This window comes from Pedobacter sp. GW460-11-11-14-TSB4, from assembly GCF_059423705.1.
Genome location: NZ_JBWKYI010000001.1, coordinates 576,492 through 634,162, shown reverse-complemented (window position 1 = coordinate 634,162; position 57,671 = coordinate 576,492). Strand labels below are relative to the sequence as shown.

Sequence of the window (57,671 nt, the reverse complement as noted above, 5' to 3'; positions counted from 1 at the left end):
TGGTACCCGAAAACTGTTTAAAATCGCGGATGAGGTGCATGTGATCGAAATAACCACAGTGAAAAGCAATCTTGTTCCATGACAGGTGCGGATGCTGTTCTTTAAGTTTATAGGTATTGGAAAATCTAATCAGCCGGCCAAACATTCTTGGCGAAACCCCAATTTTATGGTTACAGAGCCTTTCAAACTGCCGCAGGCTTAAACAGGCAAGGGAGGCAGTTTGCTCTATCGTCAGGTTACCACCCGAGCGGATAAAAACATCAATTGCCCGGTCAAAGGGAGAGGCCGTTGCTAAGCTATTCAGTTTTTCCTTCAGAAAAGATTGAATGATGTAGTTTTGTGCCAGGGCCGAGCTGGCTTCTGCCAATTGTTCACTTAATATCGCTGCATAGTTTCCCAAAAATAATTTTGCATCGTAACAGGTGTTCAACACCTCGTTCTGAGGTACATTTTTCATTAAACTGTTCCAGCCAATTGGTTTAAATTGTACACATACCGCACGGTGTTTTTTGCCCAGGTTCATAATCGTAGAAAACAAATGGAAGCCGGCCAGAATTACATTTTCTCTTTCCACCAATTGCCCGTTTTCATAAGCACTGATTTTATCTTCAAGTATAAAGCACAAGCAAGACCTGTAATCAGGAACAATGGTGATCTCTTTAATGAAATCTTCGTTGAAATTGAGTTCGATAACAATAACGTTTTCCACGTATTGTGCCAAACTTGGTTCAGGCAAAAAATAGGTAAAACCCATAATATTTTGACCTTTTAAGGTGAGAGGTAATATTTACGGTATCCAAGTTAGGTATTTATATCAGAATTTTAAACTTCTCTTTAAATATTCTGCATTTGGCTAAGGTTGTCGTGTTTGTACTATGTGCCGACGCTTATTCTGAGATAAATTTGATCCGTGATCATTTAGATTACAAATGCCAGGCAAACCTTTTACAGAACATTTAGTCCCGTTCATCGATTAGGTTTCAAATTGTTACGCCTGGAGCAATACCTCAACCAATCAAAATTATCCTTATGAAAAAATTTTACTTTTTTTTAATGATCTGTTTTATAACTGTACTATCCAATTCTTGTTCCGAGACAGGTTTGGAGGGACCTGAAGGCCCTGCCGGACCACAAGGCGTAGCAGGAAATGCTGGTGCAGTAGGTGCCGCAGGTAAAGATGGCAGCATCATTTATAGCGGAACAGGAACGCCTCCGGCTACACTTGCTGCAAACGGCGATTATTATTTAGACCGTTCTACAGGAAATCTTTACGGCCCAAAAACAGCGAACGGTTGGGGTACAGCACTTACTTTAATGGGAGCTGCAGGAACCAATGGTACAAATGGCACTAATGGTTCAAACGGTACCAATGGAAGCAATGGAACAAATGGCAGCACTACACTAAGTGGAAATGGTATTCCATCTGCAGCAGCCGGTATTGCAGGCGATTATTATCTGGATAAAAGCAATTATCAATTATATGGCCCAAAAACAGCCGCTGGCTGGGGTATCCCTATTTTATTGCGCGGTGCAGATGGTGCACAGGGACCAACTGGCGCTGCTGGTAAAGATGGTAGCATTATTTACAGCGGCACAGGTATTCCTGTCGCTGCAATTGGCGCAAACGGAGATTATTACCTGGACAAAACAACTGGTAATTTATATGGACCAAAAACTGCTGGTACCTGGGCTACACCAATCGTGCTGAAGGGAACTAACGGCACAAACGGTACCAACGGAACCAACGGAACCAATGGTACCAATGGAACGAATGGTTCAAATGGTAGTACAACCCTAAGCGGGAATGGTGCGCCTTTACCAGCGACTGGTTTAATTGGCGATTATTATTTAGATAAAACCAATTATCTGTTATATGGCCCTAAAGATAATACAGGTTGGGGCGTTCCTATTCTTTTGCGTGGGGCAGCTGGAGCTCAGGGGCCGACTGGCCCTGCAGGCGCGGATGGTACGATTATTTATAGTGGAGAAACTGCTCCGGACCCAGGTTTAGGGAAAATTGGAGATTTCTATATCTCCAGGCTACCGGTTATGATTTATGGTCCTAAAACAGCACTTTTTGGTTGGGGCGCTGGTACCAATTTAAAAGGTGCCGATGGAACGAATGGAACAAACGGTACAAATGGAACTAATGGTACCAATGGAAATAAAATTTTAAGCGGAGGTGGTGCTCCGCAAAATACAATAGGTAACGATGGTGATTTTTACCTAGACTTAACCAGTTATGTGATGTATGGCCCTAAAACAGGGGGCGCCTGGCCTTTTCCGGGAACATCATTAAAAGGTGCTAATGGTGCAGATGGAAATTCAAATGTAATTTCTTTAGAAACCCCAGATAATGTAAGCTTTACCTGGAATGGTGAAGGCGCTAATTTTAATACCTACGCTTTAAAGAAACATGGGCTTTCATTCAACGATACCACATCGGTATTTAATATCCCAGCCATACATTTAGCTGCTGTAAGTCAAGGTATTGTAATGGTGTATATGCGCAAAACAGAAGCGCCGGGTGTTTATAGCTGGAAGCAGTTGAACTATACAGATTTAAGTCAAAGCCCAAATCAAAATTTAATTTATAGCTATTCTTTGAGGGTTGATGCAACTACCGCTAAAGTTAGAATTTCATTTTATAATGGTTTTGGTTCAACCTTTACGGCCTACCCTGTAGATAAAGTGAGGATTGTTATCGTTCCACAAAGCACCACGGGCGTATTAAGTATAAAGCCCAATAATACACCATTGCTGCAGGCCATGCATCAGCTTAATTTAAAAGATAGTGATTTTAAAATATTAAAGTGATGTTATTAGGGCTGTAGTTACACGTATGGCCCATAATTCCCATTCTAACAAACGTAGAATCTATGAAACGCATATCACTTTTTGTGTTGTTTTTGTGTGCTGCTTTTTTGGCCAGATCGCAAGACCTGGGCCAGATCACAAAACAAAAACCTGTTGTATTTAACGGTACCATAGGTCTGGGACTTGGTACCTATAATGTAAAGGGGATCCCAGCCAGGCAGCGCGATTTTTCTTATATTTTTAACGGCGCACCAACTTTAACCATTTACGGGGTTACTTTACCCTTTTCGGTCGTGGTGAGCGATCAGGAAAGAAGTTACACGCAGCCCTTCAATCAATACGGAATCAGTCCAACCTATAAATGGGCCACTTTTCATGCTGGCTGGCAGAGTTTAGAATTTTCGCCTTTTACTTTGGCCGGGCATAATTTTTTGGGTGGAGGTGTAGAACTCAATCCGGGCAAACTCAGGTTTGGTTTTGTTTACGGCCGTTTTAACAAAGCGATAGAAGAAGATCTCAATCAGCCATTGGCCCTGGCACAACAAGCTGCTTACAAGAGGACGGGATATAGCACCAAATTGGGTTGGGGTACCGAACGAAACCATGTTGATATCATTTTTTTGAATGCGAAAGACCATGTAGGTTCTTTAAGCGCTACCCCGGTTTCTACAGAACTGAGCCCTGCGGAAAATATGGTGCTGGGTTTATCATCCAGATTCAGCTTCTTAAAACATTTTGTTTTTGATATAGACGTTTCAGGAAGTATTTATACCAGGAATGTACTGTCAGATACGGTCGAAAACTTAAAACTGGGCAAGGTTGGTTTTATTAAAGACCTGATTACCCTCAATGCTTCAACCCAATTGTTAACCGCCGCACAAACCAGTATTGGTTACAGTGCCAGCAGCTACGATGTAAGGTTGAAATACCGGAGGGTAGACCCAGATTATAAAAGTATGGGAGCCTACTATTTTGAAACCGATGTGCAAAATTATACCGTTGAAGGTATGCTTCGTTTAATGAAAGGGCAACTGCAGCTGGGTGGAAGTTTTGGACTGCAGAATGACAATATCCTGCACGATAAAGCAGTGCGTTCTAACCGGAAAATTGGGGCTGCCAATATTTCATTTAATAAGGCCGACTATGGTTTCGATTTAAGGTACACCAATTTTGGAATTACCCAGGATAGGGGATTAAACCCCATTATAGATATGTTTCGTGTGGCCAGAACCAATCATAACCTGAGCACCGTTTTAAGGTATAATATTACTGATGAAAGGTTTAGTCATGGTTTTGTTCTGGTCGGTAACCTGCAATCGCTGGTAGATTTAAATGAGTTAACCAAACCTAACAGTAAATCGAACAGTAAAACTGTCAACCTTTCTTACCAGCTCGGTCTGCCAAAAAAATCCTTTGGTGTTAATGCTAATCTAAGTTATACCGTTGCAGAGGTTGCCTTTGGCAAGACCATTTTTTATGGTCCAACTTTAGGCCTTAATCAAACCTTAAATAAGGGTAATCTGGGCCTTAATGCTTCTGTTAGCTATCAGCTCCAGCGCAATAACAGCATTGATGCGGGTAATATATTTAATGCAAACTTTAATGGTTCGTACCGTCTTGGCAAACGCGATGCGGCCAATTTATCACTTAACTACCTGAAAAGTAACTCAAAAGATGTTACGCTCCCTTCTTTTAACGAATTGAGGTCGAATCTTGGTTTAACACATTCCTTTTAAAATTTAATACCATTCAGCATGAGAAATTACGATCATTTTATAAAAGGTTTTAAATGTGTACCGATTTTGTTCTTATTCGTGATGCTTTCGCTCTATTGTAACATAACAATGGCCCAAAGTGTTAATATCAGCACGACTATTATACCCCCATATTCTCCGTTTTATGCCGATTATGCAGGAACAAATGCTTCAAAAGTTTTATTAACCATTACCAATTTAACCGCCCTGCAAAAGAGAATAAAGTTAGTGGGGCAGCTACAGGGTGATAATGGCATAAAAATCACCACGAAATCCAATTACGTTCCTTTACAGCCTGTTATTTTGAATCCAAATGAAACCAAACAGCTAAACGGACTGGCCTTAAAGGATATTTTCGATTTAAATTCCTTAAATGTATATGGCATTGATAAAGTAAGACTGGTGCAAACTTCACGCTTACCCGAAGGAAACTATGTTTTCTGTATTCAGGCAGTTGATATGAATACCAATCAGGTTATTTCAGCCACTGCACCTTTGGGCTGTACAAACATTAATATCGCTTACCCCGATGCTCCGGTACTCATTAATCCCCTAAGCAATTTAACGTTATTTGCTACCAATCCGCAAAGCCTGGTTTTTAACTGGATAAATGCCGGTTTTGTACCAATGGGTACACAGTATATATTACAGGTTGCCGAAATGCCATTGGTCAGCTCAAACCCTAACCAGGTTTTGAACTCCGCATCTTTTCCGTTGATCAATAAGACGATGAACAGCATGTCCTACAGCTTATCGCCCTCAGACCCGCCGTTAAAAACAGGGAAAAGTTACGCATGGCGTATAAAAGCTTTCGATCCGACAGGAAAAACAGTTTTTAAAAATAACGGAACGAGTCAGGCCAATGTTTTTACTTACTCGGTACCACAACTTACTTTGGCTGCGCCAGTAATTACTTCACCTAAAAACAAGGTAGAATTTACAGAAGTGCGAAATGCTTATAATATTTTAAATCAGCCCAATATAGATATTAGCTGGAATGGTTCGGGTGCAAGTAATGCCCAGATCAGATACATCATCAAGATAGCAAAGGTTGGCGCGAATGATCAGGCAGAAAATGTGTTGGCTACTAATAGCGGACTAATTGTAAACGATGAAATTAGCACCACAACTTATACGCTGAAAGCACTTCCGGCAGCAGGCAAACTACCATTCGACAATCCAAATAAAGAAATCACAGGTCCGTCAGGAAAAGCAGCTTTAGAACCCGGTGCCACTTATGCCATCCAGATTACGGCAAAAGGAGTAGATGCATATGGTAAAAGCATCAACTTCACTAATTTGGGTAATAGCGAAATCGTATTATTTAAATATAATGGTGCGCCAAAATTACCTCCGGTAGTAGATAATATGGTTACCATAACTGGCAGATTATTATACCGCTATAAAAAAGAAAATGAACAACCTAACAACAGCAGCTTTAATTTTCCACCGGCATATGTGACCAAAAAAGCTGGGAACTTTAGCATGCTTGTGCTTAACGATGCACCTTTGCCTGATTTTATCTGTAATGGAATGTTTAACCAGGATAATGAAACCAGGCCAGTAAAAAACACCACTATAAAATTGGTTTACGCGCTGTTTACATCAGCCAATAAAGCGCCAACACAGTATAACGAATTAAAAAGTTACGACAGCGAAAATGCCCCTTTCACTACGCCGGTAGGTGCATCTAATTATGTCGATCCTGAAAAAAAACCGGATAAGGTATTGGTAACAGGTATTACCGATGAAAACGGTAATTTTTCGGTTTCTTTTTTAAACAATATGAAAACGGGGCTGATTGAAAAAGCAGACAAATCGGTTGAGTTCGGTGCGCTCCGTATTGCTATGGGGGAAGATAAATACACCAATTCTGACATCATTATATTTCCACAGAATGGCAAAACCATTCATTTGCCAGATGAGGTTGTATTTGCGGATTCGTATAATTTAAAAGTAACGGTAAGAACGGACGAAAAGATCGCAGATCAGGCATTACAGCCAGGAGCAGTTGTCGCAGGTTATCCGGTACAGCTGGCTGTGCTTAAAAGCGATTATAGAACTGATCCATCGTACCCGGTAGAATCGAATATAGAAGTGTACAAAGATCTGAAAGCAACTATTTTGAACGAGCCAGCAACTGTATTAGACTTAGGTAAAACAGACGCAAATGGGGAAATAATATTTAAAAGACTGCTGTCCAATAGTTATTATACTACTAAGTCATCGGATAGAAAGTATACCTTAGCGCTGGAAAATAAATTGGAAGGCAATTTTGCTTACGAAACGCAAACCAAAGTGATCCAATCCGACGCTTGTAACAATTGTCCGTTTCATGATGTAAACTATAAACTGAGCAAAAGAAGTTCGGTACATAAAGTTGGTTCTATTGCACGCGAAATTATTATTTCACCCAAAAACCCAGAGATCTACCTCCGGGTAATGACGATGCAGAATAACATGCCTAAAGCAATTGCCAATGCTACCGTTACCGTTTACGAATATGCTACAGATAAATCTTTTTTTCCAAGTTCAAAAGACTATACCACAGATATAAATGGTTATCTGCATTTGAAAGATTTAGCGATAACAACGGAAAAGCAAGGCAATTTAACAAAAGTGATCGGGCCATTGCGCAGCATTGTGATTTCAAAACCTGGTTATGCGAGTTTAACCATAGCGAGCAAACAGAAATTGTCTTTTGGAGAACGTTTTCCTGCCCAGGTAGAGCAATATATGAAGGGTGGTGGCGAGCTGGTGGGACATGTGGTTAACGAAAAGGGAGAGCCGGTTATCTGTAATATCCGCATCGCTGGTGGTCCGTTTGTAAAAACTGCAGATAACGGATGGTTCGATATTAAAAACACCGCAAGTGGTAATTTTACCCTGATAGAAGTGGTACCGGTTGTTGATAATTATTTCCCTGAAGCACTTCGTAAGAATATTAATGCAGGAGACTATACGCTGGTGAGTAATGTAAATGATCCTACTGGGAAGATAGTGGTAAAAGAAAAACTGCACCGCGTGCGGTTTAAAATAGTGGATGAAAATAATAATCCTGTTGCCGAAAGCTGCACCGCTGTTGGCCAAAGTTTAAACGTCTGTTATCCCAGCGACAGTAAAACTGGATTGACCAACGAAATAGCTGTGGCAAGTCCTGATAACGAATTCCATATCCGTGTAGTTGCCTATGGCTATGTTACGTATGATAGTTACAAAAATATACCGATCAGCAAAACATCGGAGGTAATCCCCATCAAGCTGGTACGGGCAAAAACGATCGTAGGTTATGTGCTTGATGAAAAAACAAATAAACCGATCAAAAATGCAAGGGTATACACCATAAGTGGTACCAATCAGGATGGTCAGGTACAGAATGAAACCTATACTGATGATAAGGGCTTCTATATACTTCCGGGTGCCATTAACCAATCGATGTTTTTTGATTATAACTCTGGGCTCAATATCCAGAGCCCGATGGATGTGTACGCGGTAAAAAGTGGCGATGAAGGTTATCAAAGCCAAAAACAGACGGTACTTTTTGGTTATGGCGTGGGACCAAATACGGTGAGTAATGTTGTTTTTAAACTAACCAGCCTGAACATGAAGGCCGAAATTTGGGGAATCCCGATCGAGGTCAACACTGTAGAAGAAGGTTCATCACCTTTTGCCTTAAAAATCAGCGGTGCATTTGTTAAAATACCTGATAATGCTACGTTTAAAACGGCTTTAAGTAATGCAAGGTTACCATTTAAAAATTTGCAGGTATACATCGACAAAAAAGCAAATCCAAATGGTACGCCTAATTATATTTTTGTGCCCACAACCAACGAAATAACAGTACAAACCAATGCGTTTAAGGTAATGGCCTTTAATAAATTCTCTTGCGAGGTATTGGGCAGCGATCAGTTTTTTCAATATCCATTGTTAAAGATTAGCAAAGGCAAAAACGGTTTGGGTGTGTTGAGCGGTTTTGTAACCTCCGAACTGGCCTCCTTTAACTTTAGTTACGATTATAATGGCAGATTTTTGTTTGATCATGATAAATCCCAGTTTTTTAATCAGGCACTTCCATCCGCCCCGATAGATGTATTGGGCGCAGCAAATAGTTTTACACCACTTTCTAAATATAACCTTAAAGCATTATATGGGGTAAGCAGCTTCAAAGTGCATGATTTTGAAGCCACTATGCTCAAGGGATCGTATGTAAATGCCGATGTTTTCGCCATAAATACGGCCATAAAAATGCAAATCCCTTTAGTGGGTATCAGCAGTTTACAGGCGGGCACGGTAAAGGTATCTCAAAAGGACATTAGCTGGCAGGATTATGTTGGAGATATAACTATTCCTTTAGAAAAATGGACCATTAGGGGCAAAGGTTTGCAGTACGAACTGAATAAAGGTGGCTTTAAAATTATTGGCGGGCAGTTGCAGACCGACCTGCCGAATGTTCCGCTGAATGAAATGTTGATTATGCCAACAGCGATTGATCTGGGTACAAATAACCTTAGCGGCAATGAAGTTTTAACCCTGGGTAATGTTACTCCGCTTAAATTGGTGGGCGGTGCAAAACTGACCTTAAACTACGATGCAGCAGCGCCTTTCGATCAGAAACCGCATTACCGGATAAATCTGTCGGGTAGTAATTACCAGCGGGTGGCTTATATTGCAAATATCCCAGGTATCTCGGTATTGGATAAAATAGATATCGAAATCATGAGCGCCTATAGTGATGGGATACATAGAACCGTAAATGTCACACCCGTTAAACATCCGTTTTTTAATGTGATCTCGCAAACGATTAGCGGTATAGAGGTTGGTAAAGATTATTTTACCCTTATTGGCAATACCAGTCTCGATATCCCCGGGGCAAACAACAATGTTACGGGTAGATTTAAATATTATAAAGATCAAAACGGCAGCATACAGCAGGTAACCGAAAAACTGCAGACTGATATAGAACTACCTGGTAAAGTAAAGTTTAATGGAACCAGTTTTGCCCTGTCGAATGGTGTTTTTAAAGCTACAGGTGATCTGCTGATCTACAAAAATACACTCGCAGATGCCATACCCTTACACGGAACAATTACTAAAACTCCTGCAGGTACGCAAATGGATATCCTGCCCAATGACAAAATAAAAATGGGCGTTGATGGCAACAGGTTTATGACGATTTTGAATGGCGGTAGCAAGGTTAATGGCAATACCTGGAACCTGGTACAATTTACGGCTAAACCTGAAAACTTTTTAGCAGATGGCAAAGAAATCCTGGTAAAAGGGCAGGATGAGATTGATTTTATTGTAAACGGAGCGATAGAAAATGATAAAAAATCAGGCAAACAAATAAAAGTAGAAAATGTGGAAACACCTTTCGGCGGGCTGGATATTTCTTTCGATTTTGATAAAAAAATATTGGCAGGTTCTTTAAAATTTTCAGGCCAAAATATTCCTGTTGGACCTGTTAATCTGCATGATGGTAAGATTAATATGCAGATAGATGGTAATGGTTTTATTCTTTGCGGTATCATATCTAATGCTTCGCTTACACCGCTCCCTATTCTTAATGGCTTTAAAAGTGGCGTAGCCATTGGCTTTTATAACGGCCCGTTGCCAGCTTATATGAAACAGGATCTATTGAATGTGACGCTATACAACCAACTGCCCGATTTGGAACAGCGTTTAACAGGTGTTTATGTCAATGTAATGAAATCATTGGGCAAAGCCGATTTGCCAAAGCTGCCAGGACCTAGCTTAGATGATATCCCAGGGATGAGTGCATTTGTTCCAACTTTCGATTTTTCGGCTGGGATAGACCTCCGCATTATGGTCAATTTAAAAAGCGGTGTAACCATAGGAGGGAAAGCAATTGCGAATGCCTCTTGCCTGTACAATTTTTCTGTTTGTAAAATCGGTTTAACCGGTAGTGCCAATGGCGAATTTGGCCTTACTTATAATGGCGGGCTGGGTGGTTACCTGCAATTTGGTGTTAAAGGCGGACTCGTTTATTGTGTAGGGTCTAAAGAACTGGGCCTGTTACTGAGATTAGATAAGCCGCCAGGTGGTGGATTCAGCCCTTCGGTAAAACTCAACTAAAAATATTTCTATGAAATCTATACTTATTGCAATGCTGTTCTGCTGCTGGGCTACTGACCTGGTATTTGCGCAACAAAACCCTGAAACCAAATTATTGGCAAAATACGATGGTGGAGATATTCTGCTTAGTTATCAGTTGCCCGCTCTTAATGGTGCTGATAGTCTCTCCCTGGCCATTTACCGGACAGGGAGACAAGGCGCTGAGGTATTAATAAAGCAAAACCTGAAGGCGGCTGTCAATACCAGATTTTTATATGCCGATACCACACTCAGAAAAAATCCCGGAATTTATCAATACCGTTTACAAATCAGTGTAGCGCAGGCGGTATTAAAGGATGAAAAAGTGCTGGCTTATGCTTTCGCTCCCGACGAAATACCTGTGGCTGTTGATTTTGATGCAAAAAATACCAGAGGAACTAAAAATATAAACCTGAGTTGGAGAATTGCCAATAACTACCTGCTCAATAGCATCATCATTGAACGTAGCCGTAAGCAGGATGGTTCATTTGCACCCGTAGCAACATTAAACCAAAATGACAGCGTTTTTGTAGATCAGGTTTCTGATGCCAATGAACCTTATTTTTACCGTCTGGCGATGGAAAATATTGTTAATGGTAAAATATATTACGCAGCTGTTGCTCAGGTTATTCCACAGTTTGCTATTGTGCCTTTAAGTGTAACCCATGTAAAAGCAGCACAACTGAGGGAGAAGATTGCGCTAAGCTGGGAAAATCAAGATGAAAAAGCCAATGGATTTTACATTCTGAAAAAGTCAGGTAAACAAGATACCTTTTTGCTGGCTTCAGCTAAAATAATGAAAAATAGCACCGATAAATATCAATGGATAGATAGTGCAAGCACTTTGGTTAATCATGAAATGTATCAGTATAGTATTGTGGCAGAAAGTAACTCCTTTGATAGAAGTAAACCTTCTGATACGGTAACCGTAGCATTCAGCAGAAGTATTCCGGCACTTTCGCCGCCACAACATTTACAGGTTATCACCGCAAACGATACTACTTACAACCTGGTTTGGCAGGTAGATAGCTTGCGGCAGCATGAAATTGCCGGCTATGCTGTTTTTATAAAAAATGCAGGAGGCACAGCATTTCGGGCTTTGGCTGGTGGTGTGGTTACTTCAAACATCAATTACATAGCCATACCAAGACCGAAAAATGGCGATACTTATCAGGTAAGAGCGGTAAATGGAACCAAACAGAGTGCGCCAAGCATCGCCTATACCTATACTAATGCTTTTGAAAAAGAATTTGGTCCAAAATATTTAAAGGCAGCGGTTATCGATCATATGTTGAAAATTAAATGGTTGAAACCAGAAGATGTTGAGGTAAAAGCTTATAAATTATATAAATGGAATGGAAAAGGCTTTGACTTGATCGAGACCATACCATCAGATCAGGATACCGTTACCACCAAAAAATACCTTGCAGGCGAACTCAATATGTACCAGTTAAAAACGGTAAATGCACAAGGTATAGAAAGTAAGGGCAGCAAGATGCTGCAGGTGAATTGATCAGCTCATCAAGTCATTTTGGTTAAGTATAGAGTAATGAAGAAACCTGGTTAAACCAGACTATCAGGAGAAAATATCAGTGGAAAGAATTGACCTTCCATTTTATGTCCCGCCCTAATGGGTGCCACACCTTTAAGTAAAGCTTCGTCGGTATTAGATTCAGTACCGTCAGTAAATACATTTAAAACGAAAGCGCTTCTTGAACGTGGCGATTTATTGGGAAACGAACCATGAACCATTAATGGATGATGAAAAGTAGCATATCCCTTTTTAAGTTCGATCGGAACAGGATGAAATTCGGCCTTCTGCTCTTCTGTTAAATATTGCATCAGGCCCTCCATATCGCCAGCTAAATCTGGTTTATCCAGCAAGCCCCAGCGATGGCTTTTAGGTACATAATATAAACAACCGTTTTCAGTGGTAGCATCATCCAATCCAACCCAGCAGGTTAAATGTTGCATGGGCCCCGTACGCGTCCAGTAAGAATAGTCCTGGTGCCAGGCCACAACGCCTCCGTGTTTTGCGGGTTTACAGAACAACTGATCGTGCCAGAAACGTACGCCTTTATTGCCTAAAATTTGACTGGCAGCCATTGCAAAAGCCGGATTCCATATTACATCATGAAAACCTTCTGTAATCCGCCAGGCACCTAAAGCATGAAATAAAACAGAATTAGGGTCTGCAGATTCATTGCTGTGAAACTCGTGAAATAGCCCATTTAACGGGTGTGCGGGATCAACAATTTCTGCTAATTCTTTGTTCAGCCGGTCAACCTGCCATTCTTCCAGTAATTTCACATCACTAACGTATCCATAGGTTTTAAAAAAATCAATTTGCTCGTTGCTAAGCTTGTACTGTTCCCAGTCAGAAGCTTTTGCAGGCCATTTAAACAGATCGGAAATGAGTTGATGTTTTTTTGAAAGGTCGTGCTGGATGGGCATTGTCATCAGTTCTATGCGTTTTATGGTTAGAAATTACTCGTTTATTTAAAGGTAATAAAAGATTTTCCTTCATAGAACAGGCAAAGCAAATTTGAAGCTGATTATTTTATAATAGGTTGCCCTGGTTAATTAAGCGTTATTTAATACTTTGAGTTAATGTAGTGCCGCCAATTTTAGATAATATGTGATAAATATTTAACACTGAATTAATAATCGGTCCTTAGTTTTGCGGTATAAATATTTGGTTAGTATTTATAAGTTTAGGTTAGTTGATTATAAAAGCCCAGATGGATATCGGGGCTTTTTATATTTTAACCCATGCGATAGAAAAACTCATCGGCAACGATTTTTCCGTCTTTAACCTCATAAACACAAATTTCACTCATCGCCATTCTTCCATGCGATTTATAAGTGGCATCAATGTTCATTACAATTGAAAAATGATTGTCTGCAACAATCGGTTCGGAGCAAGAAGCGCTATGTATTTCTTCAACACTTTCTTCCCATTGTATGGTTTTGTTTTTAACAGCATCCTTGCCTTCTGTTAATTCCATTGGCGAGCCTTTTGGCTCTTTACTCACTACGTTGTCGGCGTAAAGTTCATCAATGGCTTGTTCGTGTTTGCCTTCACGGCAAAGCTGTACCAATTTGTCAGCTACTTCCTGAGTATTCATATGCTTATATTTAAGTTATGACCTAAGTTATCTAAAAATAAACGTTTTAGCGGTTTAAAAGGTTTTAAGTTTAGGTTATCTTGCTGAGGCGAGACAATAGGATGTAACCTTAGCTTATGGTACAGCCTCTTTTTTATTTTGCCTCAACATTAACTTTTTTTTGTTGTAGCGATTTAATAACCTTACTCGTTTCTGTGTCAAAATTAATGCTATGAAAATATGTTTAAAGGTTTTTAGCCTGATCCTGTTCTGTACGATGGCTTTAACCGCCTGTAAAAAAGATAAACCTGCACAAGCAGAACTTTTGCCACTTGTGGGCAGCTGGACCGAGACACCTGTTTCACCTGATTACCAACGTAAGCTGTTCTTTAGTGCAGACGGAACCTTTACCATGCACTTTACCTATTATGGATTGCAAGGAGGTGTTACATCTACCGGAAGCTATTCGGTAAGTGGAAACAAGTTAACCGCTATTATCAAAAGCCAGGTATTCCTCGAGCCGAAAAGACAACCTGAAATTAGGGCGGTTGAACAGTCGCTTTTTGATAGCGGTACTTTTAGTATCACCGGCAATGTGCTTACTGTTAACTTTTTGAGTTATCCGGCCGATGGTCCAGAACCCACTACAATTAAGTTTCTGAAGAACTAAGTATGAATGGCGTATTTTAACTAGCTAGTTTAGCAGAGAGGTTCAAATCATTATTTTTGTAAAACCCTGTACAGGTTTAATCGGCTGTTTTAAGACTGAACGAAAATGTTGATCCCTCATCGAGCTTACTTTCGACACTGATAGATGAACCATGTAAGGAAATAATAGAGCTGGATAGGTATAAGCCAATGCCAAAGCCACTGATATTACGGGTCTTTTCAGATCTGATGCGGTAAAACTTCTGGAACATGTTTTTTTTGTCTTCAGAAGAGATACCAATGCCCTGATCTTTTACGCTAATGATAAGGTTTTGATCGCTGCGTTTGCAAGAAACAGTAATAATCCCTCCATCAGGCGAATATTTTTGGGCATTGCTCAGGAGATTGGTCATCACCAGGGAGATTTTTTCGGCATCACCCATAACCATCGCCTCATTTTCTCCCTCATAAACCAGTTGATGTTTTTCGCTACTTGCCTCCGCATCTTCAATGCATGACCGGATGGTGGCAACAAGGTCAAAGCGGGCACTTTCAAACTTTAACTGCCCACCCTCCAGCCTGGAGATGTGTAAGAAGTCGGTAATCATATTCTCCATCTTCTTGGTCTGCTGTTCGGCTTTTGTCAGGGCATGGGCGATAAAGTCATTGCCATTTAACTTAAGCTTATGCAGCGCGATTTGTATATAGGAACGCAGTGAAGTTAGTGGCGTTTTTAGTTCATGACTAACAAAACTAATAAACTCATCTTTTTTTTTCTCCACCAGTTTTTTTTCAGTGATGTCCCTCGCGATTTTGGATAGTCCAATTACCTGTCCGCTGCTGTCTTTAATGGGGGAGATAGTGAGTGATACATGGATGAGCGTTCCATCTTTTTTTCTGCGGATGGTTTCAAAATGGTCAACCCGGTCGCCCTTGCGTAACTGCGAAAGGATCTTGGGCTCTTCCTCATGCCGATCGATTGGAATGACTTTCAGGATGGAGCTACCGATCATTTCTTCGGCAGTATAACCAAATATCCGGGCAGCCGCATTATTCCAGCTGGTCACTATTCCATTAAGATCCTTTGAGACAATAGCATCGTCAGATGAACTGATAATAGAAGTGAGTATGGCACTTTTTTCTTCAGCAAGTCGCAAGGCATCATTAAGCCGACGGAGTTGCTCATTATCAAGCCTTAAGTCCAGTTCCCTCTTCTCGTAATCTTTAATGAGTTCAATGATTTCGCTAGTGTCTTTCATATCTTTTTCTCCGAACACAAGATAGGAATAATTAACGGCCTATTTCAGCCGATTTTTACCAACTAAGATCAGGAAATACTTTTCCATTTATTCAGAAAGCAGCGTAGAAGAAATCATTTACGATTTACAGAAGATACTGGTTGATGGTGATAATTTTTAAATATTAAGGCTTCTGGCCTAATGCCAAAAGCCTTTCATCTTTGATCCTAATCGTTTACCTTCCGTTTGAGTGAGTCATTAACGTGGAAAGCTATTCGGAGTAATGATTTAGTTCTGCTTGGTTACCATAGCCAGGATATCCATTAGATTGTCTATTACGGCGTCAGGTTCTGCTTCTTCTAATTGTTTTTGTGTGTGCGCTCCGGTGGTAATGCCGATGCTTAGACCACAACCTGCATTTTTGCCTTCTTCAATATCAATACTGGAATCACCCACTTTAACAACCGATTTACCATCGGTAAGGCCATGGTGTCTCATTGCCAATAAAATCATATCTGGTTCTGGTCTGTTCTGGCCCACTTCCGAGGCAGTAACCAATGTATCGAAGTCGGTACCAACTTTCCATCCAAGTCTGTTCAGGATAGCTTCTGCAGTAACCCGGTCATAACCGGTATTAAGTACCGAAATGATTCCTTTTTGTCGAAGTTTCTCAAAAAGTTCAATCGAACCTGGCTGCGGTAAAATTTCCTCAGTTTCGTAAGCCAGTTTCAGTTTACCAATAAATTCTTCGTATATATTGAAGACCACTTCTTCATCAAAAGAACCTTCGTAAGTTTTAAGTACCGATCTGATTGCTTCTTTCTTTTCCTTTCCGGCTGCAACAGCAAGAACCTGATCAAGGGTATAAGAAAAACCAGCGGCATTTATTGCATTCATTAGAGTTTTGTAAACTAGGTTGTTTTCGTTCACTGTGGTGCCAGCCATATCGAATACTACCATTTTAATTTCAGGGTACATTTGCTTTCTATTAAATTAGATAAATTAATTTTTTGAACTTTCGTCGTCAAATATACTATCAGTAATTTTACTAAACAAATGTTTAGTAATAGTTAACATTTATATTAACATTTGTTTACTTTAGCTAAACATTAAAAGTTCATTTTTGTCTTATTGTTTCGGCATTAAGAAGCATGAACCAGAATAACCAGATAATTAAAATAAAAGAAAAAGATAAATATGAAAAATGCAACCCTCGTTGTTTTTAATGGATCGGGAAAGGCGCTGGAGGAAATGGAAACAACTATCCCTGTACTTAATCCAGGTGAAATTTTGGTCAAAAACTTATATACTACAATTTGTGGAAGCGATCTGCATACCTTTTGTGGCTTGCGTAATGAAGCTGTTCCTACCGTTTTGGGACATGAAATTGTAGGCGAAGTACTGGCTTTTCATCCAGAACACAACCAAAAAGATTATTTAGGAAACCAGCTTGAAATAGGAGATAGGGTAACCTGGAGCATATTTGCTTCCAATGCAGATTCAGTAAGGGCGAAAGAAGGCATGCCACAAAAGGCTGATGGTCTTTTTAAATACGGGCACGCAAAGGTTACAGCTACAGATGCCCTTCACGGGGGACTTTCAACCCACTGTGTATTAAAGCAGGGTACGACTGTACTTAAAATCAGTAAAGAAATTCCACTTAAAGTTGCCGCAACCATTAACTGCGCAGTGGCGACGGTTGCAGGTGCTGTCCGTCTTTCAGGTAGCCTTCAAGGGAAAAAGGTATTAATCTCTGGTGTGGGTTTGCTGGGTTTGGTATGTGCAGCAATGTGCAGTGCCGATGGCGCAAAAGAAATCCATGTAGCCGATGTAAATGACGGACGTTTAAAGTTAGCCGAAGCATTCGGAGCCAATGTGCAGCACCTTTTAGGTCACGATGCAGATCTTCCAGCAGATATTGATGTGGCTTTTGATATGAGTGGTTCGCCAGATGCCATGGAAATGGGGCTTAACACACTTACAGTTGGCGGAACAGCGGTTTGGATTGGTGCGGTTTTTAAAACAAGAGAAGTTCAGGTTAATGCCGAGCGTGTTGTTCGTAACCTCATTACCATCAAAGGCCTTCACAATTATAACTACGAAGACTTTGTACAAGCAGTAAAGTTTATAGAAACAAACCATGCCAGGTTTCCGTTTGAAAAACTGGTTTCAGCAGAGTTTTCTTTAGCAGATGCAGAATCAGCCTTTAATTACGCCGTGGCTGATAAGCCTATCCGTGTAGGGATCAACGTTGCCAAAAATAATCATAATGAACAGTAATAGCGCGGGCAAACAGAAGTGGAAGATGTTACTGGTAACCATGTTGTGTTACCTCTTCTTTTACACCGGCAGGCACAACTTTGGATGGGCGGTGAAAGGCATGGTTGCTTCGTTGAATATACCGTATAGCACCATTGGCTGGATTAGCTTTTGTATGTTAATCGGTTATGCCATAGGCCAGTTTATCAATGGTAACCTTGCAGATAAATTGAGTCCTAAACTGATGGTGGTAACCGGCGCTTATTTATCAATCATGACCAATATTGCGATAAGCTTTTCAAATACGGCTACCATGATCATGATCCTTTGGGGGCTCAATGGATTTTTTCAATCGATGGCCTGGGCGCCAGGTGCAAAACTGATCAATAATTGGTGGGATGAACATGAGCGAGGTAAGGCATTTGGGTTTTATACCATGGCCGCCGGACTGTCTTCTGCAGTAACTTACCTGATTTCTATTGTGCTGTTGCAGCAAGGGATTGAATGGCGAATGCTGTTCCGCCTGCCGGTACTGTTGCTGTTGGTTACGGCAACCATATTTTTAATTATTGCTAAAGACCGGCCTGATGTTGAAGAGCACAATGGTCGTCAGCCACTGGCCGAAGATAAATCAGATTGGCTCGACCGTTATAAGGAAGCCTTCAGAAACAAAAGATTTTTACTTACTTCTTTATCTTTTGGTTTTGAGAGCATGGCCCGCTACGGACTGATATTTTGGGTTCCGGTTCATTTTTTAGGTAAAAACTGGAAAGATAACCCTGGGAATATTTGGGTTACATTTTTACTGCCGGTGGGTATGGCCATTGGCGCATTATGCTTTGGTGTTTTATCTGATACCTTTTTTAAAGGAAACCGCCTAAAAGCCATCGTGGTCGGCATGTCGGCTAGTGCAATTCTCTCCCTGCTTATCTTTATTGTTCCAACACAACAAATCATACTCAGCAGTATTTTGATGCTGTTAACTGGTTTCTTTGTTTATGGGCCCCAGGCTTGTTACTGGCCCTTGAGTCCGGATATGCTGGGTAATAGGCTTACCGGTACAGGCATAGGGATTATGAACATGTGCGGTTACCTGTTTGCCGCCATTGGTGAGCCGTTTTTGGGCTATGTAATTGATATTACGGGCGATAGCAACAATATTTTTATTGTAACGGCCTTAGCTTGTGTGTTATCTGCTTTAATTGCTTTTTTCGTTTCCAGGTCTAAGCCTGTTAAAGTGGCCTGATATTTTAACTTAAAGGGCACAGCAATGCGGTTGTTGCCCATATAAAGCAAGTAATTGATTACTGCCGGAATAATTTAAAGTTTTTTTAATTATAATTTATGAGTTTGAAGGGGATAAGTAAGACTACAGTAGGAAATTTGATCGGTCTTCTTGATCAGCTTGAAGAACTGGAAAGGATAATGGGAACCGACCCAGGTGAATGCGATGAAGTCAAAAAACTTAAACAGGAATTAATCGAAACCTACCAGAAATATGAAGGGATGCTGCGGGAGATAACGGAGCAAATTGGTGTTTATCAGGATCTTTATGGTAAGATCAGGTTTCGCTTTGTGCCCGAAAAACTAAAATCCTTAAGGCGGATTATTCCGCAGGATAGTTATGAATTTACTTTGCTTAAAGAAAGCATCCAAAAAAGCCATTTAACTTAAATAGCTAGTGGCAGTATGATGATTTGCCACAGAATCATCTGGCTTTTTCGGACAAGTTTCAGGTAAAAATTTAGAAAAAACTACATTCCCATATAAAATGGACAAGATCTCTACTACTCCCTTTTCAGTAAACGGCAAAACTTATTCTCCTCCTGTAAAACCGATTGTTGTAATCTGTATGGATGGCTCTGCAGCTGAATATCTTGATTGTTCAATGGCTAACGACCGAATGCCCAACTTAAAAAAAATGGCAATGAAGGGTTATAGAGGTATGGTACGAGGGGCATTACCTTCTTTTACGAACGTGAACAATTCGTCCATTGTAACGGGTGTTAGTCCGGCGATACATGGCATATGCGGCAATTTTTTTTATGATACTGAAAAAGATCAGGAGGTAATGATGAATTCCTCAGCATATTTACGTGCCGATACTTTACTGGCTGCTGCTGCAAATGCAGGTCGTAAGGTTGCGGTTGTTACCGCAAAAGAAAAATTACGTGATATCCTTTCTTATAAACTGAAAGGTATTGCTTTTTCAGCCGAAAAGGCCGATCAGACGACACTGGAAACGCATGGAATTGAAAATGTAGAAACACTTATTGGCCATAAAACGCCTGCTATATACAGTTCCGATGCGAGCTTGTTTGTCCTACGTGCAGGTGTGGCCCTCATTAAAAATGGAATGGCCGACTTCCTTTATTTATCATTAACCGATTACATGCAACATACTTATGCACCAGAAACTGAAGAGTCGCTGGCTTTTTATGAAGCCCAGGATGTCGAAATTGGAAAAATGCTCGGGCTGGGTGCAATAATTGGCGCTACTGCCGATCACGGTATGAATGCTAAAATTAAAGCTGATGGATCGCCCAATGTGTTATATATTGAAACAATGCTTACCGCGAAATTTGGAAATGGCTTTAGGGTAATCTGCCCCATTACCGATCCGTATGTAAAACACCATGGTGCTTTAGGTTCTTATGTGGTTGTACATGTAGAAGACCAGTCAAAAATAAATGAGATAAAAAACTGGCTGATCTTGCAAGATGGGATCACCGAGGTATATGACAAAGAATTGGGTTGCCGCATACTGGAACAACCGGCTGATCGTAGCGGAGATCTTTTTGTATTATCGGCACGTGATGTTGTTCTCGGAAAAACCGCGGCTCATCACGAACTAAAAGCTTTAGATGGCACCTTGCGTTCACATGGTGGCAGATATGAAGAAATGGTACCCATGGTTATTTCTCATCCTTTAAACACCATATATAAAATAAAAGCTCAAGGTGATCCCCGTAATTTTGATATTTTCGATTTTACAATTAACGGTACCTTAAAGAATTGACTTTTTTAAAAAATCTTCTTCAATATTCGTTGTCCCACTGATAATCATTTTGCCTGATATCAAAATTCCCGGTATGAAAACCAGTGGTAATTACGTCGCCAGGTTGAATGATACTATATAAAATGATACAAGAATACCACATCACCTACATAGGCTGGTTTGGGTTGATCTTTAATCACAAGTGTAGCTTGAATCGTAACCTTAGTTATTCCCCTCAAATTGCTAATGCAATTTAATTTAGCTTTTAACTGCACTTCGCTATCCACTAAAACTGCCTGACCGAATTTAAAGCGTTCAATACCGTAATTAATTTCCATTTTAATATTGCGTACATCTGCAATCTGTTTCCACAAATAAGGAATTAACGACAAGGTTAAATAGCCATGTGCGATGGTTGCCTTAAACGGGCCTTCGTTTTTAGCTTTTTCCGGATCGGTGTGTATCCATTGATGATCCAGGGTGGCATCGGCAAATTTATTGATCTGCTCCTGGTCTATAGTATGCCATTGCGAAACACCTAGTTCTTTACCTAGATGCGATTCATACTCTTCAAAATTATTGATCACCAACATTATATTCTATTTATCGGGTTAAGTACTGTTTTAACAACTCCTTTAGGTACAGTCTTCCTTCGGGTATATAGTTGGATTCCACTCTTCTGTTCCCAATTATAATAATAATAACTGTGCCTTTAACAGTATACGTACAAATATATTTTAAAGATTTTCTTGGCTTATTTCTATTCGGTCGATAATATATTAATATACAGAGGGTTTGTGCCTAAGTTCGGATACACCAACCCGATCCAATAAAAATGATTTAGAATCATAACAGGCTGTCCGATTATGTACATATTTGTTCATTAATGAACAAATATGATTTATAAAATAATGATATATGCCCTTTAAAATGCTTTCCGTGAGCTTGCTTATATTTGGCATAGGAATGGCGTGCTCCATAGAAATTTAGATTTATGTTCAAATTAAACCTGAAGATCGCTTTTAGAAACTTGTTGAGGAACAGATCATACGCATTGATCAATATCCTAGGCCTTTCTATCGGAATGACCAGTTGCATTTTGATCTTTATTTTTATCCAGTTTCAGCTGAGTTACGATACACATTTTAAGGATAGCGAGCGGATATTCAGGTTTGTAACTGATTGGAAATACAACAGTTTTGACGATTATTCTGCAGGAGTGCCTTTACCTTTTGGCCCTGCAGCTAAAGAAGAACTGGTTGGTATTGAGAAACTGGCCAGGATTTCGCGCAGCAGCGGAGTGGTGTTGGTACGCAATGGAGACGGAACCGAGCATTTTAAAGCCGTGAAAGATGTATACTTTACAGAAGCCGATTTATTCGATATCCTGCAGGTGAAATGGCTTTTCGGAAAACCCACACAATTGCTTTCAGAACCCAATACTGTAGTGATTTCGGAAAGAACCGCTAAAATTTTCTTTGGTTCGGCTCAACAGGCTATAGGTAAAAACTTCACCTTTTGGAATTCCATCCGCTTAAGAGTAGTTGGTGTAATCGCCAATTTGCCAAGTAGCAGTAGTATTCCCATGGAAATTATGATTAGTTACCCTACTTTTTATGGTGTTAATAATCAAGATTGGGATTCGGTAAGTACTTATAACGAATGTTTTATGCTGCTCAAAACTGGTGCTTCATTGGCGGCACTAGAGCAATCATTAGAAAGGATGAACGATAAGTATTTAAAACAAAAAAAACTTGCGGGCAATCAGCGTAGCCACTTACAAGCTTTATCTGATATTCACTTTAGCGAGCGTTACAATAATTTTGCTGAAACAGCCATTACGAAAAAGGAGGTATACGGACTGGCCATTATTGGTCTTTTTTTGATGGTAACAGCCTGCATTAATTTTATCAACCTGGCTACAGCCCAGTCGGTTAACCGCTCAAAAGAGGTTGGGGTGCGGAAGGTTATGGGCGCTATGCGTAGGCAACTTGTGCTGCAGTTTTTGGCCGAAACCACAACCATAGTAGTAGTTTCTATGCTATTGGCCTGTATTTTCTCTGAATTATTACTGCCATTGTTATCACATCTTTTTAAAGGGCAGGTTTCATTATCGCTCTTTACAAACCCTTCAGTTTTTGTTTTTCTGTTTCTTCTGGTTACGCTGGTTAGTTTTTTGGCTGGTTTTTATCCTGCAATGATTATTTCAGGCTTTAGTCCTGCTTTGGCCATCAAAAACAAAGTGCGTATCCAAACAGGGAATTTAAGTTTGCGCATGGTATTGATCGTCATGCAGTTCACCATTACTATTGTGCTCATTATTGCAACGCTGGTGGTGATCAAACAAATGCAATATGTAAGAGAAAAACCTCTTGGTTTCAAAAAGGATGCTGTGGTTATGATTGGTTTTCCGGGTGATAGCGCAAGTTTAAGCCGTCAGCAGTCGTTCAGGGAAAAGCTGCTTCATATACCAGGAGTGGAGAAACAAACTTATTTTGTTAGACCACCTCTTTCAGGTATCATGAACACTACAAATTTTTATGTTGATGGCAAGGAAAATAAAGACTTTGAGGTTCGGTTAAGTCCCGTCGATGAGCATTATTTTGATCTGTTTGGACTGCAGTTTGTGTCAGGTAAGGTATATCCAAAAAGTGATACGGCCAATGCTTACATCGCGAATGAAACTTTTGTAAAGAAAATAGGTATCTCTAATCCCCAGTTGGCACTTGGGAAAGTCATCGCACAAAATGGAAGGACAGGGCCGATTGTTGGTGTGGTGAAAGATTTTAATGATCAATCACTCAAAGAAAAAATATCTCCAATGGTTTTTTACCAGGAAAAAAGGCAATATTATAACATGGCGGTGAAATTGGATGCTGAAAAAATTATGCCGGCCATGAAAACAATAGAAAATATCTGGAAAAGTAATTTCCCTAACGAGGTATACAAAGCAGAATTCATGGATGATGACATCAATAATTACTATGAGTCAGAACGTATTACTGGTCTCTTGTTCAGGATATTTGCCGGTGTAATTATGTTTATTTCTTTTATCGGTATTTTTGGATTAATCTCTTTTGTTGCTGCTCAGCGTACACGAGAAATGGCCATCAGAAAAGTACTGGGTGCTTCAACAGCCGAGCTGGTTAAAATGCTGAATAGTGCTTTTATCAGGATGGTTTTTGTGGCCAATCTCATAGCCTGGCCATTGGCCTACATTTTGGCGAGCAAATGGCTATCAGGTTTTGCATATCGGGTGCCGCTTGGTATTTGGCCTTTTGTATTGGCCATGGCCGCATCAATGGTGCTCACCTTAATTACGGTAAGTTTCAGGTCGTACCGTGCGGCAAAGGCAAATGCTGTAGATGCGTTAAAATATGAGTAGGTATTGAAATATATAAATCATGGAAAATGATTTGTTATATTGATTATGATTTTAGGAATCATCCAAATTTTGTCACGCTGAGCATATCTACTTCCGCGTGAATCTGCTTTGTTAACGGGCGATATACACTATAGTTGCCAGCTTATAAAAAAAACGCACAACGCTTGTCATTTCAAAATCCCTTGTCCTTTTAAAAGCGCCTTCCGCTTAGCGCTTAACGCTACCCTTAATTGTCTTGATTTTAAACATTATCTAAATAATTAATTTGATATATTTAAATTAAAATTTAGATTTGTCTAAAATTATATTTAGATAAATCATTTTGTATTCATGAAATCCCTGTTATTATATTGCTTCTGTTTTTTTTTATCACTAAATGCCATTGCCCAAAAGGTGATGATCAAGGGATTAGTAACCTCTCAAAACGAACCTGTAGAAAATATTACCATTAAAATTTTAGGCACTAATGCATCGACAAAATCGGGTAGTTCAGGCCTGTATCAATTAAATGGAGTCCCTGCCGGAAATTGCGATCTCATTTTTTCAGGTATTGGTTATCAATCAAAAAGAATTAAAGTCATCTTAAAAGGGGATACAGCCCTGGTTAATGCCGACTTATTAAGTTTAGCATCAGATTTAAATGATGTGGTAATTACCGGTGTAAACCGGGCCACACAATTGCGTAAAAGCCCTGTGCCCATTGCCGTCCTCTCTAAAAAGTCAATGGATCAAAATGTCAATACGAACCTGATCGAAGCCATTGTTAAAGGAGTACCGGGCATTACCGCTGTGACCACCGGTCCGAATGTTTCTAAACCTTTTATAAGGGGTTTGGGCTATAACCGTGTATTAACTTTGTATGATGGTTTAAGGCAGGAGGGACAACAATGGGGCGATGAACATGGAATTGAGGTAGACGAATATGGCATTACCAGGGCCGAAGTAGTAAAAGGTCCTGCCAGTTTAACCTATGGTTCTGATGCCCTGGCTGGGGTAATTAATATGATTCCTTATAGTCCAAACTTTGAAACCGGAAAGTTGAAAGGCGATTTTACCGCAAATTACCAGAGTAATAATGGTATGATCGGTTCTTCGCTCGGCCTGGCCTACATTAAAAACGATTGGAAATATACGTTTAGGGCAACCGGGAAAACGGCACATAATTACGAAAATAAAATTGATGGACTGGTTTATGGTACAGCTTTTAGAGAATACAATTTATCGGCCAGCGCTAGGGTAGATAAAGCCTGGGGTTTTTCTAAAACAGCCATTACCTATTACGATAATTTAATGGAAATTCCTGATGGTAGCAGAGATTCTCTCTCGAGAAGATTTACCAGGCAGGTTTTGGATGACGGAGACGATATTAAAAACAGACCTGTTGTACCTGAAAGTGATCTGAATACTTATTCCATTAATCCCTTGCATCAGCACATTCAACATTATCGCTTTTATAATACCAGTCAGTTTAAATTTGGAACGAGTGATTTAAATTTATTGATTGGCGGACAACAAAGTGTAAGAAGGGAATATAACCACCCTACATTACCAGGCCAGGCTGGACTTTACGTGGTGTTAAACACTTTTAATTACGATCTTAAATATAATCTGCCCGATTTTGCTGGTATAGAAAGTACCATTGGGATAAATGGGATGTACCAGGGGAACAGGAGTAAGGCTGCTACCGATTTTCCCATTCCGGATTATGACCTTTTCGATATCGGTGCTTTTTATTTCGCAAAAAAATCGATGGGTAAAGTCGATGTTTCCGGAGGGATCAGGATTGACAGAAGAAACATAAACTGGGGTGATTTTTATGTAGGTACCGATGCCCAATCTGGTTTCGGGAAACAAGTAAATGCAAACGACCCAACCGGGAAGCTGCAGTTTCCTTCTTTTAATAAAAACTACTATGGTTTATCAGGAAGTTTGGGTTTAACTTACAATATTTCGGAAAGGCTCTTAATTAAAGCCAATATGGCAAGAGGATACAGGGCGCCAAACATTACAGAAATCGGTTCTAACGGATTGGATCCAGGTGCACATATCGTGTATTTGGGTAACAGGACCTTTAAACCAGAGTTTAACCTTCAGGAAGATGTTGGCATTATTGCCTATTTGAAAGATGCCGATTTAAGCCTGGAACTATTTAACAACAATATTCAGAACTATATTTATCAGTCGCGTTTGACCGATGCCAGCGGAAATCCTGTGGTTATTGTGCCTGGTAATTTAACCTATCAGTATCAGCAATCAAAAGCGAGATTATATGGCGCAGAAATTTCTGTAAATCTGCATCCTACTGCTTTAAAATGGTTAAGTTTCAATAACAGCCTGGCATATGTGGTTGGCCTGAACCAGAACCAGGAACTCCTGAATAAACATGGCAGAGCGGCTAAATACCTTCCTTTTATTCCGCCATTGCAAGTGAGGACGGAGATCAAAGCGACTGCACAAAAACCTATAGGTATTTTTGATAAACCCTATATTAAAATTGATGCTGCTTTTTTCGCTGATCAGGATAAATTTTATGCTTTAGATGATACTGAAAGCTTTACCGCGGGTTATACATTAATTAACGGCGGCATAGGATCGGCATTAAAAACGAAAAAAGGAAAAACTTTGTGTGATATTTTTCTTCAGGCCGATAATATTTTCAACATCGCCTATCAATCAAATTTAAACAGGTTGAAGTATTTCGAATACTACAACCGTTCGCCCAATGGCCGGTCAGGAATTTACAACATGGGCAAGAACTTAAGTTTTAAAGTGATTATTCCGATTTAAGGATGGGAGAGGGCGGATGCAAGATGTAGGATGGGAGATGTAAGATGTTGAATGGAAGATGTAAAATGGAATAGGGATGATGGCTTTAATATGGACTTGCCCCATGATACATCTTACATAATTACATCTGCCATATTGTTTTTGTTTCGTTTAGGAAATGGGAGGTGTTGCTATCTTCCATTTTCTTTATATACCGAATAAACCTTTTTGCTGCCAACCCATCCATCTTATGGACTAAGGACTAAGGACTAAGGACTTTAGACTTGAACTATGAACTATCTCCCATTTTTCCTACTTTTAACTCATCCATCTTACTTCATAACATTTTACATCTTATGGAACCTTCCTTAAGCGAACAGCGTTTAGCTTTTTTACGACAATCCATTGGCAAGGTAATTACCAATTCGCCATCTAACTTTATGAATTGGCTGGCTCCGGTTTTAATCAAGGCAGAGCATGGCATATTGGTTTGTCAGTATACCATCCGTAAAGAAATGACCAATCCTTATCAAATTTTACACGGTGGTGTAACAGCAGGTATAATTGATGATTTAATTGGTGCGACTGTTTTTACCATGGGATTAAACGAACGTTATACCACTGTAAATAATTATATTGATTATTTTGCCACGGCTAGCGAGGGCGACGAAGTTATCGCAGAAACCTCGATTGTAAAAAGAGGACGCACAATATTAAATCTGCAATGTGAGATATTTTTACCCTCAAAAAAGCGTTTAATAGCTAAAGGCTATTCGAACATGTTAAACATAGGTTAAGTTTTTTCTGATAGCTTAAGAATTAATTGTTAATTCCTTTAAATTAACGAAACATTCTCATTTATAATTTGTTGTAGATTAACCTAAAATATAATGAGCCATGTTAGAAAATTATTCCACCCTGCAATTCATCGTGAGAGGCAAAATTTTTAAGGGATTTTGCATGCGTATTCAAGATGATTTTCACGAAACCTATGCTGTTGTTTTAGATGGTTACCATTCTTTTTGTATCTGGTTAGATAATAAAACAGAAAAGTGGTGTGCATCTAAAAACGTAGCCATTGATCCTGATGCTATAGATGAAATCATTCACAGGATTTCTATTCCCCAACCATCTTGCTAAAATTGCGTAATAAAAATGTTGCAGCATAAATTCTGCCGTTGATCTGCAGGATTTTGCTGTTTTATGCAGTATTTATCCTTTTTTACTTTTCTACTTCCTGCAAAACCAGGTTCATAATGGGTTTTGATGGGTTAAATTGTGTATTTTAACAACAACTTAACTAATCAATTAACCTAAATCTTTCATTATGAACAAAAAATTACTAATGCTATTAGGAATTTTAGCGTGTTACGTTGTTTCCTATGCCCAAACCACTGTAAAGGGCAAGGTAACAGACGAGAGCAACGTTGGCATTCCGGGCGTAAGTGTACTGGTTAAAGGCAGTACAACCGGCGCTTCTACAGGCGGTGATGGTTCTTACAGCATTACTGTTCCATCAAATAATGTTACACTGGTTTTTAAATCAATAGGTTTTGTTAGCCAAGAGGTAGCTGTTGGTGGCCGAACACAGGTTGATGTTAAACTATCTAATGAAGAAAACAAATTAGATGATGTAATGGTAGTAGCTTATGGTACTGCCAAACGGGGTAGTTACACTGGATCGGCTGCTGTAATTGATCAAAACAAAATCAAGGATGCACCATCTACCTCCTTTCAAAATGCTTTAACTGGTAGGGCAGCTGGTGTGCAGGTTACTGCATCTTCTGGTCAGGCAGGATCAACTCCGAGCATCCGCATAAGAGGAATAGGATCGATAAATGCGTCAAACGATCCATTATATGTAGTTGACGGAGTTCCTGTTGTTTCGGGTAATATTGGCCAAGGAAGCGATTATACTTTCTCTACCAACAATATCATGAATACAATAAATCCCGCGGATATTGAGAGTATTACTATCCTTAAAGATGCCGCTGCTTCTTCCTTGTATGGCTCAAGGGCAGCCAATGGCGTAGTATTGATCAATACGAAACGTGGTAAATCTGGTAAACCTAAAATTGAATTTAGAACATCTTTAGGTTTAACACCTAGCTGGGCTACAGATAATTATGAAACAGCTGGTGTACAAGAACAAGTAAATATGTTATATCGTATTTTTCACGATGTGCGCACCTCTTCCGGACAGAGTGAAGCAGCGGGAAATACTTATGCCTTGTCGCAGCTAAACACAAAATTTAACCGACATGGTTATCGCTTTACTACTGATGGAACAGGTTTAAATGCAAATGTGAATATTCTTGGTATGACTGATGGAATAGAAAATCGTGAAGGGCGATATTTTGATTGGGAAGATGCACTTTTTAGAACAGCAAAATACCAAACTAACGATCTATCAGTAAGTGGTGGTGACGATAAGACAAAGTATTATTCGTCATTTTCTTACACCAGAGATCAAAGTCGGATTAAAGTAAATGATTTTGACAGGTACTCGGGCAGGATAAATTTAAGCCAGAAAGTGGGTAAGTATGTCGAAATCGGTTCGAACGTAAGTATTGCCAGATCGGCACAAAGTGGTTATAATGATACACGTAATACCGGTTCTAATAGTTACTTCCAAACTAGAAATCTATTATGGCCACTATATTGGCCTACTGATTATAAAAATGGTCAGCCCTTTACGGCCAGGTACGGAAGTTTAGCACAAAATAACATCTATTACGATAATCAATGGGATAATAAATCAATTACAAAAAGATTTGTTGCCAATCCTTATATCCAGGTAAATATATTACCTGAGCTAATTTTAAAATCAGTATTTTCTTACGATAACTCACAGGTAAACGATCATATTTATTATAGTGCACTTCATTTTAATGGCTTAACCAATAATGGAAGCGTAAATGAAATCACAACAAACTATAATAAAATGGTTTCTTCTAGTACAATTAACTACAGCAAACAGCTTGGCTTACACTCAATAAGCTTCTTGGCAGGTTTTGAAGCTGAAAAAAATGTTACTGATTTTCAAAGGGCTACAGGCGTTGATTTAGGAAGTAGTGAACTGCAAAGCGTTTCAACTGCAGGTACTACTTCATCCTCTGCATATAACTGGGGGAATTCCATTGTTTCTGGTTTATCTCGTTTGGAATATAATTACAATCAAAAATATTTTATTACTTCTTCCTTTAGAAGAGATGGATCTTCAAGACTCGGAGATATCAATAGATGGGGCACATTTTGGTCGGTTGGTGGATCATGGAAAATCAATAGCGAGAATTTTCTAAAAAATGTATCTTTTCTTGACAATTTAAGATTGAGAGGATCATATGGTACCAACGGAACTTTACCATCAAACAACTACGATTGGCGCGAGCTGACTTCATTCTCTAATAAATATCTTGGCCAACCGGCAGCCTTGTACGCATCTCTTTCCAATCCGATCTTAACTTGGGAAAATAGTTACTCTACAAACATAGCCTTGGAGTTTGGTCTGTTTAAAAGAATTACAGGTACAATCGAGTTCTTTAATCGCGATACAAAAAATCTATTGCTTGGGGTGCCGGTATCAATGACTACCGGATTTAGTTCAACGCTAAGAAACATTGGAGAAATTAACAATAAAGGTCTCGAATTTGATCTGAATGCTAACCTGATTAATAAAAATGGCTTTAAATGGGATTTAGGTATTAATGGATCATTTACAAGGTCTAAAGTAACCAAGCTGTACAAACCTGAAGGTACGGCACGTGGAAATGACATTATTTGGAACGACCCTACGGGTGCAGATGCGAGGGCGCAGTTTCTCTATAGTGAAGGCTTATCAATGCTTAGTTTTTATGGTTTCGAATGGGCTGGTGTAAATCCGGCAAATGGTAAAAATGTTTGGTATCTAAATGGTGCAACTCCTGCATCAGGTAGTTTTGATTATAATGGAAGGCAAGCAACTTACAACTATAATGATGCTGCCAGGGTAGTAATAGGCGATGGTAATCCAGATGTTTTTGGTGGAATTAATACTGATGTAGAATATAAAGGCTTTAGTTTAGGTCTAAACTTTATCTACAAACTTGGTGGACAAATTTATGATGGAGCTTACAAAGATGTAGCAGATGATGGTTACTATTGGGAAAGAATCAGATCGCAAAGTTATTATGACAATATGTGGACTCCACAAAATACCAATGGTACACAACCAAAACTTGATGGAAATGACCTTACCGATGCCATGCAGTATAGTTCTCGTCAATTGCATAGTGCGAGTTTCTTAAGATTAAAAAATGTATTGTTTGCCTATCGTTTACCTGAAAAAATAGTTACTAAACTAGGCGCTTCTAATATAAGAGCCTATTTTAATGGTTCTAATCTGCTTACTTTCGCGAAATACAAAGAAGCAGATCCTGAGGTAGGAAATTATAGTACCAGAGGTTGGGAGACCCCATTTGGAAAGACTTATACTTTTGGTTTAGAGGTTAGTTTTTAATATAGGAGATTCAAAATATGAAAAGAATAAATATACTACTGATCAGTATCTTCATGTTAAGTGTACTATCATGTAAAAAGTTTTTAGATATGACGCCGAGTAATTCGGCCGATTCGAATAAGGCGATTCAAACACCAAGAGATGCACAAATAGTAATCAACGGCGTAATGAATCAGATGACAGATGCCTCATATTATGGAAGGAATTTCTTTCTGTATGGCGATGTTAAAGGTGGCGATATGACGGTTTACTCTCAAGGTAGGGGCTTGGATGCCTTGTATAACTATAATCAAAACGCCAATACCAATAGTTTTTCCGGTTTTTGGTCGCAAATTTATTTTTGCATATTACAAACCAATTATCTGCTCGAGGAAATAGCCAAACAAGAAGCATTAGGCGCAACGGGTTTTGCTCCATACAAAGGGCAGGCTTTAACCGCCAGAGCTTTAATGTATTTTGATTTGGTTAGATTATACGGCAAAGCATACACCGATAATAATCAGTCTTTTGGTGTTCCTTTAATCTTAACCAGACAAGGATATGAAGCACAACCACTACGATCGACAGTAGAGCAGGTTTACACTCAGATTGTTAAAGATCTAAATGATGCGGCACCGTTGTTGCCGAAAACAAAAACAAATGGATATATCAATTATTACTCAAATAAAGCTATTCAGGCGAGAGTGTACTTATATATGAATGATATGCCCAAGTCACTTTTAGCAGCTGAAGAAGTTATTGGTGCCTCGGCTTTATATACATTGTATACGAATGCAAATTGGGTCGATTCCTGGAAAAGTCAATACGGCTCAGAATCTATTTTTGAGTTGGGTATTAATCCTTTAGAGAACGATCTTGGAGCAGCATCATTAGGTATTTACCAAAGAAATAAAGGTGTAGGTACAACGGCAGCATTGGGTTTTTTCTATTCCAGTACTGACTTTTTAAGTCGCTTAAATCAAGGAGCTAGCGATGTAAGGCGTGGGATAATGGCTAGAGATGAAAGTTCGGCAACAAGGTTAGGTGCCCTTTATAAATATTGTGGTAGTACAGCATTGGCTGGTGATAAAAGCACAGCGAATAATACTGCAGTTAATATTAAAGTAATTCGATTGTCTGAAATTTATTTAATCGCTGCAGAGGCAGCGCTTTCTACAAATACTACAAAGGCCGCTAATTATTTGAACGCAATACGTCAAAGAAATCCTTCTGCAGTATTGGCCACTCCAGTTACGGTTACGCTCGATATGATTTTAGATGAAAAAAGTAAAGAGTTGTATGGTGAAGGTCAGCGGTTCTTTGATTTAATACGGACCAATAAATCAATTACATATAATGATGAATTTGGTGGTTTAACAATTAGCACCCGGCCAAAAACGATTGATAGAACATTTAATAAAACAATTCTTCCAATCCCGCAAACAGAAATAAATGCAAACCCTGGAATAAAAGCACAGCAGAATCCTGGTTATTAAATATTGAGCGATTTATTAAAAATCCCTGTCAGATATTTTCTGGCAGGGATTTTTTGTAGCTGTTCAGTGCTTTCTTGGTCATTCTGAATGCAACGGGTGAATCAGTCTCGCAATAACGATAGATGGGTAACACACTAATGACCAATAAACAAATGACTAATGAACCAATGACCAATGAACTACGATTTATGCAAAAAACATATAACTGAGTGCAATGGCTGTACAAACGCCAACCAAATCAGCCAATAACATTGAGCCAATGGCATAACGTGTATTCTTTATGCCAACAGATCCAAAGTAAACCGCTACTACATAAAAAGTAGTATCAGAAGCCCCCTGGAAAACACCCGATAATTTACTGGCAAATGAATCAGGTCCGCTTGAAATCATGGTACTTACCATCATTCCACGGGCAGCGCCACCACTTAAAGGCCTGATTAAAGCTGTTGGTAGCGCATCAACAAATTTGGTGTCGGCTCCAAAAAATACAAACACGTTTTTAATGCCGCTCATCACCACATCAAAAGTCCCGCTGGTTCTCAGCATACTTACCGCAACTAAAATCCCAACTAAATAAGGAACGATTTTCAGTGCCGTTTCAAATCCACCTTTGGCACCATCAATAAACGCATCAAAAACATCTATTTTTTTATATAAGGCACCCAATACAATCAATAAAAAGATTAATAAAATTATTCCACCACTTAATAAGCCTGAAAATGATTTTATGCTTTCTGCATTTAACTTACTTACATACCAAACCAGTAAACCAACCACTGCCGAGATACTTAATACCCAGGTAATGATAACCGGCTGAAGCAAGTTTATTTTTTGTTTAAAGGATACAATAAGCATGGCTGCCATGGTACCGACAAAAGTGACGATTAAACAAGGAATGAAAATATCAGTTGGGTCTTGCGCATTTTGAGTAGACCTAATGGCGATTACACTAACTGGAATTAAACATAGGCCTGCAGCGTGTAAACATAAAAACATAATCTGCGAATTGCTGGCAACATCTTTATTCGGATTGAGCTCTTGCAAACTTTCCATGGCCTTGATGCCAAATGGCGTGGCTGCATTATCTAAACCTAATAAATTGGCTGAGAAATTCATGATCATATGTCCCATAGAGGGGTGCCCTTTTGGGATCTCCGGAAAGAGTTTCGAAAAGAATGGACCAATAATTCTAGATAATAAACGGATACCACCTGCTTTTTCAGCAATGCTCATTAAGCCCATAAATAAGGCCAGTGTTCCGATTAATTTAATACAAAGGTCAACTGCGATCCAGCAAGTTTCGATAATACCATCTAATTTTAAGGGATTCAACGGATCGGATGATTTACCAATTACCATCCAGTTAAAAATATCGCTATGTCCGAAAAAGAAACATTTAATACTTGCTACTACAATAGCCACGATAATAAATGCTGACCAGATTCTGCTTAATGCCATTAGGGTTGTTTAGTTTTTTGATGTGAAAATAGCTTTTTTAAGCCGAATTTCATAGTAGCCTGTATTTGATTTGTATTTGTTTGTAACGACCAATTTTACCTCTTTTACCTAACGCGATCGTCCTGCTGCCCCGAAGGTTCGGTACAGGGTGACGACTATAAATTAAAGCCATCTATAGGAAATCTTTTAACCGTATATTACTTGAGCATCTAACCCATCAACCAAAAAGTCCATGACCAATAGATATGCTATCAATCATGGACTTTTTTAACTATGGACTCCGGACTTCCGACTCCGGACTTCCGACTCCGGACTAACTAAGGTTTATCATCTGTTAATTCAAAGCCCCAGGTTTTTCCTTTTTCAGTAGCAGGAATTCCACTGGTCATCCAGGCCGGAGCCTTTGCACCTTTTAAATAATAGTCGAAAAATTGTTGTTCACGGATTTGAATATCCTTACGGTTCTGGCGTTGGACCAAATTGTGTGCTTCACCATTGTAGTTAAGCATCCAGACTGGTTTACCTAAACGGCGCAAGCCGGTAAACATCTCAATTCCTTGATACCATGGCACAGCACCGTCTGCATCGTTCGCCATTACCACAACTGGTGTATTTACTTTCGGGAACATAAATAATGGTGAGTTCTCGATATATAACTCAGGTTTTTCCCAAAGGGTTGCACCGATACGGCTTTGTGTTTTCTCGTATTGGAACTGACGGTTCATACCTGTTTCCCAGCGGATGCCACCATAAGCAGAAGTCATATTGGCTACAGGTGCACCAGCCCAGGCTGCAGCATACATGTTATTCTGTGTAATAAGGTAAGCTACCTGATAACCGCCCCAGCTTTGTCCCTGAATACCAATTTTACTGCCATCAACCCAGCTATTTTTTTTCAGACTTTCTACACCTGAATTGATAAATTCAACTGCCGATTTACCTGGATGACCAGTTTCGTAACTAATATCAGGTGCAAAAACCAGGTATCCGTTACTCACGAAATAAGAAATATTTAAACGTGATGGCGTAGGAGCCGGCGCCTGATAGGTATATAAACCATCCGTTAATTTTTCGTAGAAATAAGCAATCATCGGGTATTTCTTATTTGGATCGAAGTTTTCAGGTTTGTAAAGGATGCCTTCGGCCTTATAGCCTTTTGGTGTGGTCCATTTCACCAGCTCAGCCGTACCCCAGTTATAGTTTTTTTGTTGAGGATTGGTATTGCTTAATTTGGTTTCAGTTTTGAAATCTGTAGTGATGTAAACATTTGGCGATTCTACATAGTTGGCTTTATCGTAAATGTAAACATCGGCATCTTTAGCTTTTACCAGGTTTGAATATTTAAACTTAGCCATTACCACCAATTCTGGTGCTTTAGCCGAACCAACGTTGGTGCGGTAAAAACCATTTTCTTTAGTGAGGTTGTTAAAGCCATCTAACCAAACCGTTTCGTTCGCTTTTACAAATTTGCTATCTGCATTGCGTTCAAATCTGTTGTCTTGTTGTACTCTTTCGTAACGGAAAGTAATGTTATTCGCTCTTCCAAAACCAGCAGTAATATTTTTTGGTGCCAATTTTCCGTCTGGTGAGAATGACCAGATATCATATTTATCGTTAATTAAAACGGCTTTATCACCTTCAGTCCAGGTAGCTAAGCCATAAGCAGAAGGTAAGTCTGGTACATCATTCTCTTCATCAACAAATTTTTCACTTAAACCTGCAGTTAAAACGGTAACCTTTGCTGTAGTTACATTGTAGGTATTCCAACTGCCCGATTTTCGATCGAAGTATAAAACATAATTTCCTGCCGGTGATGCCAATGCATAACCATTAAGGTTCTCGATGATTTTCTTTTTCTGGCCATTTTTCGTGTCAACCAAATAGTAATCTTTTGAAGTTGAACCGCTCCATTGCGATTCTATCCTGCGACCGTAATCTGTAGAAGCTAAAACCTGCCCGGCATCACCTTCCGCTATGATATTTGCATCAGGTAATTTTAAATCGGTAAGCGGAATTACTTTTGGGTCACTGCTGTACACATCAATCACAGATAAATAACTTTTTTTGCTGTCTCTTTCTGCGTTTTTAAGCTGCATAGGCTGCAAATAATCGTCTTTGTAATTCCAGACATCAACTTTCGCCACTTCGAAATCTACGATAGTCGTATCCTTTGGTTTTTTGATAGGAGAGATGCCAAAAAACAATTTCTTGCCATCTTTACTAAAAGTGATTTTACCATCGCCATTAACCGACCATTTTGCGGGTAGGCCAGGCATATCAAAATCAACCAATATCTGTGCAGTATCGAGCGTTAAAGAGTTGTAATAAATATTGTAATCTTTTATTTCCTGTTTCTCCGGACTTTGCTCGCCTACAAAAGCTACATGTTCGCTTTCCTCATCAAAGGTGAAATTTTTGAAACTTCCTTTGCCCTTAATCAGGGTTTTAAGTGTACCTTTTTCTGTATTTAACAGAAATACACCTTGTGGAGCAGTTTTGTCCTTTTTAGAGCCACTGCAGGCAAAAACCAATTGTTTGCCATCTTTACTGAAGTAATAGTCGGTAACGAATTTATAGGTTTTATCTGTACCTGTTAAAAGGTTTTTTACCACTAAATCGGTTCCTTCTTCAGTTTTACCTTTAGCCGCAGGCTCATCATCAGCAAAATCTGATTCACCATCTTTTTTCTCAGCTGGTTTTACTGTTTTTTTTGCTGTATCTGGTTTTTCAGTTAAGTAAGCCATCACACCCGCACCTTCTTCAGGAAATTTGAAAGATTTTACCCTGGCCACTTTAGTAACGGCATTGGTAGTAAGGTTAGCAATACCCAACGAATCTTTTGGTAATTCATCAGCTTTTTTCTTTTTTATTTTAGCCTGACGTAAATCTTTATTTAAAGGGCGGATGTTAAAAGCCGCGAATTTGGAATCGTTACTAAACTGCGAGTTCATTCCTCTTGGGATGTTCATCTTCGCATTGGTTTTAATATTGGTCAGGTACAGCTGTGCATCTCCTTCTTGATGTAAGATGCTGTACATCGCCCATTGACCATTATTTGATAATTGCTTTGTTCCTACTGATTCCCATGTATCGTATACCGAATGATCTAGGGGTTTCTTTTGTGCGTAGGCAAAGCTGACAACGAAAAACAGAATAATAGTTAGTCTCTTTTGCATTTTTAAAAGTTAAGTAATTTGTTGGTTGAGATTTAATCTTCTAAAATTGGAATTTTTTAGCTTATTAAGAAACTTGTATGTCAAATATTACAATTAAAAGCCATAAAGGCTGAAGGTTGGAAGGTCCGAAGATATATTGTGTAAAACTCCTTGCTAAACGCTCTCCGCTAAACGCTTCACGCCAAACGCTCTCCGCTAAACGCCTAACGCTTCACGCCATCCGCTCCGCCCAAAACAAAAATCCCCGATCACTTTGAAGTAATCAGGGATTCCGTATAATTTAAAAGTAAGATTACTTTTTAGCTTGTTGTTGCTGACGCATATAGTCATCCAAACGTTGCTGGAATTTAGACTTTTTCTTTTTCTCATCAGCTGGTCTGGCTTTGTTTTGCTGAATCAAAGCATGGATTTTATCATCGTCAACCATTTTACGAATTAAGAACTGCTGTCCGAAAGTCATTAAGTTGGCTAAGAAATAATAATAGTTTAATCCGGCAGGGTAGCTATTTAACACACCTAAGAAAATAACCGGCATGATGTAACCGATGTACTTCATTTGACCAGTTGCTCCAGAAACCTGATTGTTGAAATAAGTCATAATCAATGTAGAGATGGTCATCAATACACACATTAAACTTAAGTGATCGCCAATGAAAGGGATTTTTACGCCGAATTTGATAAACTCATCATAAGTTGATAAATCTTTCATCCACAAGAAACTCTCGCCACGTAGCTCAAACAAGTTAGGGAAGAAGAAGAAGAAGGCCATTACCAAAGGCAATTGTAATACCATAGGCAAACATCCGCCCAGCGGATTTACACCGGCTTTCTTATAGAGTTTTAAATATTCCTGTTGAACCAGTGTTGGATTATCTTCGCCTACCTTAGCTTTAATTTCGTCCATTTCCGGCTTTAAAACTCTCATTTTAGCCATTGAAAGATAAGACTTATAAGTAAGTGGCGATAAAGCAACTTTTAGTAAAATGGTTAATACCAAAATGATTAATCCATAGTTCCAGCCAAAGCTGTTTAAAAAGTTAAATACAGGTAGTACGATGAAACGGTTAATGTATTTCAATGGCCAGTAGCCCATATCAACCTGTTGCTCTAAATCATAACCTTGTGCTTTTAGTGCCGAGAATTTGTTGGTTCCGAAATAGAATTCCATTTCATAAACCTGGTTAGCCGTATGTGCATATGGCAATTGCATATTGGCATCATAAAACTTCACCAAACCTGGAGCCGTTGGAATTTTAACTTCTAAACTTCCTTTTTCGAAAGCCTGTTTAGAGATTAAAGAAGCGGAGAAAAAGTGTTGTTTGAAAGAGAACCACTGGATTTTACCTTTCGATAAATCTTCTTTCTCATCTTTCGAAACACTTAGGTGGTCTACATCGCCATCTAAATATTTGTAGTATGGTGCAGAGTAACGGTGCTCACTTTCGATCGATTTTTCTTGCTGTAATAAAGTAGTCTGCCAGTTTAAACCAATGTTATTACCTGCAATTACTTGTTGTAAGCCAACTAAATTGATGTTGAAAGCAACTTTATTACTTAACGCCTTTAAATCGTATACATATTCTACATATGCGTTAGCGCCATAATTGGCACGCATGGTAACTGTATTTCCGGTTTTTGTAGGAGTAAAGTATAAATCGTTGGTATTAATTACTTTACCAGCAGCATTAAGATTTAAACCAAACTTGTTCTGATTTCCATCAAATAAAATCAATGGTTTACCGGTAAAGGTTTTCTGGCCTTTAATTTCAACCGAAGTAATTTTACCGCCTTTATTGCTTAAAGTGATTAATAAATTCTCGTTTTCTAACACGGTATTGGCTTCTGTACCGGTTATTGCGGTACCAAAAGGACCTTTTAACGCTAAAGAATCTACAGCCGGGTTAGCAATTGCAGCTGTTTTAGTGGTATCTTTTTGTACTGGTGTAATACCAGATTTTTTTGCCAATTCGATACTGTCTCTTTCTTTGGCTTGTTTCATTTCAGCCGTGCTCGGCCTCAAAAAATAGAATGATCCTGCCAAAATGATCATAATCAGGAACAGTCCTGTAAAGGTATTTCTATCCATTATTTACGTATATACTGCTTTTAATTCGTTTTCTTTTTTGCAAACTCCATCGCAGCGGCGACAAATTTAACAAAAAGTGGGTGAGGATTAGCAACTGTTGATTTTAATTCCGGGTGAAACTGTCCGCCAACGAAAAATGGATGATTTTTAAGCTCCACAATTTCAACTAAATTGGTTTGTGGATTCATACCTGATGCAATCATTCCTGCATCTTCGTATTGTTTTAAATAATCATTATTAAATTCGTAACGGTGACGGTGACGCTCATTAATGTGCGATTTACCGTAAATAGAAAAAGCTTTTGTTCCTTTTTTAATATCGCAAGGGTAAGAGCCTAAACGCATTGTTCCACCTTTGTTTGTTATTTTTTTCTGCTCTTCCATCATGTTAATTACCGGATTTGCAGCATTTTCTTCAATTTCTGTCGTATGTGCATCTTTCAAACCTAAAACGTTACGGCCAAATTCGATCACAGCACATTGCATACCCAGGCAGATGCCGAAGAAAGGAACATTGTTCTCACGAACATATTTTATGGCATCAATTTTACCCTCAATACCGCGGCTACCAAAACCTGGTGCCACTAAAACACCTTGTAAGTGACCTAATTTGTCTTTTACATTATCAGGGAAAATTCCTTCGGAATGGATATATTCTACTTTAACCTTACATTCATTTTTCGAACCTGCGTGTACAAAAGATTCGATAATTGATTTATAAGCATCAGGTAATTCTACATACTTACCAATCAAACCAATTCTAACCTCTGCGGTAGGATTTTTTAAACGGCCTAAGAAATCTTTCCAGCTTTCCATATCCGGATCGCTTTTGGTCGGTAATTTTAATTTCGATAAAACAGTTTTATCCAATTGTTCTTTTAACATCAACAATGGCACATCATAAATAGTAGATGCATCCATCGATTCGACTACCGCATTGATGTTAACGTTACAAAATAAAGCAATTTTTTTTCTGATCTCAGGACTAATGTGGTGCTCGGTTCTGCAAACCAGTATATCCGGCTGTATTCCGTATTCCAGTAAAGCTTTAACAGAGTGTTGCGTTGGTTTCGTTTTTAACTCGCCGGCAGCAGCTAAATAAGGTACCAGGGTTAAGTGGATTACAATGGCATTGGTACTGCCTTCTTCCCATTTAAACTGACGAACAGCCTCAATGAATGGTAGAGATTCAATATCACCAACAGTTCCGCCAAGTTCAGTAATCACAATATCGTATTCACCGCTATCGCCTAAAATACGCATGTTGCGTTTAATTTCGTCGGTAATGTGAGGTACAACCTGAACTGTTTTGCCCAGGTACTCACCTTTACGTTCTTTGTTAATTACGTTCTGGTAAATACGGCCGGTAGTGATGTTGTTTGCCTGCGATGTTGGAACGTTAAGGAAACGCTCATAATGACCAAGATCCAGGTCGGTTTCAGCACCATCTTCGGTTACAAAGCATTCGCCATGTTCGTATGGATTTAAAGTTCCCGGATCGATATTGATGTACGGATCGAATTTTTGAATGGTTACACGGTAGCCACGTGCCTGTAAAAGTTTAGCTAAAGATGCGGAAATGATGCCCTTACCTAAAGAGGAAGTAACACCGCCCGTAACAAAAATATACTTTGTCATGATTGATAATTTGTGGAATTAACCAGGTGTTTTGAGCCTGTTTAATTGTTTTTGTACGGGATACAAAGGTACAAAAAATTATCGCTCGATTAGATACTTGCCAGATTATTTTTTCATCATATTATATCTCTGATAGTGACTGTTTTAGCTTAGGCGCCAACTTAAAGTATCAGCTTGTAAAGTTCTTTTTTTATATCTTCTATCTTTCTGGGGTTCTTTTTATCATCATAACGGGTATAGAGGTCGATCATTTTTTTGAAATCTTTTTCAGTATCCGTCCTTTTTCCTTTTGAAGGTGGAACAATGTTTAAGATGGGAACGTTTTTGGCCTCAACCTTGGTGGCAAACCATGTGGTGTTGTATCGTGGAATGGCCAGCCCCAATATCATTCCAGGCAAACCCGTAAATCCTTCTGGACCGCCTTTTAATAAAATTTCTTCACTATAGAAAGCCACTACGGTAACAGAATCGTTTATTACTGCGGTCGCTTTACGGCATTCGTAACCGGCAATCTGGCGAACATCGTGCATGATTTTCCAGTTGAGATGGGGGATAGTGTCTTTTAAAATAAAATCTTCGCCATTTATTGGTTTTCTGATTACCCTTGCCTTTTTACTAAAGTCGGTGTACATTTCATTTGTATTTTCACCGGCAATAAAGAAGAAATTATTATCGTTTAAGGTTTCTTTTGGTTTAAGCTTATAAATAGAGCAGCTATCGTTAAAACTGTAATCCCAATTGGAAATTCTGTACTTGCTCATTTTATCCCTGGCATCGTCTGAGATCCAGGTGTTCGAAGCCAGTTGCTGTTTTTGGTTGATTTTTTTCTCGAAAGTTATTTTAGCACTCTTGATGAAAACGGTTTGTGCTTTAATTATCGTCACTGCAAAAAACAGCATCATTGTTAATCCTAAGTGTTTCATCTTCTGTTATTTTTTGTCTTGTTTAATGAAATTTCCGGTTAAATTATAGGTAACGCCAATCAGTACGTACCTCGGAATAAAGCTGTTGGTATATTCGCTGATGCTATTGCCTCCAACATAACGGTTATAGCCAATTTTCTCAGCCAGAATATCAGAAATGGATACTTTTACTTCTAATTCTTGTGATTTAAGCATTTTCTTAGATAAATAAGCGTTCCATAACGCAATATTTACGGGTGTGCTGAATGAGGAATTGGCAGGTTGATAAGATAATGATATGCTGGTGTTAAACTCGGTATTATAGGGGAGCTGGATGTTCCCTGAAATATCATGATTGTGGATAAAGCTTTTTCCATTATTTATCGAACCGATGGATGACCGGCTGTTCGAAAACGTAAAGGAAGGATTGTACTGCAGCTGAACTTTATTGTCATAATAACTAAAGCGTGGACGGAAACTCAGGCTGTTGTTTACATTTTCATTCAGTTTGTTGTTTAAAATGGAAACGGATGTCGAATGGTTAAAACTGGCATTAAAGCCGGTATTAAAATGAATTTTACTAAAACTTTTATTAAAGCTTGCACCTCCGTAAAAATTATTATTCCCATCTAAATTGATATAACTGCTGATGGTTTTGTTTACCTCATCAACTGTTCTCGTACTCACAACAGCATTTTTGGTAAAGCTATAGCCGCCGTATACGTAGGCGTACATCTGCGATTTTTGCTGGTAAATATTAAAATTAAAGCCAAAATTATTGTTGAACGATGGTTTTAAATCTGGATTACCTCTTATTTCATAAAGTGGATTGTTGATTTGTCTGATGGGTTGTAATTGATCCAGACTAGGCTGTCGGGTATTTCCGTTGTAGCTTAATGATACACTGGTACTTTTGCCTAGTTTATAGTTGAAGTTACTCTGTGGGGCCCAGTTTAAATAGTTCCGGTTAAATTTGTTGTTCCGGTCTAAATCATTCAGCTCAAATGTGGTTTCGGTAGCCTCTGCACCACCAGATAAGGTGAACTTCTTCGATCTGTATTGCAATACCACTTTACCAATGTTCGAAAAATTATTGAAATCGAAATTGTTGCTCAGCGAATCGATACGTTTATTATTTAATGATTTATCGAACACCAGTTTATGGCTATTTGATGCCACAGTTTTAAAGCTATAGGCTGTTTGTAACGAAAATTGTTTGCCCAAAGGTTCTGTATACGATATTCTGGTACCTAGAGAGCTTTCGGTGCCCGAATTATCGTTCAGGAAATTCTGGTTAACCGTTCTGTTAATTGTTCCACTGCCATCGGTATAATTGGTTACACTTAAACTGGTACCCAGGCTGGTGCTGCTTTTGGTTTCAGGTTGTATATCAATGGAAAGTGTTCTTCCTTTTTTTACAAACTTTTTCGAGTAATTGATATTTCCGTTAAACAAATCATTGTCGCCATTGCTGTCGTTAAACTGATCACTGTTGTTAACAAATATCCCGGCGTCATTTTTGGTTTCGTTGGTGCTTATATACTGGCTGCTGTTTTTTCGTTTACTGCCTGCAAACGATATTTTTAAGGTAGAAAGTGAATCTATTTTAACATCAACGCTACCTTTTAAACTTTGCCCGGTGTTTCTGGTTTCGCTGTTTGATCTGCCTTCGCTAAAGAAATTCGTTCCATTAGGCAATAACGACTGGTTTTTATAGGTGGTTCTGTCCAATATATTTCTTTCACTGACTTTATAATTCAGTTTTAGGCCAATTTTGTTTTCATTCCATTTGTCGGAAAAATGCGCACCATATCCGGTTACATCAGGCAGGCCACTGGATGGCGAAAAATCATCCTCATCACGGCTGCCGCCATAGCTGATCATCACCGTACTGCCGTCATCACCCACTTCAATTACATCATAATCATTGCCTTTTAACTTACTCATGGCGGCGCTTGCTTTCGAATCCTGATTGGTATTGGAATTGGATCCAAATACAGCAGCTTTTAATTTGTTTTTATAAATGCCCGCCATACCACCGATGTTTTTATAGTGCTTGAGGTCGCTATTGGCATCCAGGGTACTGAGATACCCGTTTTTAGCGTTTTCCTTGAGCTTGATGTTCATGACTTTCTCTTTGGCATCGCCTTCTTTTATGCCTGATAATTCTTCCTCTTTGGTTTTTTTATCGTAAACCTGCACTTCGCTAACCGCATTGGCTTTCAGGTATTTTTGTGCCAGAAGCGGATCGTCGCCAAAAAATTCCTCGCCATCAACCAAAAGCGTGTTTACATCTTTTCCGCCAGCTTTTATGGCGCCATCTTTATCTACCTCAATTCCCGGTAAGCGCCTTAATAAATCCTGTAGATTGGCATGTGGTTTTACTGCAAAACTATCTGCCTGATAAGTTATGGTATCGCCTTTCATGCTAATGGCCTGTTTTTGAGCCTTAATTACCACTTCATTTAAGAGCGTGGCTTTGCTATCCATCGCAATATTACCCAGGTTGAATTTGGATGAATCAGACAACTGGATGTCTCTGATATAATCGGCCATTTTAGGGAAGGTAACCACCAGGGTATAATTTCCTTTTTTTAAATTCGAAAACTCGAATGCACCGTTGGCCTTAGTGCGTGCATCTTTAATTAAAATAGAATCTTTGCTTGATATCAGCAGGATAGCACTATTTTGTAATTTTGTTTTTTCAACAGTATCAACTACAACACCTTTGATGCTTGCGTTTTGTGCCAGTGCGGGTAAAAATAGTAATGAAAAAATAAGAGCCGAGAAGAGTTGCTTGAGCATGGAGGATCTGGAGAAACGTTAAATAATTTATGTTTGGTTGAGTGCACTAAACTACAACTATTTATTTAGTTTAAAAATAAATATTAAAATATTTTTTTATAAAGAAAAGGAGGAGGGATAGCTTAACACAGAGAATGATGACATTTTATTTTTCTGCTGCCAAGATCAATTTTTTGATGAGTACAATTTGTCCAAAATGGTAATAGCTATGCTCAATTACGCCTTCTATATTGCGCAGATAGGTGCCATACTTTTCATTTACAAATATTTCATCTAATTTTTCATCAGGAATTTGTGCTACTTCATCAGCGAAAGCTGCCGAATTTGCCAAAAACGCTTCCACCAGTTTTTTCCAATCCGCTTCTGATTGTATTGGCGGAAGGTCGAAACTATATTGATCTTTAATTTCGAGCAAGCCGCCTTTAAATACATTTAAAATGCCAAGCAGGTAATAATTAATGTGGTAGGTTAAAGCCGCAATGGTATTTAAATCTGCTATCTGATGTGTAGCCTGTTGCCAGGTAATACTTAATAACTGGTCTTTGTAGTTGGTATTGGCAATCCAATATCCGTTTAATAAAACTTCTCTCAGGCGGTTTGCAATAAACTCAGATCTTTTCATTGGTCTCATTTCTTAGTTGAAACTATGGACTTTTAGTGCAAGACTTACTTTTCTACAAATTTTTATTTTTTGCCACAGATTAGATACAATCTGCGAATCTGTGGCTTTTTTTAACAACGAATTGGATTCTAATTTGCTGACATTGATTTATAGCTATTAACAACAGTTATAGTAAATTTTTACTTTCTGCTCTTTTTCGCTCCAGGCAATATAAATGTTATTCTCTTTTCCTAAACGATATTTGAAACCGTTTAATCCCGATTTCTTTAATTCTTCGTAAAGGGCTTTGTCGGGCGTGTAATTGTCGGCCTTATCTTCCGGCATTACAGCAGGTTCGAGAAAATTATCATCACTGAAAAAATCATCGGCAATGGTTTTTAAGAATATAACCTGGTCTTTTTCTTTGGAGAGGTCAACATTTGGATCAGTACTGCCCAATAATTCAGTTCCTTTGATTTTGGTATTGTAAATTTCTTTTCCATCGGCATTTTTAATCGTAAAGTTCAAAACCATTTCTTCAGGTTTTCTGCCGGTAAGTTCGATTTTAAAAGTATCCAAACGTTTTAAATCGGAAAATGACTTAGCGAGGCTTTGGTTAACGTTTTTAAATTCAATGGCATTGGTTTCCTTTTTGTTGTCCGAATTACAGGCAAAAAAAACGATAGTAAGCAGGAGCAGTGTGATGGATTTTCTTTTCATATTGGTAAATCGATCTAAAATAGTAAAAATTTAAATTGAATGATTTACAGATAAAAAATTTGTGATCAATAATTAAGTTTTTATATTTGCGTAACTGATTACGTAATTAATTGTTGTTATGAATTTTTTTGAACAGGTAGGTAAGGTCGCTATAGGAAGCAGGTTAAGGATGTTAACCGATAAAGTGACAGAAGATGGTGCACAGATATATCAATTGTATGATATCGATATGCAGCCCAAGTGGTTTCCGGTATTTTATGCTTTAACCAAAGACAAGGAAAAAACCATAACCGAACTCGCTAAAGAAATCGGTCATTCGCACCCGTCAGTAAGTAAAATTATCAGTGAAATGCTGAAAAAAGGTTATGTTAAAGAAAGCAAAGACAAAGCCGATGGACGTAGAAATGTGGTGAGCCTTTCAGAAATGGGGATGGAGATTTCGGCAAAAATAGAAGATCAATTGATTGATGTAAATGCTGCCGTTGAAGAAATTTCCGCTCAATCGCAAAATAACCTTTGGGAAGCCATAGGCGAGTGGGAGTTTTTATTGGAACAAAAAACTTTACTAAGAAGGGTAATGGAAAAGAAAAAAGAGCGTGATAGCTTAAAAGTCGAAATTGTAGATTACCAACCCAAATACCAGGACATATTCAGGTCGCTCAATGTGGAATGGATTTCACAGTATTTTACCATGGAAGATTCTGATTATAAAGCGCTGGACAATCCGCAGGGTTATATTTTAGATAAAGGAGGTTTTATACTCATTGCACTTTACGAAGGCGAGCCCTTAGGCGTTTGTGCATTAATTAAAATGAATGACGGCGAATACGATTTTGAACTGGCCAAGATGGCTGTATCGCCAAAAGCACAGGGTAAAAATGTTGGCTTTTTATTGGCAAATGCCATTGTAGAAAAAGCCAGATCGTTAGGCGCCTCAAAAATTTATTTAGAAAGCAATACCATTTTAAAACCGGCGATAAATCTCTATCACAAGTTAGGTTTTCAAAAAGTGGCAGGTAAACCAACGCCGTATACGCGTTGCAATATCCAGATGGAGCTGGTGATTAGGTAAATGAATGGTTAGCGCGGGGCGTTTAGGGTTTAGGGAGTAGTAATAACCGCTAAGCCCTAAACTTATAACCAATTATTCCAGTTTCAACGCCTTAAGCAATTTATTTAGTTTCAATAAATCCTCTGGCGTGTCTATTGCAACTGTTTCTAAATCAGTTACTTTAGTCTGAATGTAAAATCCGTTTTCAATCCAGCGAAGCTGCTCTAAACTTTCGGCAATTTCTAAAGAGGATGGAGGCAATTTGGTGATGGCTTTCAACGATTCTGTCCGGTAACCATAAATACCAATATGTTTATAAAACTGATGTTTTTCTGCCCATACACCTGGTTCACCATTTCTGATAAAAGGAATTGGACTCCGGCTAAAATACATGGCACGACCGTTTACATCGATCACCACTTTAGGGCTATTGGGATTGTATACACTTTCCTGGCTTTGGATTGATTTGATTAACGTTGCCAGTTGTACTTTTTCTTCGGTAAAGCAGCTTGCCAATAATTCAATCTGGGCAGGTTCGATAAATGGTTCATCGCCTTGTATGTTGATCACAATATCGTAGCCGGGTAAAGTTTCAATCACTTCAGCGCATCTGTCGGTTCCGCTTTGGTGATCAGATGAGGTGAAGATAAATTCTCCACCAAACCGTTTTACTTCATCGGCAATCCGTTCATCATCGGTGGCAATGACTACTTTCGATAAGCTTTTGGCTTTCGATGCCTGTTCGTAAACCCTTTGGATCATGCTTTTTCCAGCAATATCTACTAACGGCTTTCCCGGAAAACGGGTAGAGGCATATCGTGCAGGAATAATTCCGATAATTTTTGGATTTCCTAACGTGGAGCTTAAATTTCTATCACTCATATATTATTTCGATAGAATTGATAAAAAACAAATATGAAGATCAATGCGATGATAATATAAGATATCGGATGTGCAAAATTGAATGTCCAACCAAGCAATTTTACACGTTTCGGAACAATTAATCTCGAATCTTTTTTATTGAAATAAAAAGTACCCCATTTCCAGTTCTCCGGATTATCGTGTTCGAAATCTTTTTCCATATTTATCACATTAAATATTTAAACCATTTAGGGGCAGGAGTGTTAAAATAAACCGTTAATCTCCGCTTCTATAGATTGGATTACCGTACCTAAATCTTCAGGGTTGTTGGTGAAATCTAACTTATCTTTATCTAAAATCAATAATTTACCCAGGTTATAACCTTTAATCCAGGCTTCGTATTTTTCGTTCAGTTTAGACAGGTAATCGATACGGATGCCTGCTTCGTATTCACGGCCACGACGCTGGATATTATTCACCAATGTAGGTACCGACGCACGCAAGTAAACCAATAAATCTGGCGGTTTAATAAAAGATGTAATATTATCAAAAATAGCCCGGTAGTTATCATGGTCACGGGTGGTCATTAGAGCCATATCATGCAGGTTTTCGGCAAAAATATGTGCATCCTCGTAAATGGTCCTGTCCTGGATGACATTACGTTTATTAACCTCAATATCGGTAATTTGCTGAAAACGGCTATTCAGGAAATAAATCTGCAGGTTAAAGCTCCATCGTTTCATGTCGCTGTAAAAATCTTCCAGATAAGGGTTATTGTCCACAGCTTCGTATAAAGCTTCCCATCCATAATTCTTGGCCAATAAGCCTGTTAAGGTAGTTTTACCGGCACCTATATTTCCTACAATTGCTATGTGCATATTTTCTTGCGTTTTGCGGTGAGCGTTTTGCGTCAGGCGATTATAGCGCCAACCGCGATCCGCTTACCACAATATTAATTAAAAACTTTTAAACCCGATTAAACTGCGAACTTCTCTGATGGTTTTTTGTGCGCTTTCACGGGCCTTTAATGCGCCGTGTTTAGCAACTTGTCTTAGGTAAGCATCATCTTTGGCAATATCCAAAATACGCTCACGCATAGGTGCAGTCGTAATAATCATATCTTCTGCCAGTTGTTTTTTGAAATCACCATAGCGGATCTGCATTTTGCTGTACAAATCTTCAAAATGTGCAAGGGTATCAGCACTCGATACCACTTTCATTAAATCAAAAAGATTCTGGATCGGCTCAGGTTTAGGTTGGTTTTCTTCTGTTGGACCACCGTCGCTAACTGCTTTCATTACTTTTTTGCGGATGGTTTCAGGATCATCAGATAGATAAACGGCATTGGCTTCACCTTCTGATTTACCCATTTTTCCTTTACCATCTAAACCAGGTACTTTAACCAGTTTGTCAGAGTAGCTAAAAGCATAAGGTTCAGGGAAATATTCCGTATTGTATAACCTGTTGAAACGGTTTCCGAAAGTACGGGCCATCTCCAAATGTTGCTCCTGATCTTTTCCAACAGGTACTTTTGTAGCCTTATGGATTAAAATATCGGCCGCCATTAGTACCGGATAGGTTAATAAACCTGCATTTACGTTATCAGGGTTGGCACGCACCTTATCTTTAAAAGAAGTACTGCGCTCCAGTTCACCCATATACGCGTTCATATTTAGATATAGGTATAACTCCGCAATTTCGGGAACATCACTTTGTATGTAAATGGTGCTGTTTTCTGGATCAATTCCACTCGCCAGGTATTCAACCAAAACATGTTTAATGTTTCCATGTAAATCGGCTGGAGTAGGATGTGTAGTTAACGAGTGTAAATCGGCAATAAAAAAGTAGCAATTATAGTCGTTCTGCATTTGAACGAAGTTTTTAACCGCACCGTAATAATTACCCAAATGTAATTTTCCTGTTGAGCGAATGCCGCTCACCACTGTTTCTTTCATAATGGCACGAAATTAAAAATAAAATACAAGCAAATCATAAATCGCTTCATTTTTAATGGTAAGATTTTTTAGAACACTCGTCATCTCGACCGGAGTGCAACGTAGTGGAACGGAGAGTCTGTCGAAGGACTAGATTTTTCTACAACTTGAGCCGATCATCCTATGGTGTGTACACATCTTTCGATGTAGGTTTTTTATACATTTTGCTAACACCCTTTAATGAAGCACAGGTTTTACCGAAGAACACCGTCAACCCCAAGTGGCGGGAGAATCAAAAAAACAGGTGCAGAAAGAACAAGTTGCAATTACAAACCTTAAACGCAGTGGTTTTGTGTTCATAAGCGCTTATTCAAAGGTTTGACGAATTTTGAACACAAAACGAAGTGCCGTTGTTTTTTTGATGAGCCAGGGTAATGAAAAGCCACATTGCCGGATTGACAAAGCGCTTTGGGTACTTTGGCGCCACAAAGTACCATGCCCCCGCGGCAAAGAGCGGAAAACAACAAAATTTATCTCTTAACTATTGTTTAATAAGAAATCAAAATCTGTTAATAGCAGGAAAGATGCTGATCCCGAAGCTTCGGGACAGCACGACGATCTTATTAAAAAAATAGGCTAAAAATAAATACAAGCTAACAAAGGTGTTTCTACCCGATAACATTCATTAGTAAGCTCAACGTGAGAATGTGGATCGAATTTTTCCTAGCGATTGGAGTCACAACACCTGCAGGATAAACACATACTTGAAATATCAAACTATTTTATATTTTTGATTATCTATGATTTATTTTCTAAGACAAGTACACCGGGTATGGTTTCTATTCTGGATACTGTTTTTTTTCGCTCTGTTCTATCCTTTATACTACGTTACTTCACGTAATGAGAAATATTACAGCATCCTGAATTTTTTCAGAAAAGCCAATAGTTTTTTGTGCAGTCTGTTTTCAGGTGTTTTTTTTCGTTTCCAGTATGAAGAAAAGCTGAATCGTAAACAAACCTATATCTACTGCGCCAACCACACCTCTAACCTGGATATCATGATTTTCTGTATTATGGGGCATGGTAAATTTCACTTTATGGGAAAGGATGAACTGCTGAATAATCCGGTATTGGGCATTTTTTTTAAAACCATCGATATTTCAGTAAACCGCGACAGTAAGATTTCGGCTTTTAAAGCATTTAAAAAAGCTGGCGAGAACCTGGAAAAAGGAATGAGTCTGATTATCTTTCCGGAAGGTAAAATTGATGATCATTACCCTCCCAAGTTAGGCGAATTTAAAAATGGTCCCTTCCGTTTGGCCATTGATAAAAATATCCCGCTGGTACCCGTGAGTATTACCGATGTTTGGAAAATTAATTGGGACGACGGCGCAAAGTATGGAAGTAAGCCAGGAATTTGCGATATTTACGTCCACAAACCCATAAATACATCAACTTTGGCCGATGTTGATGCTGATGTATTGAAAGAAAAGGTTTATACATTGATTGATAATAAGTTAGTATAGATATGAATTTAGACGCAAAAACCATCCATAAAATAGCCGATCTGGCCAGAATTCATATTGATGATAAACAGGTGGATACACTCATTCCTGAAATGAACAAAATTTTGTCATTCATGGAAAAATTAAATGAATTGGATACTTCAAATGTAAAACCGCTGGTTTATATGAACGAATCGGTAAATGTTTGGAGAGAAGATATAGTGAAACAGGAAATAGCTACGGCTGATGGCTTGAAAAACGCAGCAAAGCATAGCGACCAGTTTTTCATGGTGCCAAAAATTATTGAAAAATAATAGATCTATCGTCATGCTGAACTGAATCTGATAGTTATCGGATCAGCATCATGAGTTTTATTAATTTTTAACCGTCTTGTAACATCTTACCTGCTACGCTTGTCTAAAAAAGAAAAAACATGGAGAAACCACTCATCACGATAAAAGAAATTGGCCGTAAATATGTTATTGGATCTGAAGTGATTCACGCTTTAAAATCAGTTTCTTTAGATATTAATAAAGGCGAATTTGTAGCATTGATGGGGCCATCTGGTTCTGGTAAATCAACCCTGATGAATATTTTAGGGTGTTTGGATACACCTTCAAGCGGAACCTATGTTTTAAATGGAACCAATGTGAGTCACATGAGTGATGATGCCCTGGCAGAAGTGCGTAATCAGGAAATCGGTTTTGTTTTTCAAACCTTTAACTTATTGCCACGCTCAACATCTTTAGATAATGTAGCCTTACCTTTAATTTATGCCGGAACAAGCAAAAAGGACAGGGATGCAAGAGCCGCTAGAGCATTAGAAAATGTAGGCTTAGGTAATCGCATGGATCATAAGCCAAATGAATTATCGGGCGGTCAGCGTCAGCGTGTGGCTGTGGCCAGGGCTTTGATCAATAACCCTTCTATTATTTTAGCAGATGAGCCAACCGGTAACTTAGATACCAAAACATCAATTGAAATAATGGGTTTACTGGAAGAAATCCACAGCAAAGGCAATACCATCATTTTAGTAACACACGAAGAAGATATTGCACAGCACGCCCACCGCATTGTACGTATGCGTGATGGTTTGATTGAAAACGATTATTTAAATACCGACATCAAAAATGTATCTCCACGTTTGCAGGCTTTGAAAGATAATGGCAGCGATTGGGAGAAAATCAATTGAGGTTGATGGCATAAGGTGTAGGGCCTAAGGCTTTGAAAACCCTAAACCTTAAACCTTTCACCTTAAACCATTCCAGCATGAAAATCTACACGAAAACAGGCGATAAGGGGCAAACATCACTCATTGGTGGTACCCGTGTGCCTAAATATCATTTGCGTATCGAAACCTATGGAACTGTTGACGAATTAAATTCGTACATCGGCTTAATCATGTGTCAGGATATTGAAACGCAGGACCAGAAACTACTAAAGGAAATTCAGGACAGGTTATTTACCATTGGCTCATCGCTTGCAGCCGATCCTGAAACGTCCAGAATGAAAATCCCTGATCTGCACGATGCCGACATTACTTTGCTGGAAAATGAGATGGACCTGATGAACGAAAAGTTACCCGCTTTAAAACATTTTGTTTTGCCAGGTGGAAACACTGTAGTTTCTTACTGCCACATTGCGCGATGTGTTTGCAGAAGGGCTGAACGGCTGACCGTGGCACTTGCAGAAAATAGCTTTGTAGATGAGCGTGTAACCATTTATTTGAATCGTTTAAGCGATTATTTATTCGTTTTGGCACGAAAACTGACCGTGTATTTTAAGGCGGAAGAAAACATTTGGATTCCGCGGGTTTAATAGTGGAAAAATAAGTTTGTTTTGCTCAAAAATTTTAATATACTTTGCGCAATAATAAGAACAAGAATTTAATTGAATTGACGATATGTATTGGACATTAGAATTAGCATCGCACTTGGAAGACGCACCATGGCCTGCAACTAAAGACGAATTAATTGATTATGGTATCCGCTCTGGTGCCCCGGTAGAAGTAATTGAAAACTTACAGGCATTAGAAGATGATGGCGAACCTTATGAAACCATTGAGGAAATTTGGCCTGATTATCCAACTAAAGAAGATTTCTTCTTTAATGAGGATGAATACTAAACATCAGAAACTACAAAAAAAACCTTCCAGCTAAACTGGGAGGTTTTTTTATGCCTTCATCTCTTCATTTTTATTTCCTATATGTGAGCGCACCAATAAAATAATTACATTTTTTAAACAAAACCGAAAAGCTGAGTGTTAATACTCCAAATAATAACATTACTAAAAAATTAACACTATGGGAAATTTATTGTATTTAGTCGCAGTAGTATTGGTAATACTATGGGTGATCGGATTTATATTTCACGGCTTCGGCGACGTTGGCGGTATAATCCACGTTTTATTGGTAATCGCAGTTATTGCAATTCTGCTTAAAGTAATTGGCCGGGCTGCGTAAAAGATATATCGCACCGATATCCATGTGTTTAAATTAAGACTTTAAAGTAAGTGGATTAAAAAAGGAGTTTCATTTTTGAAACTCCTTTTTTGTATTTTAATTTTTCAGCAACAATTCGGCAAGCTCCAGATCGATGGGGTAGGTGATTTTAATGTTTCCTCTTTCTCCTTCGATGATATTAATCCCGTAGCCTACAGATTCTACTACACTTGCATCATCGGTAAAATGAACATTGAATTCCTGGTTATAAGCTTCCTTAAGAATGTTAAGGCTAAAAGTTTGTGGTGTTTGCACTAAATAAATTTCATCACGTTTTAATGCCGTTGTTTTATCGTCTCTAAGCAAGCGTACACTGTCGCTTGATTGTACTGCCGTAATCACGTTTCCCTGAAGCTCAGCTGCTTTAAAACAATTGTCGATAAGAGATTTGGAAACCAGTGGACGAACAGCATCGTGAATGGCCACATAACTTTCCTCTTCAATGGCATGGATTGCATTTTTTACCGAATGAAAACGCTCCGTGCCGCCATCGATAACCTGATGTGGTACATGGAAATTAAATTCTTCACATAACCTAAACCAGTAAGCCTGTTGATCTTTGTTGAGTACCAGTAAAATTTTAGGTTGGGTATCGCTTTGTGCAAAAGCTTTGATGGTGTGCATTAAAACCGGAAGGTTTTTGAGCAGTAGAAATTGTTTTGGGGTTTCCGTTTGCATCCGATTTCCAGAACCGCCTGCTACAATTATAGCGTAGTATTTCATAGTTGAGCGTTTAGGGTAAAGCGTTTAGGGCACAAAACCCCAAACGCCAACCGCAAAACTTATATAATTAGCATGGCATCGCCATAGCTGTAAAATTTATATTTTTCTTTTACTGCAACTTCGTAGGCATTCATTACGTTTTCGTATCCGCCAAATGCACTTACCATCATCAATAAAGTAGATTCTGGTGTGTGAAAATTGGTAATCATTGAATTTGCAATGCTGAAATCGTAAGGAGGGAAGATAAACTTGCTCGTCCAGTCGTTAGCGGCTTTTAACGTTCTGTTTGCAGAAACAGCCGATTCGATCGCACGCATAGAAGTGGTACCTACCGCACAGATTTTTCTTTTTTCCTCTAAAGCTTTGTTTACAATGTTCGCATCTTTTTGCTCGATGATAAACTGCTCAGAATCCATCTTGTGTTTGGTTAAATCTTCAACCTCAACCGTTCTGAAAGTTCCTAAACCCACATGTAACGTTACTTCTGCAAATTCTACACCTTTAAGTTCAAGGCGTTTCATCAACTCACGACTAAAGTGTAAACCTGCGGTTGGAGCAGCTACTGCACCTTCGTGTTTAGCGAAAATGGTTTGATAACGTTCTTTATCTTCAGCAGTAGCTTTACGTTTAATATATTTAGGAAGTGGAGTTTCACCTAAAATTTCAACGTTTTTTCTGAATTCTTCGTCAGTACCTTCAAATAAGAAACGGATGGTACGGCCACGTGACGTGGTATTATCTACAACCTCAGCAACCAATAAATCGTCGTCGCCAAAGTATAATTTATTGCCTACGCGGATTTTACGTGCCGGATCTACCAAAACATCCCATAAACGTAATTCCTTGTTTAATTCACGTAGCAAGAAAACCTCGATGGTTGCACCTGTTTTCTCTTTATTGCCATATAAACGGGCAGGGAAAACCTTAGTGTTATTTAATATCATTACGTCTTTGTCATCGAAATAACCTAAAACGTCTTTGAAAATTTTATGTTCAATTTTACCGCTGTCTTTATGTAAAACCATTAGGCGAGCTTCGTCGCGTTGTTCTGCCGGATTATTGGCTACTAATGATTCAGGTAAGTTGAATTTGAATTGTGATAATTTCATTCTTGATGAATTTTTTGAGGTGCAAAAATACGAATTTAATTTTTCTTTTTCGTATTTTATCAAACGCATTTTATGTATATTATGTTTTAATCATTTTAAATCAAATAATACAGGTCGATTAATGCATTGTAGACATAAAATTAATTAGTTTTGAAGATAAGCTGTAACCTTTTGAAAAGCTTTGCATCTAACCTTTAATTATGATAATCTTTAGGCTAATAGGCGAGAGTTTCCGTTTTGCATTTGATGCGTTGCGCCAGAATAAATTACGCACCATGTTGTCGCTTCTGGCTATAACAATCGGTATTTTTACCATTATTGCTGTATTCTCTGCAGTAGATACCTTTCGTGGTAAATTGCAGGCCAGTGTAGATAAACTGGGCTCAAACACCATTTATATTCAAAAATGGCCATGGAGTTTTGGCGATAATTATCCATGGTGGAAATACATGAACCGTCCTCAGCCTTCATTGCGTGATTTCGAAGCCCTCCGCGAGCGAATTGAACATGCGCAAGGCGTTACCTTCGAAATATCAACTAACGACAGGACAATCAAATACAGAAGTAACTCGGTAGAAGGCATTTCAGTATGGGCAGCCTCACACGATTTTAATAAAACCTGGAATTTCGAGCTTCAGGACGGCCGTTATTTTACTGAAAATGAGAGTAAAAATGGTACACCTGTTTGTATTTTAGGCTCTGACATTGCCGACGGACTTTTTGATGGCGATGCACCAGTGGGTAAACAAGTGCAGATTTTGGGCAGAAGATTAACCGTTGTTGGTGTTTTCAAAAAAGAAGGAGAAGATATGTTAGGTACTTCCCTTGATAAAAACGTAAATATTCCAATTGCTTTTGCAAAAGGAGTTTTAGATATTCAAAATGAACGTTACGGACCACAAATAACTGTCCGGGGTAAAGATAACGTAAGTCTGGAGGAAGTAGAAAGCGAATTGAAAGGTTTAATGCGCTCGATCCACAGAATCAGGCCAGGCCAGGAAGAAGATTTTGCGTTAAACAAAACCACCATTATTTCTAACCAGTTAGATTCGATGTTTAAAATGGTAAATATTGCCGGCTGGGTAATTGGTGGATTCTCGATCCTGGTTGGCGGTTTCAGTATTGCCAATATCATGTTTGTATCGGTTAAAGAGCGTACCAATATTATCGGTATCCAAAAATCGTTGGGCGCGAAAAATTATTTCATCCTGCTTCAATTTATATTCGAATCAATTTCGCTTTGTATTTTAGGTGGTTTGCTGGGCTTATTGCTCGTCTTTCTGCTCGCCCTGGGGATAGGTGCGGCCACAGATTTTCACATTATACTGGGCTTAAATAATATTGCCTTAGGTATTGGAATATCGATCATTATCGGCACGATTTCTGGTTTTTGGCCAGCTTATTCCGCATCAAGGTTAGATCCGGTAGAGGCAATCAGGAGTTAGTTTTTAGTTTCCAGTTGGCAGTTGGCGGTTTTCAGTTTGCAAATTCAGTGAAAGTTTTATAGTCCTTGTTTGTAACGAGGATTTGTGAGATTCACATTTGT

General features: G+C 38.8%; 43 protein-coding genes (1 of these 43 only partly in view). 23 read left to right on the top strand and 20 right to left on the bottom strand.

Going from position 1 to position 57,671, the window contains the following annotated elements; translation table 11 throughout:
- Positions 1 to 754, bottom strand: partial view of a helix-turn-helix domain-containing protein gene (locus AC07YT_RS02765; RefSeq protein ID WP_086545909.1) — the 5' portion only. 110 nt of this gene lie to the left of the window's left edge; only the first 754 of its 864 coding nucleotides appear in the window; it begins with the start codon at positions 752 to 754; the stop codon falls past the left edge of the window.
- Positions 755 to 1,029: 275 nt separating this feature from the next.
- On the opposite strand from AC07YT_RS02765, the gene AC07YT_RS02760 reads away from it, so the two are divergent.
- The 4 genes from AC07YT_RS02760 (at position 1,030) to AC07YT_RS02745 (ending at position 12,195) form a co-directional block, all read left to right on the top strand.
- Positions 1,030 to 2,817: a hypothetical protein gene (locus AC07YT_RS02760; protein ID WP_086545910.1), complete on the top strand. Its 1,788-nt coding sequence runs from the start codon at positions 1,030 to 1,032 to the stop codon at positions 2,815 to 2,817.
- A 62-nt stretch (positions 2,818 to 2,879) separates the two neighbouring features.
- Complete coding sequence (locus tag AC07YT_RS02755) at positions 2,880 to 4,553, top strand: hypothetical protein (RefSeq protein WP_145954226.1); 1,674 nt, start codon at positions 2,880 to 2,882, stop codon at positions 4,551 to 4,553.
- A gap of 108 nt (positions 4,554 to 4,661) precedes the next feature.
- Entirely contained in the window at positions 4,662 to 10,664 is a 6,003-nt protein-coding gene (locus AC07YT_RS02750; protein ID WP_145954227.1) for a hypothetical protein, read from the top strand.
- Between the two features lie 10 nt (positions 10,665 to 10,674).
- Positions 10,675 to 12,195 (top strand): fibronectin type III domain-containing protein, encoded by a 1,521-nt coding sequence (locus AC07YT_RS02745; RefSeq protein WP_086545913.1) that lies wholly within the window; start codon positions 10,675 to 10,677, stop codon positions 12,193 to 12,195.
- Between the two features lie 50 nt (positions 12,196 to 12,245).
- Here AC07YT_RS02745 and AC07YT_RS02740 read toward each other — a convergent pair whose 3' ends face one another.
- Both AC07YT_RS02740 and AC07YT_RS02735 read right to left on the bottom strand, forming a co-directional pair.
- On the bottom strand, positions 12,246 to 13,142 hold the full coding sequence (locus tag AC07YT_RS02740) for a phytanoyl-CoA dioxygenase family protein (RefSeq protein WP_086545914.1): 897 nt from the start codon (positions 13,140 to 13,142) through the stop codon (positions 12,246 to 12,248).
- Between the two features lie 305 nt (positions 13,143 to 13,447).
- A complete protein-coding gene (locus AC07YT_RS02735) occupies positions 13,448 to 13,810 on the bottom strand; it encodes a nuclear transport factor 2 family protein (RefSeq protein WP_086545915.1) in 363 nt (120 codons plus the stop codon).
- A gap of 211 nt (positions 13,811 to 14,021) precedes the next feature.
- On the opposite strand from AC07YT_RS02735, the gene AC07YT_RS02730 reads away from it, so the two are divergent.
- Complete coding sequence (locus AC07YT_RS02730) at positions 14,022 to 14,459, top strand: hypothetical protein (RefSeq protein WP_145954228.1); 438 nt, start codon at positions 14,022 to 14,024, stop codon at positions 14,457 to 14,459.
- Positions 14,460 to 14,535: 76 nt separating this feature from the next.
- On the opposite strand, the gene AC07YT_RS02725 is transcribed toward AC07YT_RS02730, so the two are convergent.
- Together AC07YT_RS02725 and AC07YT_RS02720 are read right to left on the bottom strand one after the other, a co-directional pair.
- Positions 14,536 to 15,696, bottom strand: a complete 1,161-nt coding sequence (locus AC07YT_RS02725) for a sensor histidine kinase (RefSeq protein WP_086545917.1) — start codon at positions 15,694 to 15,696, stop codon at positions 14,536 to 14,538.
- 267 nt (positions 15,697 to 15,963) lie between these two features.
- A complete protein-coding gene (locus AC07YT_RS02720) occupies positions 15,964 to 16,653 on the bottom strand; it encodes a phosphonatase-like hydrolase (RefSeq protein WP_494945154.1) in 690 nt (229 codons plus the stop codon).
- 219 nt (positions 16,654 to 16,872) lie between these two features.
- Between AC07YT_RS02720 and AC07YT_RS02715 the strand changes: the two genes are divergently transcribed.
- The 4 genes from AC07YT_RS02715 (at position 16,873) to phnA (ending at position 20,953) form a co-directional block, all read left to right on the top strand.
- A complete protein-coding gene (locus tag AC07YT_RS02715; protein WP_086545918.1) occupies positions 16,873 to 17,955 on the top strand; it encodes a zinc-binding dehydrogenase in 1,083 nt (360 codons plus the stop codon).
- Positions 17,945 to 19,180, top strand: coding sequence for an MFS transporter (locus AC07YT_RS02710; protein ID WP_494945153.1), 1,236 nt, complete (start codon positions 17,945 to 17,947; stop codon positions 19,178 to 19,180). The genes AC07YT_RS02715 and AC07YT_RS02710 overlap by 11 nt, the downstream gene beginning before the upstream one ends.
- Before the next feature lie 98 nt (positions 19,181 to 19,278).
- Positions 19,279 to 19,608, top strand: coding sequence for a hypothetical protein (locus tag AC07YT_RS02705; protein WP_086545919.1), 330 nt, complete (start codon positions 19,279 to 19,281; stop codon positions 19,606 to 19,608).
- Between the two features lie 97 nt (positions 19,609 to 19,705).
- Positions 19,706 to 20,953, top strand: coding sequence for a phosphonoacetate hydrolase (phnA, locus tag AC07YT_RS02700; protein WP_086545920.1), 1,248 nt, complete (start codon positions 19,706 to 19,708; stop codon positions 20,951 to 20,953).
- 113 nt (positions 20,954 to 21,066) lie between these two features.
- Here the strand turns inward: phnA and AC07YT_RS02695 are convergent, their stop codons facing one another.
- Positions 21,067 to 21,525: a MaoC family dehydratase gene (locus tag AC07YT_RS02695; protein ID WP_029274701.1), complete on the bottom strand. Its 459-nt coding sequence runs from the start codon at positions 21,523 to 21,525 to the stop codon at positions 21,067 to 21,069.
- 401 nt (positions 21,526 to 21,926) lie between these two features.
- On the opposite strand from AC07YT_RS02695, the gene AC07YT_RS02690 reads away from it, so the two are divergent.
- The 6 genes from AC07YT_RS02690 to AC07YT_RS02665 all read left to right on the top strand — a co-directional run bounded on the left by AC07YT_RS02690 (position 21,927) and on the right by AC07YT_RS02665 (position 33,056).
- A complete protein-coding gene (locus AC07YT_RS02690) occupies positions 21,927 to 24,317 on the top strand; it encodes an ABC transporter permease (protein ID WP_086545921.1) in 2,391 nt (796 codons plus the stop codon).
- A gap of 396 nt (positions 24,318 to 24,713) precedes the next feature.
- Positions 24,714 to 27,104, top strand: coding sequence for a TonB-dependent receptor (locus tag AC07YT_RS02685; protein WP_494945152.1), 2,391 nt, complete (start codon positions 24,714 to 24,716; stop codon positions 27,102 to 27,104).
- A 335-nt stretch (positions 27,105 to 27,439) separates the two neighbouring features.
- The gene (locus tag AC07YT_RS02680; RefSeq protein ID WP_086545923.1) at positions 27,440 to 27,880 is read left to right on the top strand and encodes a PaaI family thioesterase; all 441 of its coding nucleotides are present in this window, start codon (positions 27,440 to 27,442) and stop codon (positions 27,878 to 27,880) included.
- A 100-nt stretch (positions 27,881 to 27,980) separates the two neighbouring features.
- Complete coding sequence (locus AC07YT_RS02675; protein WP_086545924.1) at positions 27,981 to 28,223, top strand: hypothetical protein; 243 nt, start codon at positions 27,981 to 27,983, stop codon at positions 28,221 to 28,223.
- Between the two features lie 187 nt (positions 28,224 to 28,410).
- A complete protein-coding gene (locus tag AC07YT_RS02670; protein WP_086545925.1) occupies positions 28,411 to 31,581 on the top strand; it encodes a SusC/RagA family TonB-linked outer membrane protein in 3,171 nt (1,056 codons plus the stop codon).
- A 17-nt stretch (positions 31,582 to 31,598) separates the two neighbouring features.
- Complete coding sequence (locus AC07YT_RS02665; RefSeq protein WP_086545926.1) at positions 31,599 to 33,056, top strand: RagB/SusD family nutrient uptake outer membrane protein; 1,458 nt, start codon at positions 31,599 to 31,601, stop codon at positions 33,054 to 33,056.
- A 186-nt stretch (positions 33,057 to 33,242) separates the two neighbouring features.
- Here the strand turns inward: AC07YT_RS02665 and AC07YT_RS02660 are convergent, their stop codons facing one another.
- From AC07YT_RS02660 to AC07YT_RS02625, 8 genes are all read right to left on the bottom strand, one after another.
- On the bottom strand, positions 33,243 to 34,514 hold the full coding sequence (locus tag AC07YT_RS02660) for a nucleoside recognition domain-containing protein (RefSeq protein ID WP_086545927.1): 1,272 nt from the start codon (positions 34,512 to 34,514) through the stop codon (positions 33,243 to 33,245).
- Between the two features lie 317 nt (positions 34,515 to 34,831).
- Complete coding sequence (locus AC07YT_RS02655) at positions 34,832 to 37,690, bottom strand: S9 family peptidase (protein ID WP_086545928.1); 2,859 nt, start codon at positions 37,688 to 37,690, stop codon at positions 34,832 to 34,834.
- A 292-nt stretch (positions 37,691 to 37,982) separates the two neighbouring features.
- Positions 37,983 to 39,776 carry a membrane protein insertase YidC gene (gene yidC, locus AC07YT_RS02650; protein WP_086545929.1) on the bottom strand — a complete coding sequence of 598 codons (1,794 nt, stop codon included), beginning with the start codon at positions 39,774 to 39,776 and terminating at the stop codon, positions 37,983 to 37,985.
- Between the two features lie 20 nt (positions 39,777 to 39,796).
- Positions 39,797 to 41,413: a CTP synthase gene (pyrG, locus tag AC07YT_RS02645; protein WP_086545930.1), complete on the bottom strand. Its 1,617-nt coding sequence runs from the start codon at positions 41,411 to 41,413 to the stop codon at positions 39,797 to 39,799.
- A gap of 161 nt (positions 41,414 to 41,574) precedes the next feature.
- The gene (locus AC07YT_RS02640; RefSeq protein WP_086545931.1) at positions 41,575 to 42,336 is read right to left on the bottom strand and encodes a GLPGLI family protein; all 762 of its coding nucleotides are present in this window, start codon (positions 42,334 to 42,336) and stop codon (positions 41,575 to 41,577) included.
- A gap of 6 nt (positions 42,337 to 42,342) precedes the next feature.
- The gene (locus tag AC07YT_RS02635) at positions 42,343 to 45,120 is read right to left on the bottom strand and encodes an outer membrane beta-barrel protein (RefSeq protein ID WP_086545932.1); all 2,778 of its coding nucleotides are present in this window, start codon (positions 45,118 to 45,120) and stop codon (positions 42,343 to 42,345) included.
- Positions 45,121 to 45,265: 145 nt separating this feature from the next.
- On the bottom strand, positions 45,266 to 45,742 hold the full coding sequence (locus tag AC07YT_RS02630) for a DinB family protein (RefSeq protein ID WP_086545933.1): 477 nt from the start codon (positions 45,740 to 45,742) through the stop codon (positions 45,266 to 45,268).
- A gap of 156 nt (positions 45,743 to 45,898) precedes the next feature.
- On the bottom strand, positions 45,899 to 46,441 hold the full coding sequence (locus tag AC07YT_RS02625) for a hypothetical protein (protein ID WP_086545934.1): 543 nt from the start codon (positions 46,439 to 46,441) through the stop codon (positions 45,899 to 45,901).
- A gap of 118 nt (positions 46,442 to 46,559) precedes the next feature.
- Here AC07YT_RS02625 and AC07YT_RS02620 point away from each other — a divergent pair, with 118 nt between their 5' ends.
- Positions 46,560 to 47,513, top strand: coding sequence for a bifunctional helix-turn-helix transcriptional regulator/GNAT family N-acetyltransferase (locus AC07YT_RS02620; protein ID WP_086545935.1), 954 nt, complete (start codon positions 46,560 to 46,562; stop codon positions 47,511 to 47,513).
- 72 nt (positions 47,514 to 47,585) lie between these two features.
- On the opposite strand, the gene kdsB is transcribed toward AC07YT_RS02620, so the two are convergent.
- The 4 genes from kdsB to trpS all read right to left on the bottom strand — a co-directional run bounded on the left by kdsB (position 47,586) and on the right by trpS (position 50,308).
- Positions 47,586 to 48,374: a 3-deoxy-manno-octulosonate cytidylyltransferase gene (kdsB, locus tag AC07YT_RS02615; protein ID WP_086545936.1), complete on the bottom strand. Its 789-nt coding sequence runs from the start codon at positions 48,372 to 48,374 to the stop codon at positions 47,586 to 47,588.
- Positions 48,371 to 48,574: a DUF5808 domain-containing protein gene (locus AC07YT_RS02610; protein WP_086545937.1), complete on the bottom strand. Its 204-nt coding sequence runs from the start codon at positions 48,572 to 48,574 to the stop codon at positions 48,371 to 48,373. The genes kdsB and AC07YT_RS02610 overlap by 4 nt, the downstream gene beginning before the upstream one ends.
- Positions 48,575 to 48,616: 42 nt before the next feature.
- Positions 48,617 to 49,231, bottom strand: a complete 615-nt coding sequence (locus tag AC07YT_RS02605) for a deoxynucleoside kinase (protein ID WP_025144984.1) — start codon at positions 49,229 to 49,231, stop codon at positions 48,617 to 48,619.
- Between the two features lie 78 nt (positions 49,232 to 49,309).
- A complete protein-coding gene (trpS, locus tag AC07YT_RS02600; RefSeq protein ID WP_086545938.1) occupies positions 49,310 to 50,308 on the bottom strand; it encodes a tryptophan--tRNA ligase in 999 nt (332 codons plus the stop codon).
- 779 nt (positions 50,309 to 51,087) lie between these two features.
- On the opposite strand from trpS, the gene AC07YT_RS02595 reads away from it, so the two are divergent.
- The 6 genes from AC07YT_RS02595 to AC07YT_RS02570 all read left to right on the top strand — a co-directional run bounded on the left by AC07YT_RS02595 (position 51,088) and on the right by AC07YT_RS02570 (position 54,254).
- A complete protein-coding gene (locus AC07YT_RS02595; RefSeq protein ID WP_086545940.1) occupies positions 51,088 to 51,813 on the top strand; it encodes a lysophospholipid acyltransferase family protein in 726 nt (241 codons plus the stop codon).
- 2 nt (positions 51,814 to 51,815) lie between these two features.
- Positions 51,816 to 52,106 carry an Asp-tRNA(Asn)/Glu-tRNA(Gln) amidotransferase subunit GatC gene (gene gatC, locus AC07YT_RS02590; protein WP_086545941.1) on the top strand — a complete coding sequence of 97 codons (291 nt, stop codon included), beginning with the start codon at positions 51,816 to 51,818 and terminating at the stop codon, positions 52,104 to 52,106.
- Between the two features lie 119 nt (positions 52,107 to 52,225).
- The gene (locus AC07YT_RS02585; RefSeq protein WP_086545942.1) at positions 52,226 to 52,984 is read left to right on the top strand and encodes an ABC transporter ATP-binding protein; all 759 of its coding nucleotides are present in this window, start codon (positions 52,226 to 52,228) and stop codon (positions 52,982 to 52,984) included.
- Between the two features lie 77 nt (positions 52,985 to 53,061).
- Positions 53,062 to 53,610 carry a cob(I)yrinic acid a,c-diamide adenosyltransferase gene (locus tag AC07YT_RS02580; RefSeq protein WP_086545943.1) on the top strand — a complete coding sequence of 183 codons (549 nt, stop codon included), beginning with the start codon at positions 53,062 to 53,064 and terminating at the stop codon, positions 53,608 to 53,610.
- 85 nt (positions 53,611 to 53,695) lie between these two features.
- On the top strand, positions 53,696 to 53,917 hold the full coding sequence (locus AC07YT_RS02575) for a DUF2795 domain-containing protein (protein ID WP_010603503.1): 222 nt from the start codon (positions 53,696 to 53,698) through the stop codon (positions 53,915 to 53,917).
- A gap of 178 nt (positions 53,918 to 54,095) precedes the next feature.
- Positions 54,096 to 54,254, top strand: a complete 159-nt coding sequence (locus tag AC07YT_RS02570; protein WP_139180130.1) for a lmo0937 family membrane protein — start codon at positions 54,096 to 54,098, stop codon at positions 54,252 to 54,254.
- Positions 54,255 to 54,350: 96 nt separating this feature from the next.
- Here AC07YT_RS02570 and AC07YT_RS02565 read toward each other — a convergent pair whose 3' ends face one another.
- The gene (locus AC07YT_RS02565; protein WP_086545944.1) at positions 54,351 to 55,016 is read right to left on the bottom strand and encodes a 2-C-methyl-D-erythritol 4-phosphate cytidylyltransferase; all 666 of its coding nucleotides are present in this window, start codon (positions 55,014 to 55,016) and stop codon (positions 54,351 to 54,353) included.
- Between the two features lie 59 nt (positions 55,017 to 55,075).
- Positions 55,076 to 56,125: a tRNA preQ1(34) S-adenosylmethionine ribosyltransferase-isomerase QueA gene (gene queA, locus AC07YT_RS02560; RefSeq protein WP_086549297.1), complete on the bottom strand. Its 1,050-nt coding sequence runs from the start codon at positions 56,123 to 56,125 to the stop codon at positions 55,076 to 55,078.
- 200 nt (positions 56,126 to 56,325) lie between these two features.
- Here queA and AC07YT_RS02555 point away from each other — a divergent pair, with 200 nt between their 5' ends.
- Positions 56,326 to 57,570, top strand: coding sequence for an ABC transporter permease (locus tag AC07YT_RS02555; protein WP_086545945.1), 1,245 nt, complete (start codon positions 56,326 to 56,328; stop codon positions 57,568 to 57,570).
- The last annotated feature ends 101 nt before the right edge of the window (positions 57,571 to 57,671 follow it).

Excerpts from the sequence above, each read along its gene's own strand:
- AC07YT_RS02760 (WP_086545910.1), top strand. The coding sequence starts at position 1,030 with ATGAAAAAATTTTACTTTTTTTTAATGATCTGTTTTATAACTGTACTA.
- AC07YT_RS02755 (WP_145954226.1), top strand. The coding sequence starts at position 2,880 with ATGAAACGCATATCACTTTTTGTGTTGTTTTTGTGTGCTGCTTTTTTG.
- AC07YT_RS02750 (WP_145954227.1), top strand. The coding sequence starts at position 4,662 with ATGGCCCAAAGTGTTAATATCAGCACGACTATTATACCCCCATATTCT.
- AC07YT_RS02745 (WP_086545913.1), top strand. The coding sequence starts at position 10,675 with ATGAAATCTATACTTATTGCAATGCTGTTCTGCTGCTGGGCTACTGAC.
- AC07YT_RS02740 (WP_086545914.1), bottom strand. The coding sequence starts at position 13,142 with ATGACAATGCCCATCCAGCACGACCTTTCAAAAAAACATCAACTCATT.
- AC07YT_RS02735 (WP_086545915.1), bottom strand. The coding sequence starts at position 13,810 with ATGAATACTCAGGAAGTAGCTGACAAATTGGTACAGCTTTGCCGTGAA.
- AC07YT_RS02730 (WP_145954228.1), top strand. The coding sequence starts at position 14,022 with ATGAAAATATGTTTAAAGGTTTTTAGCCTGATCCTGTTCTGTACGATG.
- AC07YT_RS02725 (WP_086545917.1), bottom strand. The coding sequence starts at position 15,696 with ATGAAAGACACTAGCGAAATCATTGAACTCATTAAAGATTACGAGAAG.
- AC07YT_RS02720 (WP_494945154.1), bottom strand. The coding sequence starts at position 16,653 with ATGTACCCTGAAATTAAAATGGTAGTATTCGATATGGCTGGCACCACA.
- AC07YT_RS02715 (WP_086545918.1), top strand. The coding sequence starts at position 16,873 with ATGAAAAATGCAACCCTCGTTGTTTTTAATGGATCGGGAAAGGCGCTG.
- AC07YT_RS02710 (WP_494945153.1), top strand. The coding sequence starts at position 17,945 with ATGAACAGTAATAGCGCGGGCAAACAGAAGTGGAAGATGTTACTGGTA.
- AC07YT_RS02705 (WP_086545919.1), top strand. The coding sequence starts at position 19,279 with ATGAGTTTGAAGGGGATAAGTAAGACTACAGTAGGAAATTTGATCGGT.
- phnA (WP_086545920.1), top strand. The coding sequence starts at position 19,706 with ATGGACAAGATCTCTACTACTCCCTTTTCAGTAAACGGCAAAACTTAT.
- AC07YT_RS02695 (WP_029274701.1), bottom strand. The coding sequence starts at position 21,525 with ATGTTGGTGATCAATAATTTTGAAGAGTATGAATCGCATCTAGGTAAA.
- AC07YT_RS02690 (WP_086545921.1), top strand. The coding sequence starts at position 21,927 with ATGTTCAAATTAAACCTGAAGATCGCTTTTAGAAACTTGTTGAGGAAC.
- AC07YT_RS02685 (WP_494945152.1), top strand. The coding sequence starts at position 24,714 with ATGATCAAGGGATTAGTAACCTCTCAAAACGAACCTGTAGAAAATATT.
- AC07YT_RS02680 (WP_086545923.1), top strand. The coding sequence starts at position 27,440 with ATGGAACCTTCCTTAAGCGAACAGCGTTTAGCTTTTTTACGACAATCC.
- AC07YT_RS02675 (WP_086545924.1), top strand. The coding sequence starts at position 27,981 with ATGTTAGAAAATTATTCCACCCTGCAATTCATCGTGAGAGGCAAAATT.
- AC07YT_RS02670 (WP_086545925.1), top strand. The coding sequence starts at position 28,411 with ATGAACAAAAAATTACTAATGCTATTAGGAATTTTAGCGTGTTACGTT.
- AC07YT_RS02665 (WP_086545926.1), top strand. The coding sequence starts at position 31,599 with ATGAAAAGAATAAATATACTACTGATCAGTATCTTCATGTTAAGTGTA.
- AC07YT_RS02660 (WP_086545927.1), bottom strand. The coding sequence starts at position 34,514 with ATGGCATTAAGCAGAATCTGGTCAGCATTTATTATCGTGGCTATTGTA.
- AC07YT_RS02655 (WP_086545928.1), bottom strand. The coding sequence starts at position 37,690 with ATGCAAAAGAGACTAACTATTATTCTGTTTTTCGTTGTCAGCTTTGCC.
- yidC (WP_086545929.1), bottom strand. The coding sequence starts at position 39,776 with ATGGATAGAAATACCTTTACAGGACTGTTCCTGATTATGATCATTTTG.
- pyrG (WP_086545930.1), bottom strand. The coding sequence starts at position 41,413 with ATGACAAAGTATATTTTTGTTACGGGCGGTGTTACTTCCTCTTTAGGT.
- AC07YT_RS02640 (WP_086545931.1), bottom strand. The coding sequence starts at position 42,336 with ATGAAACACTTAGGATTAACAATGATGCTGTTTTTTGCAGTGACGATA.
- AC07YT_RS02635 (WP_086545932.1), bottom strand. The coding sequence starts at position 45,120 with ATGCTCAAGCAACTCTTCTCGGCTCTTATTTTTTCATTACTATTTTTA.
- AC07YT_RS02630 (WP_086545933.1), bottom strand. The coding sequence starts at position 45,742 with ATGAAAAGATCTGAGTTTATTGCAAACCGCCTGAGAGAAGTTTTATTA.
- AC07YT_RS02625 (WP_086545934.1), bottom strand. The coding sequence starts at position 46,441 with ATGAAAAGAAAATCCATCACACTGCTCCTGCTTACTATCGTTTTTTTT.
- AC07YT_RS02620 (WP_086545935.1), top strand. The coding sequence starts at position 46,560 with ATGAATTTTTTTGAACAGGTAGGTAAGGTCGCTATAGGAAGCAGGTTA.
- kdsB (WP_086545936.1), bottom strand. The coding sequence starts at position 48,374 with ATGAGTGATAGAAATTTAAGCTCCACGTTAGGAAATCCAAAAATTATC.
- AC07YT_RS02610 (WP_086545937.1), bottom strand. The coding sequence starts at position 48,574 with ATGGAAAAAGATTTCGAACACGATAATCCGGAGAACTGGAAATGGGGT.
- AC07YT_RS02605 (WP_025144984.1), bottom strand. The coding sequence starts at position 49,231 with ATGCACATAGCAATTGTAGGAAATATAGGTGCCGGTAAAACTACCTTA.
- trpS (WP_086545938.1), bottom strand. The coding sequence starts at position 50,308 with ATGAAAGAAACAGTGGTGAGCGGCATTCGCTCAACAGGAAAATTACAT.
- AC07YT_RS02595 (WP_086545940.1), top strand. The coding sequence starts at position 51,088 with ATGATTTATTTTCTAAGACAAGTACACCGGGTATGGTTTCTATTCTGG.
- gatC (WP_086545941.1), top strand. The coding sequence starts at position 51,816 with ATGAATTTAGACGCAAAAACCATCCATAAAATAGCCGATCTGGCCAGA.
- AC07YT_RS02585 (WP_086545942.1), top strand. The coding sequence starts at position 52,226 with ATGGAGAAACCACTCATCACGATAAAAGAAATTGGCCGTAAATATGTT.
- AC07YT_RS02580 (WP_086545943.1), top strand. The coding sequence starts at position 53,062 with ATGAAAATCTACACGAAAACAGGCGATAAGGGGCAAACATCACTCATT.
- AC07YT_RS02575 (WP_010603503.1), top strand. The coding sequence starts at position 53,696 with ATGTATTGGACATTAGAATTAGCATCGCACTTGGAAGACGCACCATGG.
- AC07YT_RS02570 (WP_139180130.1), top strand. The coding sequence starts at position 54,096 with ATGGGAAATTTATTGTATTTAGTCGCAGTAGTATTGGTAATACTATGG.
- AC07YT_RS02565 (WP_086545944.1), bottom strand. The coding sequence starts at position 55,016 with ATGAAATACTACGCTATAATTGTAGCAGGCGGTTCTGGAAATCGGATG.
- queA (WP_086549297.1), bottom strand. The coding sequence starts at position 56,125 with ATGAAATTATCACAATTCAAATTCAACTTACCTGAATCATTAGTAGCC.
- AC07YT_RS02555 (WP_086545945.1), top strand. The coding sequence starts at position 56,326 with ATGATAATCTTTAGGCTAATAGGCGAGAGTTTCCGTTTTGCATTTGAT.